We start from the raw sequence: 57671 nt of genomic DNA, 5'->3' as shown, positions 1-57671 counted from the left end.
GTCACGTCCTTTTCAAAGTGCCCACACCAATAAATAAAGAGGGGTGGGGATAAATTAGCTTCACACTACAATTACAGTAGGGTTATAGCGTATGAAAGAGGTTTGGAGACTATTTGATTTTGGAAACAACTATGACGATGATGGAGGCTTTAGCCATATCCATTAAAAGATAGTCTGAATGAAAGTTAAATCCTATTTTTTTACACTTAAAATTGGAAATGTTAATACTTTGTATGCATTAAAGTAGCGCCGACAATAATTAAAAGAATGAATAGTACAACGATTAGAACGAATGTTGAACCATTGTTATTGCCTCCGCAGTAATTATTATTATTACCTACATATCCAGTGTATCCCATGAAAATTCCTCCTTTCCTCATTATTCTATTCATCAAAGTGGAGGAAGGGTAGGGCAAAAAGAACATGAACAGGTCTTTGTTGCTGTAACGTCCAAAGATTTTATGAAGCAGCTAATATATAAAATTTTATTTACTGAACAATGGGAGGAAATTAATGAATAGGGTAATCAATATTAATTTCGAACACGTTTATTAATTTTGAGGGAAATCAAGAACTAAGTTAAGTTGGCAATAAATTATTTCCCGAAAATGGCAAGTTGCCTTCATGCCTTTGCAATAATAGAGGGCGATGATTACTTATTCGGCAGCCGAATCGTTCAATTGAGGGCAGAAAAATGAGTTAGGAGTATAGAATGGAATCGTTCACTTTATTAGTAGTTGGTGAGAAACTACCTCCCCATCGACATTTGCATAAATTATCGAAAAAATTTATTACTATTTTTCTTAAGGAACGGGAGAAAGAAGCATTTAGAGAAGTGGATTATTATCAAATCCTTGTTGCAGAACATGATTTTGGTGATGAACATCGAGAATGTATATACGCTCCGGTCATTCCCGTACATAGAGTCTTTTTGCATCAAGTTGAAACCATTTAGTCAAATTTGCATGCAGAAATGATTCTTTGTACGATGCAGCACGAACACCCCATCGTATATCTTGATGAGACGGAATACGAGGGATATTGTGTTTATGCAAAAGAGTTAAATGAAAAGATTCTTTTTTTAGATACAAATATAGAACAGCTCAGCAAAATGTTCTTAAGGATGCCAAAAGAAGAGAATGTGGAGAAAATTATGGAGAATTGGTTACTTTCTAAAATATAAGGAAGAATTAGATGTTAAGTAAACAAGAAGTTGATGCCCTGTTAGCACAAGCTCGGAAAAAACCGATTCGAAAGGCAAATCAAGCGGACTTAGAAATAGTTGTGAACCATTTAAATTTGATGCTTGCCAAACATCAACAGGCTGGTTTACCTGACGCAGTTGAAAATACACGAAACCTAATTGAAAATATTGAACACTGTAACTTTGAAGTTCAAGAAGAAACTAAAAAAAATATCACCTTCTCATTTTAGTTCCTTCATGAAGATGCATTGTATCAGCTAAAAGATTCCTGTTTTTTGATGATTGAAAAGGAGAGGGATAGCTACTGATTCGGCAGTCGAATCATTTACACAAGAGCTGGATTGAAGATTATACGGAAATTCTCATTTTTTTTCTATCCTTACTTTATAGGGAGGTGTCTTTTGATGAAGAACGTGTAGATTTGAAATAAAGTCGCGACGTTTAAAAAAAGTTTGACTGAAAATCCTGAGTTGAAATGCAGGATTTTTTCTTGTTCCACAAACGGGCCAGATTGTGGAGTAACAATCTTTTAAGAAATGTTACCTAACGACGCTTTCGGTGCGTTTTAAAAAGTGGTAAAATTTTCTTGATGGCGTTAATTAATTGTATAATGAAATAAAAAAATACGATTAATCATTTGGATGAAAAAGAATTAAAATCATTATTACTTCAATTTTTTTTGCGTATGAAAACTGTCGAGGAAAGAAAAGGATATTTAGTGCAGTAATTCTTTATACAGGAAAGGTTGCTGAAAGAAAATGAAATCAATACTCAAAATACCCATGAATCCAATAGCTAATCTGAACGAAGAGCTGAAACAAATGACGCCTCTTTCGATTGCACTTGGACATGAAAACGATGTATTTGTCCTACTTGTGGAAGAGCAAATTCCACTAATCGATGGTTGCTTCCCTGCAACCGTTACGGAAAAAAGCTATAGATATCAAGTCATTCATCTGAAAGATGGACAGAAGAAAGTGCTGGATTTGCCGAAAGAGACATGGAATTATCATTACATACAGCCGATTGATAACGAACATATTCTACTTGTATGTGCACGGTCGTATTACCATGATGCACAAAATATTGAAGAAAACGCACGTGTCTATGATGAAAATGGGTGTTTTATCCGATCATTTTGTTTAGGAGATGGTATTGAGCATGTGTACGTAACAAAGAATCAAGAGATTTGGACAGGGTACTTTGATGAAGGAGTTTTCGGCAATTACGGCTGGGAGAATCCGGTTGGCCAAAGCGGGCTAGTTGGCTGGGATGCGTCTGGTGGTAAGAAGGATTCGCTTGAAGAGGATGAGGAATATTTTATTTTTGAGTGTTTGGCGCTGAATGGTATAGATGATGGAGGAATTTGTTTTTTCTTCAGCACAGATTCGAAGATTGGAGTACGGAGAGAGGGTCTCACATCGTATTATTCACCCGAAGATATTTATTTTCGGGCGTTTGCGGTGAATGGGGAGACGATCGTTGCACACCAAGGCAGAGGAGAACGTACACTCTTTGAGTTACAACGTGAAGGTAATGAATATAAGACTGTCCGTAAAATCGAGCTGATGAAGCCGGATGGTAAGCCTATCGAACCGCAATTAGTGAATAACCGTGAGAGCAAGTTGCTGTTTTTGGACGGGGATGAGCTGTATATGTATGAAGCGAAATCCGGTGCGTGACGGTTGAGTGGTAAGGAATATAGGTTTAGTATCGCTCAGTAAAAGGGATGATTTATTGCTTAAAAACAGCAGTGCAACTATCTTGGCTATTCGCATTTGCGAGCAACCGTCATGCAACGTTATACCAGAATCGGGCCATAATATTGAATAACAATTTTTTAAGATATGTAGACGCTTTGGTAATCAATTTAAGAAGGATATAAGATAGTTTCGTTGAAGTAAGTGGTTTTAAAGGGAGGGAGATTTAATGAAAGTAACCAGTAAAGAAACACCCAAAAAAATTAAATATACGTATATTGAAAATAATTCTAAAACAATTTGTTTTATGTTATCGGGTTCAAATTATTTATATGACAAACCGTTAATGTATTATTCAAAAATGGAAATGCTTCAAAATAATTTCGATGTTGTTCAAGTTCATTATTCTTATGAACCTACATTATTTGAGAAAGATGTGGAGTATTTTAGAAACGTAATAATTGAAGAGGTAGATTCTGTAATTGAAGAGGTTCTTGCTACAAGGGAATATAAAGAAATTATATTCTTAGGAAAATCTTTAGGGACAATTCCAATTAGTTTTAAATATGCAAATAATAATACTTCACAAAATACTAAATTAGTATTGTTTACACCTTTACTAAAAATTGACGGTTTATATGAAAATATAATGCGAAGTTCGAATGAAATTTTAATGATAATTGGTACAAATGATGGTCATTATGAACCTAATAAAATTAGGGAAATTCAAATGAAGCCTAATTTTACTTTAATTGAAATAGCCCGTGCTAATCATTCTTTAGATGTTGAACCAATCAACACAACCGAATCCTTAAAAGCTATGACAAAAGTAAACGACGCACTACATTACTTTATTATCAATGAATAAATACATACACTTATTCATTGATAAATGAGAAAACGTTCCCAAATCAAAGTTTGGAGAGAGACCGAAATCCAAGAAATGCTGTTAAACCAGCATTTCTTGGATTTTCCTTTAAAATATTGTTTATACAGCTTTTTTTTGCAAATATATAAACAGGGCTACGATAGTACTTTTCAAGATTATGTAGAGTGTATTATCTGAATAAAAACCTGTATATTTGACGCTTTAAAACAAACTGAATTTTTTATCGTTCCTATACTTCAATTACAGGGCCTTTAATTGAAAAACGATATTCAACAATCGGGCGCGATTCTGTAACAAGGATCTGCGCCTGTTTTCATTAAAGGGCCAGATTGTTGAACAAGTGAAAGTATAAAATCTTTAATATAAACTGTTATCAATTTAGAATTAACTCTGAAGAACCATATGATAATTAAATGAGATTTTTCAGTAGCTGGATCAGTCATTTTTATTGAAAGGTAGGAATTTAAAAAGAATTTTCCTACCTTTTGGTCTTTCTGTGAATTTAAAGGGAGGGATTTACTTCTTTAAGAAAGTCGAGCGCAGGTAATTGTATTAATCATTCGGAAGGCGTTTATATATTTGTCTATTGAATGTGGATAATAGCGCTTGGCACCTGGTACGTTCCAAGGCACAAATGCTCGTTCATTTTATATTCCTAAAATCGGCTTTCTACAGCGTATGAATGCGCTATAATTTCTCCCAATAAAGACTAAATAAATAATCCCATCAAAATCGTGTTGTAATAAATTCCATTAATTAAATTGTCTTTTTTAATGAGGCCTTCTTTTTCAAACCCGAGCTTTTCGTACAATTTAATGGCTAGAACATTATCTTCTCTAGTTACGAGACTAATTTTGTTAGTTATCCCATTTGAGGATGCCCACTGGATCATTTGTTCCATCATTTTTCTGCCTAAGCCTAGTCCAGTAAACTGTTCGCTAATAACGATTCCTAATGTACCTACATGTTTCATTCTGTCCTTCTGGCTAGAATTAATGGATGCTATACTAATAATTTCATCATTTATGGTTGCAAGTAATATGATGGAGTTTTGTTCCAGGCGTGTAGATTCTATAAACTCTTTATATTCCTCTTTATTGCGTTTAAATTCATTTTTTCCGAATGAAAGAAAATCAGTTTCTCCACCCACGATATTATAGAAATCGATCATATGTTGGGCGTATTCTTTAGTCGCCTCTTTTATCGTTACTTCATTTCCATCTTTTAAACGAAATTTCATTATATCTCTCAGCTACTTTCTAGTTTGATCTGTTTAACAAAGTTTGATTTTAGATTAAACGGTACAATTAATTCTACCTATTGAAGTTTTCATTACTTTGTACTCCTCTGAACATTATAGATTAGTCGATCTTTTGAAACCATTCAAAAGATCGATTTTGTTTCATCTTTCAGATACACTACGGTAAACAGTTTAATGGTGAAACATCTTATATATTAGTTATTCCACAAACGGGCGCGATTGTGGAAGAAGCGACTCTTATCTTAAAAGCTCTCATTTTGTTCAATGTTTTTTCAAAATATGCTTTTGTTCTGTCATTAAATGAATGTTTGCAGCACCTTCTTAATCAATTTTTTTTTTACAAAGCAACAACAAAAGAGTTCAAACATATTTGATATATAAAATATGTTTGAACTCTTTATTTACATATGTTTGAATGTCGTTACCCTAAGATAAGTTTATAATAAAGTTTGATACAAATTACGTCGACAGGATGGATTATGACTATTCAGCAATCAGGCCATTTTGTGTGAAATTTAGGAGTGAAGAAATGAATAATTTTTTTACAGCATTAACTTATGTAAATAAAATGATTTATGAGTCGAATCACTTAACTGTAAAGTCAATTCAAGAAGAAAAGCAAAATTCTAAGTATGGTGCTGGTACATTTCAATTATCTTCTAAAACAGTTCGATTCAGAGTTTCGAATATAACCCCTACCAAAGTAGGGCAGTTTGTTGCATTTTGGGAAAAGTACGAAAATAATCAAAATCAACCTTACTTATTTGAGGAAGCCCCTGATTTATTAGTTATAACTACCTTTAAAAATGAAAATGAGTTTGGGCAATTTATTTTTCCAAAAGAAATTCTTTTAAAACAGAACATTCTTAGGTCTTCTTCAACAAAGGGCAAAATGGCAATAAGAGTTTATCCTAGCTGGGATAGTCCGAGTAGTAAACAAGCGATGAAAACTCAAAAATGGCAGTTACCTTATTTTGTTGATATGTGTAATCCGAATAAATTACCCTTAGAAAAAGTAATAGAACTGTATTCTCTTTAATCCTCCACAATCGGGCGCGATTGTTGTAGAAACAAATGATTAATTGTTGTGGTATTGTGGTGGAAAATTTAATATTGTAGTAGAAAATGTGGTCATATGTTCGTAAGCGTCAAATAGCGCCCACCTGTTCATTTAGGGGGCGCTATTGTTATAGTTTCTATATAGTTTTTTTAGGAATATGGCAGCTGATTGGTATTTCGTCCGACCAAGGCATAAGCGCATCTAACGTTGCTTCATCTGTTACATCGATTAATGGTAACTGCTCTAAAACATAGGTCAAATAGCGAAGTGGATCTAGCTGATTTTCTTTGGCTGTTTCAACGATACTGTAAATAATAGCGCTCGCTTTAGCGCCTCTTGGAGAAGTTGAAAACATCCAAGCTTTTCTTCCCATCACGAACGGTTTAATGGAACGTTCCCCTCGGTTGTTATCTAGCTCTAGACGACCATCTTTTAAAAATACCTCGAGTTTCTTCCATTGATTTAAACAATAGGTGATGGCTTCACCTAACTTCGTTTTAGGTGCCACGCGCGCCTTTTCTGTTTTTAACCATACTAAAAAAGCATCAAGTACAGGTTTACTGTGGTCAAGACGTTCTTGATAACGAATATCTGGTGTACATTCATCCATTTTATTGATTTTTTTATCCATCGCAAATAATTGATTACAGAATTGTAGACCGATTTTAGCGGCACAGGGTTGCTCTGTATTTTGGGGGGTTGCCGGCAATGATTTCAGTGCCTCATCGAATTTTCTACGCGCATGCGCCCAGCACCCCACAAGTTCTACCTTCTGTAAATCATGGTATCCTGCATAACCATCGACATGAAGGTAACCAGAAAATCCATTTAGAAATGCCTTTGGATGTTTCCCGGCACGTGTCGTTTGATAATCATACAAGACAATTGCTGGCACGTCTCTTCCCGTCCGGTATAACCACATAAACGACTTACTTGTAGCGGCACGGCCTGGCTCGTTCAAGACTTGTAAGGTCGTTTCATCCGCATGCAGAATGTCATGGTGCAGTATTTTTTGATGCATATGTTCATAAAGGTATGTGAGCCACGCATTGGCCCCATACATCATCCAATTCGCCATTGTTTGGCGTGACAGGTGCGCTCTAACTGCTTCTCTTGGCGATAAAGTGGTAGGCCTTCACTGTATTTTTGGCTCATCAAATACGCCATCGATGATGGCGTAGCTAAGCTGCCAGGATACATAGGCGCCGGCATTTTTGCTGTAATAATTGGTGTTTCCGTTCCTTCTTTTTCACAGTGACGGCAACTATAAACATGTTGCACATGCTCGACGACTTCTACTTGTGCAGGAATAATTTTTAATTCACGGCGAATTTGCGTACTCATTTCATGTGTCTGTTTACCGCAACACAAACAAACCTGCTCTTCTTCGCTTAAACGATAGTGAATCGTTTCGACGGGCAAGTTTTCCAGCATCGCTTCCATTTGTCCTAAACGCTTTTTTCGTTTGTACGTGACGCTTTCAAGTGACGGTTCTTCTACCGACAAATCTGTTGTCATTTCCATTTCGTTGAATAAAGCTAGGACCAACTGATCCAAGTTGGATTTTTCACTCGATGCACCAAATTTCTTCTGTTGACTAAGGCGGAATTGAGCCTCCCACCAGTTGAGTTTAGCCTGCAGTGCTTCATTTTGTTTTTCCAACTCGGCATTCTTCGTTGCTAGTTCTTCCATTGTAAGTGTAGGGTTTTGTCCGATTTTTTTCATAGCTAAAGGAATTCGACCCATGTAGCCGAATTCCTTTCTCAAATGACAACTTTAGCAGAAACCTGCATATGTGCTGATTTTTGACTCATAGGTAACCCTTCTAGTAACCATTTAAACTGTCGTCCTGAAATCTTCAATGGAGAAGTTGCTTCATTTGGCCAATCAAATACACCTTCTTCTAGTCGACGATAAAATAGCCAAAAGCCATTGTAATCCCAATGAAGAATTTTCAATTTATCTTTTTTTCGATTACAGAAAACAAAAAGGTGAGACGAAAATGGATCAAGCTGAAAGCTTTCTTGTACAATCGCAGCGAGACCATCCACTGATTTTCGTAAATCAGTTGGTCCACAAGCGATAAATACTTGATCCATTCTCAGATTAGTGAACATGATTTTGTACGACCTGAAGAATTTTACTCAAAGCAGCTTCTTCAAAGTCAGACGGACATTCAATGGAAATACCATTCAGTTTTATCGTAATGGGAATGGTCTCGGGCGCAGCGGTTTCTTGAATGACAACAGGTAACCATTGTGCTGGCTGTGTTGTTTGCGTACGTGATTTACGTAACCACTGATACATACTTTTAACAGGGACATCCTGTTTAGCGCACCAATTGGCAACGTTTGATTCACCACTCGTTTGAAAAGCTTGAATACGAGACTGCCATAAAAGGCGACGTTCTGATCTTTTCATAAAAAACCTTCTACTAAATTAATTGTCATGATTGTCTCATGTCAGTTGATTTAGTAGAAGGTGTGTTGTATTTGGCGCTTACAATATTGTTATAATAAAGAAGTGCGTGATAATTGCTATGAATATCTAAACATCTCTTGTACTTTTAATACTGAAGTTACTAATATTTTTTTCTAATTCAAATACCTCGATTATTTTGTTCTAGTTGTTGTGTAAAGATGGGGGAAATGAAGATAAAACGTCTTCTTTTAATTTTTTCATATTTCAAAACCTCTTTATTATTTTTTGTTACGCTCATATTAATAACAGCAAAATTCATGCCAAGTTCTTGATTGTAAATTTCGCATTTTAAAAAAGAAATATGCGATTGATGAATAATCAATTCAAATTTGAATGTAATGGAGTGGATGTTCGAATGGATTTACAACAACTATTGTTACAGCAGTATGATGGTGTGGTAATTACAGATTTGGCAGGTATAATAAGTGATTTTTTCGTAACACCGAGTAGCTTTTTATATGAAGGGAAAATGCTATATTCACTTCAAGAGCTCGAGTTACGTATTTTCGAAGAGGAAATCTTCCCTTTAATTTCTACTAAGGAGAAACAATATTTTTATCAACGAACAAAAATGGGAATAGGAGTAATGACAACGGTTTTTACGGTTGATGATTCTCTAGCGTTTGCATATAAAAAAATTGTCGATAACGCCCAAACTTCAACATACATACCTTCTATTTCAAGTGATTTTCCTTTTGTTGTTAATAGTCCTTCAATGTATGAAGTGTATAAAACGCTTATGAAAACAAGCAAAACGGGTGTTACGGTTTTACTTTTAGGAGAGTCAGGGGTAGGAAAGGAGATGGCGGCTCGTAAAATCCATAAGTTAGGCGTACGCAAGAATGGTCCCTTTGTTGCGATTAACTGTGGAGCTATTCCGGATAATTTAATTGAAAATGAATTATTTGGGCATGTAGAGGGTGCTTATACGGGCGCATTAAAAGGCGGAAGTATCGGAAAATTCAGACAAGCAGAAAAGGGAGTTTTATTTTTAGATGAAATTGGTGAATTACCATTGCCTATGCAGGTAAAGATACTCCGTGTCCTACAAGAGCGTATTGTAACGCCAATTGGAAGTTCCAAGTCGTATCCAATCGATGTACAAATTGTATCTGCAACCAATCAAAATTTAGCGCAACTAGTCAAAGAAGGGAAGTTTCGGGAGGATCTATACTATCGCTTAAATATTGTACCGATTCATATACCGGCGCTTCGTGACCGTGTACAAGAAATTCCATCTTTAATCGCTCATTTTATCCGTAAATACAATGAAAAATATGGATTAAATGTGGTGTTTAGTAATGATGTAATTGATTTTTTATGTGTGCAGGAATGGAAAGGGAATGTACGAGAGCTTGAAAATAGTATTGAGCGTCTAGTTGTGTTAGCTGATGAAGAAGTGGTAACAAGTAACGATGTGGCACAATTACTAAAAGCTGAAGAGTGCTCAGTTTCGGTATATACTCATTTTTCACAAGTAATTCCTTTAAAAGAAGCCTTCGATTTGGTTGAAGCAGAACTCATTGAAATGGCTATGGAACGTTATAAATCAACTACATTGGCAGCGAGTGTACTAGGTATTAGCCAACCAACGATGAGTCGTAAGCTACAAAAACTTCGTGAGAATCAAACTATTTTACCGCACAAAAAGCGTGCGGTATTAGAAGAACAGCTAGATAAAAGATTGCGTTCGATTGCAGTAGTAACAGCAGTGATAATCCCTATAAAACAGGTCCTGCAAGTGATAGATGAGGACTCAGATGAGACAAGGGAGGTATTATCTGCAAAGTTGACGGAACTTCAACGTCTTGAAGGGGCCATTCACTGGGTGTATATCTTTAAGAAGGATACAGAGGGACAATTCGTTAATGTTGCGTGTTGTGACGATTTTATCATTGAGATAGGTAAAGCATATAATGGACCGTTAGAAGTAATGGATGTGGCTAACGAAGCAATGAAAGGGAAGGTCGGAGTGACATCTGTTTATGAGGATCAATATGGTAAGTGGAAAACCTGCTTTGCGCCACTGATGGGAGAAGACGGTACTATACAAGCGATAATTGGCTACGATTATAGTAATGCATATATTATGGCTGAGCTTGATCGCCTTGGACGACAATTAAACGTCAAAGTATAAAGATGTTTTGTCATTATTTTATAAAAAAAGTCGTGAAAGATTTAAATTGCTATAAGAGGCGGGCTTCATTGATGCAGATTTGACAAAAACAATGATGAACATGGTCGGCTTCCACAATAGTGCAGTACATGATTATGAAGCGTTAGAGCTTAGTATTTTAGAAGCGATTTTGGAGAAGCATATGGCTGATTTTAAGGAATTTACAAAAGAATGAAAGTGGAACGACGCCCACTTATAGAAGTCGGAAAACGATAAATGAGCGTTCAGATGAATCAAGATGGAGGGGGTTTTCGCCATCTCAATTTTCAAATCGTCTGAGCGTTTTTTTTATGGATTTTTCTATATTATAGTTCTTTCGTGGATGGTGATGTAGCGAGCACAAAATTGTAAACTATTTCTCTACATGCTAAACGCATTCAGAATGTTAGGTTTTTCCTAAAATTGAAGTGCATTTTTTTGTAGATAATGGTTGCTGCTGGTGAATGTTTTTAATAAAAAAAGTATTTATTTCGTTGAGGTAAGGCTAGCTCGTAATAATCAACTGTGAATATATTCAAAATTGATAACGGAAATTCAAATATGAATATAAAATTATGAAAGAACTATTTCATTCTACGATAAATTTACCGAATATTTAGATAATTGTAATGATGGCATGAAGATTGCTTACTAAATTGTAACTACAGTTCTAAAGGAGGTAAAAAAAACATGCAAGAAACTTTAATCCCAAAAAGTAATGAATCTATAACGGGTATCGACGCTATAACAGTAGTCCATGATAGTGATAGTGAACAACTGGCATCGCTAGGATATGAATCTGAATTTAGTCGTGACATGAGCCCGTGGGCAAACTTTTCCCTTGGCTTTACGTATCTTTCCCCGGTAGTAGGTATTTACACGCTGTTTGCATTTGCGCTTGCGACAGGTGGTCCGCCAATGATTTGGAGTTTATTCATTGTTGGATTTGGACAATTATTAGTGGCACTTGTTTTCGGTGAAGTCGTAGCACAGTACCCTGTTGCCGGTGGCGTATATCCATGGTCACGTAGATTATGGGGACGTAAGTGGGCGTGGATGACAGGATGGGTATACTTAATGGCAATCTTGACAACCATTTCTAGTGTAGCGTACGGCGCTGGACCATTTCTTGCACAAGTATTAGGGTTTGAATCATCGATCAACACAACGATTCTTTGTGCATTGGCTATTCTTGTATTATCGACGGTCATTAATTTCCTTGGGACAAAGTTTCTTGCAGCTGCAGCCATTCTTGGTTTTGCTGCGGAGCTAATCGGTGCGTTAATCGTTGGAGGTTGGTTACTTCTTACAGAAAGACACCAAAATTTAAGCGTTTTATTTGATTCTTTCGGTGCACAAAGCGGAAATAGTTACTTTTATGCTTTTGCAGCTGCCGGATTAATCGGGATTTTCCAATACTATGGTTTTGAGGCATGTGGGGACGTTGCAGAGGAAGTAAAAAACCCAGGCGTTCTTATTCCAAAAGCAATGCGTCGGACAATTTATATTGGCGGTGCGGCAGCAACTTTTGTGTGCCTTGCACTAATCCTCGCAGTGGCAGATATTCCAGCCGTAATTTCCGGTAAGGATGCATCGCCAGTGGATACAATTTTACTACAAGCCTTTGGTCCTGTTGGTTCGAAAGCGGTATTAATTATTGTTTTAATTTCCTTCCTTTCTTGTGTAATGAGTTTACAAGCGGCAGCGAGCCGACTTGCTTATTCATATGGTCGTGATGACATGATTATCGGTAGTAAATATTTAAAGAAATTTTCAGCGATTCGTCGTGTGCCACCGTATGCATTAATTTTGGCAGCGTTCATTCCAGCAATTATTGTAATTGGATCAAAAGTATCTGAAGATGCCCTAACAAAAATCATAAGCTTTGCAGCATTCGGTATGTACCTTGGCTTCCAAATGGTAGTGCTTGCAGCGCTACGTGCACGATTAAAAGGCTGGAAACCAAGCGGGAAATATCAATTAGGTAAATGGGGACTTATTGTCAATATTGCGGCCCTTGTATACGGTGTCATTGCCATGATTAATATGTGCTGGCCAAGAACGCCAGGTGTACCTTGGTATGATAACTATATCGTTCTAGTTTCAGGTATAATTGTTGTGGGCATTGGATTAATTTATATGGCCGTTCATCGTAGCTATGATAGTAGTGATGCACCTTATGGTGATGCGATTTCGAAAAAATAAACGAAGTATGTGCAATGATAATTTATATAAATTTTTGTTGACGCCTAGTAGAGTAGGAAAATAAGAGATTTTTAGTTTATACCGGAAGCGAAATAACGTTCAATATTTCACCTAATTGAATGGGTGATTTCCGTTAAAATTAATGTAATGAAATGAATTTGCGGGGGGACACGTACGTGTTGAGAAGGTAAAACCTGACCCTTAGAACCTGACAGTTAACACTGGCGTAGGGAGCAATCATAGATGTAGTCTATACTTTTCCTGCGTCTCTACTTTATAGAGGCGCTTTTTTTTGTATAAGTTGAAAACCCCTTGCTATGCGAGGGGTTCCAAAAAGCTTTTAGCTATGGACAGAAAAAAAACTCCAGTCGTAGAATGTAGTTGGGTCTGATCAACCGACTACGTACGAAAGGAGTACTAATATTGGATAACAAAAGTTTAGCACATACAACATGGAATTGTAAGTATTACATTGTTTTCGCGCCAAAGTACAGAAGACAGATAATCTATGGTCATATAAAAGCAGATGTAGGGAGAATTCTACGTCAGTTATGTGAGCGAAAAGGTGTAGAAATTATTGAAGCCACAGCGTGTCCTGACCATATACATATGTTGGTTAGAATCCCGCCGAAATTGAGTGTTTCATCATTCGTAGGATATTTAAAAGGGAAGAGTAGTTTGATGATTTTTGATCGTCATGCGAATTTGAAATATAAATACGGGAACCGAAAATTTTGGTGTAGAGGATATTATGTGGACACAGTGGGACGCAATAAAAAAGTAATTCAAGAATATATCAAAAATCAGTTACAAGAAGATATCCTGGAAGATCAAATGACGATGAAAGAATTTACAGATCCATTCACAGGAGAAGAAATAAAGCGAAGTAAAAGATAAGAAAGGCCGCTTCAGCGGTACGTGAGGAAACGGAGTGCGGTTGGCAGACCTTTCAGTATGTCTTTAGACGTGGGCCAGTAACCCAGCGTTTCACGCGCAGAGCAAACCACCAGATATACTGGTGGTTTTGATTTGCAAGTACGTCTACCAAGTAAGGAGGACATACGTTGTTTTATGTACAATGCCCTAGCGGTTACACGCTTGTAAGCCCCTCTTTTGCATTCATTTATATGCCATTCTACGCTAAACTTTTCTATTCTTTTCTAGAGGATTCTATGCAAGTGAAGCTAATACTTCCGCCTGTCCCTCGTAGCCACGCGTATTTTGCTTGACCCATTTATCGCCGACACGCCATTTGGATTGATCACCCTTGCTAGACGTGCTAATAATGCGAATCGCATCGGCCGGTATATGAATTGTTTCCATGCTTCTCACATCCAATTTACTTGAGTTTCTTCTATAATTGATGCCATTTGGCCACGTTTAATCGGATCATTTGGCCCGTAGCGTCCATCACTGTAGCCGCCAATAATGCCTTTTTGTGCAAGTGTTGCAATCGCCTTATAATAGCCATTGTTTGTTGAGACATCTTTAAAGCCTGGATTTTTTACATTGGATGTATCAAGCTTGAGCATTTTTACAATAATTGCTGCGGCCTGTCCACGTGTAATCGTGTTTCCAGGCTTAAACGTCCCATCTGCATAGCCGCCAATAATATTACGCTCAGCTAAATCATAAACAGCCTCGGCAAAGTATTGTGTTGATACGTCTGAAAATTGCTTTGTGTTTGCTGCAGCGCCTAAAGGCAAGCTACATGCCAGTGCAAGCCCACTAATGAACGTAAGTATTTTCTTCATCGTTAAATCTCCTTTATTTTGTAATGCCCTGTACAGACGGAAAAAACGAGAAATAGTTTCAACATTTTTTAAAGTTTTTTTGATAGGTCAAATATGTATATAAATGCAAGTTCGTTAATGGTGTAGTTATATGCTTTTGTTTTTGGATAGAAATTATGGATAGACAATATTGAACAATCGGGCGCAATTCTTGAAAAGGAATTGTGCCTTTTTCAGCAAACGGGCCAGTTTGTTGAGGAAAGTAAAAGCATATTTTTATAATGCAATTGAAGTTGTGAAGGATTAAACTTATGTTCTTTTTGGCATTCATTCTAATTTCAGTATAAAAAACGCTAACCGAAAGATTAACGTTTTATACATGATGGAAGGGAACACACAAGTGTATCTGGTGTTTACTGTATTAGATTCAAAAAACGATCTCTAATTATGAAAGCCCGCACGTTTCTAAAGTAAGACTGAACGATAGGATTACAAAGGTCAGGAGCAGTTTTCTAATATGGAGTAGGAGTCGGAGGAGAACAATGGAAGGAGTCAATGTCTCTTAAAGCAATCGAATATTGATTCCATCTTCCACCGAAAAACCTGTAGCCAAAAGCTCTTTCTTGTCCAACAGTGGTCAGAAAGAACCAGAAATTATCACCGTTTCTAAGCCACATATACGTGAAACGAAATATACAATTTTCAAGACCCCTTGGATTTTGGCCATAGAAAGGCATTTCTTCCATATATCGCATAAGTCAAGATTCACCCCTATTAAAATTAGACATTTAACCAGTTTATGCCTAATGTCAGAGCTTGGATTGGGTGTATGCCCTAAATAGTTTATGTAAGAGGGTAGCAGCCACTGCTGAATAGACAAGCTGCAATTCCTTGTTAAGTGACGGGTGTGTGTAAGATGAGGAAAAGATTGTTTAGGCGAGCCTATTTTCTTATTAAGAATGATAAGAAAAAAAAGGACTCGATTCCACTAAATAGGAATCGAGCCTGTATAATTAAACCCACCAGCACCAATGTGTTGCTACATACACTCGACACATTGTGAGGCTGTCGCGTGGTTGGAGTTAGTGTAAGAAAATAAAAAATAGCTGTGTTGAAAATCCTTATGTGATTCTCAGCCTCTCTGCATTTTTAATTTAAACTTTTAAATGGCTAGTTTTATTTATTCAATTCCTTATATAAAACATATTTTAAAGCAGAAATTTCATCTTCAGACAGTTTACCTTCAATTTCGGATAATACTTCATCCTTACTAATTGAACCGTTTTGCGCTTGTTCCTGAATATCAAGTAAACGATTAACGCCTACTTTTTTTATTAACACACGTGTTGCTTCTTCCTTAGTTTGGAAGGGAAGAGTATCCGGATTTGTAGTAGCTGCCTCGCTTAAAATTTCTTGAACCTTCGAATCGTTCGCGATATAGGATTTTACTTCTTCTAGATTTTCGTCATCTATAGTAGATTCCACTTTTTCGATTATTTTTTCGGAAGCGATATTTGTCCCAAAATGCCACACAGCATAGCCAGCTGCTCCGAGTAAAACAAGAATTATTACGGTAATTGTTAAAAACTTTTTCATCAACTCACTCCTGACACTTTGAATATAGCACAACTTCTCAAAAACCACGAAGAAAAGATGTTTTCTATAATTGGTTTAATTACAATTATTTGTGAACCCCGAGCAGATAAGTTTTCACCCTAATATATAGATAGCATAATTATCTATTGTAGGTACGTCTATATTTCCATCTGGGTACTTGTTCCACAATCGGGCGCTTTAATGTAGCAAGGGCACAAAAATTATCAAACATTTTTATAAAAGGAAGATTCAATTGAATTTAGAAAAAGTATATTTTGATCAATCTTTTTTTCGAAACATGCCTTTTCATTTTGTTCGTTTATCAATATTATAAGTCGGTATTTGATCAAACCATAATTCGAAATAACCAATCTTTTTGACAAAATGGTAGCCCTAAAGCACATATTGAACGCGCATCTTTTTGTAGATGCGCGTTTTTCTTCTGTAAAAATATCAACGTGTTCACCCTATTTTTAATCAGACTTTTTGAACACTTACAACGGTAGAGTATTTCTTTTCAGTTCTTTGTAATACGCCTCTAAAAACACTACAAAACGCTCTTTCTCCACCCCAGTTTGCGCAGAATGGAAAACTTTTTTGAAAAATCCAATCTTTTTTCTGTTTAGCAAATGCCACGAGGTCCCCATTGCGTAAGGTTTGCAGGACCTCGTGTTCAATAGGATGTTCCCCAATTTATAGCGCGACATCCGATACATAATTGTCCCCCACTTGCTTTATTTCCTTTTCTAAACTTTTCTATTTTTCTGTAAATTTTTCGAGTGTATCTAAAGAATGTTCTTGTGCATGCACTTATAAGTAAGTTTAAGGCCCTCTCCTCCAATACCTTTCCCTAAGACTAAAAACTTTTGTGATTTGCGCTTGTCGCGTGCAAATTTATTTGTGCGACAGCGCTTTTTTCTATACCGAGCACCAAGCTAGATTATATGCTTGAGAGTTTTCTGAGAGTTTTGATTTGTATAATAAAGTTGGGTGAAATTCATTAGTATTATCTACGAGAGTAACACTCACACGAAAAATAGAAAGAAGATGCTATATGTTAGAAATAGTAGAAGATCTAAGGCAAGAAGACGTTTTTCACTACGAGCTATTTGTCTCCACGCGCATTCATGAATTTATGGGATTACCGTTGCCCAAGCAGCAAATACAGTCACTGCTCCGCCTGCAATATGAGGCACAAACAATTGCTTATGAATGTCAATTTCCACAAGCCAAACATGAGTTAGTTTATGTCGGAGGGATCTGTATCGGCAGGATGATTACGGATATCCAAAGCGATAGCATTCATTTAGTGGATATCTCGCTGTTTCCTCAATACCGCGGGAATGGGTATGGGACGGAAGTAATGAAAGGACTTCAAAACTTTTCTATGGAAAGAGGGCTTCCTATCACGCTACAGGTTTTTCAAGGAAATCCTGCGCAGCACTTATATGAGCGATGTGGATTTTATATGACAGCAGAATTAGGTCCTTATATTGCGATGCGATGGAACCCGGATTATTCGTGATCAAAGGGATGACGTGGTATCCATTTCATTTAGTAATAATCTAGCACTTTAGTAAATGACTTTAACAAAAAAATAGAGGTGAATGGCATGAGTGAACACTATGTAGGTGAAATTCGTTTGTTCTCAGGAAACTATGCTCCTGAAGGATGGGCGCTATGCAATGGGCAATTGTTGAACATTACAGAAAATGCAATGCTGTATAGCTTAATAGGAACGACATATGGTGGGGATGGTGTAACGAATTTTGCTATACCCAATTTATGTGGAAGAATCGGTATTTCTCAAGGAAAACTAGAAACAAAAGGGAAAGAATATTTACTTGGGCAAATAGGTGGGGAAGAAACCGTCACGCTTACAGAAACGATGCTACCGAATCATACGCACCGTGTGTCTGCTTCTAATACAACAGGTACACAAAATGACCCAACTAATGCTTTTTGGGCAGTGGGCAATCAGCAATACTCCACCGAAGCATCGACGGATCAGATGAATGCCAATTTAATTGCAAGTGTGGGAGGTAACCAGCCTCATACTAATGTAATGCCATTTCTTAGTATCAGTTACATAATCGCTTTGAATGGTTACTACCCAACAAGACCCTAGTAAGAAGTAGATCGAAAAAGAAAGGATGTATACATTATGGCTGAACCATTTTTAGGGGAAATCAAACTATTCTCATATCCATTCGCGCCAAGAGGCTGGGCACTTTGTGAAGGGCAGGTTTTACAAATCAATCAAAACCAAGCGCTATACGCCGTATTAGGGACAACTTATGGCGGAGATGGGAGACAAACATTTGCCTTACCTGACTTACGTGGACGTACACCCGTACATTTTGGCGGGTCCATTACACTTGGTCAATCGGCAGGAGATGAACAACATACGTTAACAATAAATGAAATGCCCAATCATTATCATAGTGCGTTGGCTTCGTCTGATCCAGCAACAAAAAAAGCAGCAACAGGAAATGTATGGGGTCAAATGACTACTAATACGTATTCAATACAATCGAATACCAATATGCGTGCTGATGCTTTATCGACAGCAGGAGGAGGTCAACCGCATAATAACATGCAGCCGTACCTGGTATTAAATTACTGTATTGCAATTTCGGGGATTTACCCTATTCAAAACTATTGAAAGGCGGAACAGATGATGGCAGAAGCATATATAGGTGAAATTCGTATATTTACAGGGAAATACGCTCCTAAAGGTTGGGCATTGTGTGACGGACAGCTTTTATCAATCACTCAAAACACAGCGCTATATACAATTTTAGGGAAAAAATTTGGTGGAGATGGGGAAACAAACTTCGCTTTACCGAATTTACAAGGTAAAACGCCTCTCCATCAGGGGACAGGAACCGGTTTGACACCAAGAGGTTTTGCGGAAGATGGTGGCACTGCGACTACCACTTTGATACACACTGAAATTCCGGCGCATACGCATTATCCAAACTCTAAAAATTCACCAAATAATGATAGCCCTGAAAATACAATTTGGTCCGATACCAATACAACACCTAAGAATGGGGTTCTCGCTTATGTAGAATCAGCTCCAAATACTACTATGAATCCCTTAGCTTTACAAGCTGTTGGAGGAAGTCAACCGCATAATAACATGCAACCTTATTTAGCGTTAAACTTTATTATTTGCATTAACGGCGGTGAATATCCAGTGAAAGGATAGATTGTAACAACTACAATATAAAGGAGGGAAGGCATGGTACAAAAAATAATGAAGCTACTGTTAATTTTTATGATTATAGTCGGGTATCTACCAAATGGTAATTTGATAGAAAACCGCGTGGAAGCAGCAACTACAACTACTAAGTTTACAGGCAGTTTAGATGGTTCAAAAAAATTTAATAGACCGATATTCTATCATGAAACCAATGGACTTGGGGCTCCTTGGGATTCAATTTCATGGGTATACGACACAAAGGATAGTGATCCAAGGGATTTTTACGGTACACAAAATACTAAATATAATTACTATATCCAATATTTCACTCCAAGTATTACAGGTACTTATTCTATTGAAGTAACAGATGCAAAATTAGTTGTTACAACTGATGGCTTCATAAATGATACCGCCTTATTTGTCTATGAGAATTCTTTTAATTCTACAAATCCAATAAATAACATATTAAAGGCAAATGATGATACGAGTGAGACAAATTACTTTTCTACGATCCCTAGCATTGATTTAACAGCTGGGACAAACTACATTATCGTTATGACAAGTTACCATGCAGGTGATACGGGTACTGCTGATTTTGCGATTACTGGACCAGGTTCTGTAACGAATTCGGATAATCCTATCAGTAGTACTACTTCACCAACTGTTACAACGACTACACCAGCAACAGATGTTACGGCAACAGGAGCGACTGTTGGAGGAGATGTGACAGCGGATGGTGGTGCAACAGTGACAGAGCGTGGGATTGTGTACGGACCAACTTCTAATCCAGAAATCGGGGCGTCAGGTGTAACAAAAGTAACGGCAAATGATGCAGGTACAACGGGCGTATTTTCAGTAGCTTTAAGTAATCTAACAGCAGACACGACGTACCACTACCGAGCATATGCAACAAATTCGAAAGGCATAGCGTACGGAGCTGACCAGACGTTTGCAACACCAGCTCCAATAAACAGCTATACAGTCACTTTCAATAGCAATGAAGGCTCATCTGTCACAAGTCAAACTGTCAATCAGGGAGAGACGGTGACAGCTCCAACCGCACCGACAAAAACAGGCTTTACTTTTGAAGGCTGGTATAGTGATGCAGACTTGAATACAGCCTATGTTTTCAGCACGCCAGTAACAAGTCATCTCTCTTTATATGCGAAGTGGACTGCCGTTCCTACCTATACTGTCAAATACAATGGCAATGGTAGCGTAATTGGCACAGTACCAACAGATAGTGGCGCGTATGCAAAAGACGCTTCGGTAACGGTAGCAGGAAACTCAGGCGATTTAGAGAAAGTAGGCCATGCATTCACTGGTTGGAACACGAAAGCAGATGGAACGGGCACTGCCTATTTACCAAATGCAACACTGACAATGGGTGAAGAAAACGTAACCCTATACGCTCAGTGGGCGATCAATAAATACGACGTGACGTTTGAAACAGATGGTGGTTCTGCCATTAATAAAATGACCGTCGATTATAACAAGGTAATTACAGCTCCAACCGCACCGACAAAAACAGGTTTTATATTTGATGGTTGGTATAGTGATGCAGACTTAAAAACAGCCTACGTTTTCAGCACGCCAGTAACAAGTCATCTCTCTTTATATGCGAAGTGGACTGCTATTCCAAGCGCTCCAACTTATACTGTCAAATACAATGGCAATGGTAGCGTAATTGGCACAGTACCAACAGATAGTGGCGCGTATGCAAAAGACGCTTCAGTAACGGTAGCAGGCAACTCAGGAGATTTAGAGAAAGTAGGCTATACATTCACAGGCTGGAACACGAAAGCAGATGGAACGGGCACTGCCTATTTACCAAATACAACACTGACAATGGGCGAAGAAAACATCATCCTATACGCTCAGTGGGCGATCAATAAATACGACGTGACGTTTGAAACAAATGGTGGTTCTACAGTATCTACAGTGACTGTCGATTATAACAAGGTATTGACAGCTCCAACCGCACCGACAAAAACAGGCTTTACTTTTGAAGGCTGGTATAGTGATGCAGACTTGAATACAGCCTATGTTTTCAGCACGCCAGTAACAAGTCATCTCTCTTTATATGCAAAATGGAAAACAGCCGAAGTAGCTATAACTGTAACCATTGGAAACGTAGTAGCGGGTAAAGGGCAGACAGTTGAAATTCCTGTGTCAATTAATGATCCCTCAACTGGGATAGGGGCTTATGGAATACAAATTGATTTTGACCCAAATGTTTTGGAAGTTGAAGAAATAATTTCTACTAAGCCTAATGATGGAGACTTCTCCCAAAACATCGTTAATGAACAAGGTTACTTAAGGGTAGGTTGGTTCGATGAGACAGGAGGAGATGCTCTATTATCATCAGCCACACAATTATTTACCATCAAATTAAAAGTAAAAAGCACGTCTTCTCTAGGAAACAGCGCCTTAACTATTGATAAGACAGATAAATTAAAGCTCGAATTTAGTGATGAAAATGTAGAAGCTATGACATCGGATGTGGTGAATGGAACCATAACGGTTGTAAATAGCTATAGCGTCGATTTTGACCCAAATGATGGAAGTGCAGTAGCTAGTCAAACGGTACTTGAGAATGGAAAAGTGAGTATACCAGTAGCCCCAACAAAAACAGGCTTTACTTTTGAAGGCTGGTATAGTGATGCAGACTTGAATACAGCCTACGTTTTCAGCACGCCAGTAACAAGTCATCTCTCTTTATATGCGAAGTGGACTGCCATTCCAAGCACTCCAACCTATACTGTCAAATACAATGGCAATGGTAGCGTAATTGGCACAGTGCCAACAGATAGTGGCGCGTATGCAAAAGACGCTTCAGTAACGGTAGTGGGCAACTCAGGTAATTTAGAGAAAGTAGGCCATACATTCAATGGTTGGAACACGCAAGCAAATGGAACGGGCACTGCCTATTTACCAAATACAACACTGAAAATGGGTGAAGAAAACGTCATCTTATACGCTCAGTGGGCGATCAATAAATACAACGTGACGTTTGAAACAAACAGTGGCTCCGCAGTACCTACAGTGACTGTCGAGCACAATACGATGCTTACGCTTCCTGCAGCACCGACAAAAACAGGCTTTACTTTTGAAGGTTGGTATAAAGATACAAGTTTAACTACTAAATTTGATCCAACAACACCAATTACAGGCAACATGACACTGTATGCAAAATGGACAACCCTACCAGGCTATTCTATCAAATACAATGGCAATGGTAGCTTGAGTGGCACAGTGCCAGTAGACAACGCCAAGTATTCAAAAGATGCAACGGTAACGGTAGCAGGCAACTCAGGAGACTTAGAGAAAGTAGGCCATACATTTACTGGTTGGAACACGAAAGCAGATGGAACGGGCACTGCGTATCTAGCAGAGGCAACACTGAAAATGGGTGAAGAAAACGTCATCTTATACGCTCAGTGGACCATAAATAAATACGACGTGACGTTTGAAACAAACAGTGGCTCCGCAGTACCTACAGTGCCTGTCGAGCACAATAAGATGCTTACGCTTCCTGCAGCCCCAACAAAAACAGGTTTTACTTTTGAAGGTTGGTATAAAGATACAAACTTAACTACTAAATTTGATCTAACAACACCAATTACAAGTAACATGACACTATATGCAAAGTGGACTGCCGTTCCAAGCACTCCAACATATACTGTCCAATACAATGGCAATGGTAGCGTTCTTGGCACAGTACCAGTAGACAATGCCAAGTATGCAAAAGATGCTTCAGTAACGGTAGCGGGGAACTCAGGCGATTTAGAGAAAGTAGGCCATGCATTCACTGGCTGGAACACGAAAGCAGATGGAACGGGCACTGCCTATTTACCAAATACAACACTGACAATGGGCGAAGAAAACATCATCCTATACGCTCAGTGGACGATCAATAAATACAACGTGACGTTTGAAACAAACAGTGGCTCCGCAGTACCTACAGTGACTGTCGAGAATAATAAGTTGCTTACACTTCCTGCAGCCCCAACAAAAGCAGGCTATACATTTGAAGGCTGGTATAAAGATACAAATTTAACTACTAAATTCGATCCAACAACACCGATTACAGGCAACATGACACTGTATGCGAAGTGGACAACCCTAGCAGGCTATACTGTCCAATACAATGGCAATGGTAGCGTAATTGGCACAGTGCCAGTAGACAACACCAAGTATGCGAAAGACGCTTCGGTAACGGTAGCGGGCAACTCAGGAGACTTAGCAAAAACAGGCTATACATTCACTGGCTGGAACACGAAAGCAGATGGAACGGGCACTGCGTATTTACCAAATGGAACACTGAAAATGGGTGAAGAGAACGTAACCCTATACGCTCAGTGGACGATCAATAAATACAACGTGACGTTTGAAACAAACAGTGGTTCTGCAGTACCTACAGTGATTGTTGAGCACAATAAAATGCTTACACTTCCTGCAGCGCCAACAAAAACAGGTTTTACTTTTGAAGGCTGGTATAAAGATACAAACTTAACTACTAAATTTGATCCAACAAAACCGATTACAGGCAGCAGGACACTGTATGCAAAATGGACGCAAAATTTTTCAGGTGATTCTTCTACTCCGAATCCAGCACCACCACCAACTGGGCCAACTACAGAAGAAATTGTTGTCGATGTTGTCGATGATGCAAATCCAACTGAATTACTCGTTCGCACACCGATTACGCGCACAAAAGAAAATGGTCTTGTTAAGGATATAGTGACCTTTACACCAGAAAAAGCATCGGAGTCGGTTGAAAAGCTAGCAGGAAAGGAAACTAAGGTTTCGAGAATTGTTATTCCGGATAACAAGGATGAAGTATCCGAAACGACAATTAATGTGTCAAAAGCAGCAGTTTCAGTTTTGAGAAAAGGTGAAACGAGTCTCTCGATTGGTACCGTCAATGCAACGATTTTTATTCCAAACGCTTCATTCGCTACATTTGCAGATGATCTATACTTCCGTGTTGTACCAGTGAAGAAGGATGAAGAACAGGTTGCGATTGAAACACGTGCAAAACAAGAGGAAAAAGTAAAAGAAGTAGTGAAAGCAAATAGCGCCAAGATAGAAATTTTAGGACGCCCGATGACGATTGAGACGAATATGCAAAATCGCCCTGTTACATTAACGTTACCACTACCAGCAAATGCAACAGCGGAACAAATCAAACATTTAGCAATTTTTATTGAGCATAGCAACGGAACAAAAGAGGTGGTTCATGGGCGTCTCACACAGTTCAACAGCACAACGAAGGGGGTAACCTTTGATGTTAATCACTTCTCTACCTTTACGGTGCTGTATGTAGAAGGAGCAGCAGAATACTTTGCCTCCATAGAGAAAGAGCCAGAGGAAACGAAAGGCGCCCATAATTCATACATTCATGGATACAATGACGGCACATTCCGCCCGAACGCCTCTGTAACTCGTCAGCAAATGGCCGCTTTACTAGCACGTCAACTGACGAATAATACCATTCCTAGAGCGACGACATCTAGCTACAGCGATACGAAGCAGGCATGGGCAAAAGATGAAATCGAATATGTTCGTTCAATCGGCATTATGACTGGCACGAACGATACATTCGCACCAAACGCTTCTATCACACGTGCACAAATGGCAGCGATTATGATGCGCTGGATTGATAAGCAATGTGTGGACAATCCAGAGGGAGCCCGGTATTGTAAGCCGACAGCAGACGCTAAACTATTTACGGACGTATCAGACAAACATTGGGCAGCAGACGATATTGCCCGTATCTCGGAAATCGGTCTCATGGAAGGAACACTTGACGGGACATTCCGCCCAAAGGAAACGCTCACACGTGCACAGGCAGTCAAAGTGTTAAATCGTCTATTCGAGCGAGGACCAATCACAGAAACAATTACGAACAAATTTTCAGACGTGACACCACTGCATTGGGCGTACTATGAAATTCAAGAAGCCGCAGTGGAGCATGACTATGCAATAATGGATGGAAAAGAGCATGTTCAGCATTAAATTAAACAGCTATGTACTAATTAGGAATTAGTACATAGCTGTTTTTTTCATTGTCTTTAACATGTTTTTTGCGGTGTTTACATCATTTCAGGTAGAAGATGACCCATACGTATTACGGAATGCTAGAAAAAATTATTCAGAATTCCTGGTGCGAAGGTCTCGAATAGAGTGGAAAACGAAAAAGAATAGAAAAGAATAGAAAAGAATAGAAAAGAATAGAGTAGAAAACAATCAAATACAGAAGGATTGAATTGAAAATCAACTCTCTTTTTATAAGAATGTTTCAACGGTAACGCTCATCTCAGAACGTTACGTGAAAACATTGAACGAGATCCTGCATACCCTAATTTTCGGAAACGAGTTGGGGAGGGGGCTATCGATTACATGTAATAATCATTATCTCGTCACAAATGTGGCGGGATTTTTCAATTTATGCGGTTGAGCCTTGTTATCTAAGGCTATGCTACGTGTGAGGTGATGGTATTAGGGAAGTATCTTTACTACATCCTGTGCTTCGGAAAAAGTACAGATGAAACGTTCATTTTATCCATTCATATTTTGGGTGGATACGCTGGACTAATAATGAAATTATGAGAAAAAGGGAGTCGAATAAATGAACAATAAGATAAAAATGATCGCACCGATACTTTTAGGAGTAACGTTAACTCTAACAGGCTGTAACTTGTTTAATAAACAAGCGGAGCCAGAGCTCGTGCAAACCCTCCATGAAACACAAAAAGAAGGACAAAGTGCACCACAAATAACAGCGCTACAACCACTAAATGTCATGACGTTACAAGTAACATTCTCTGAACCACTACCTGAAGAAGATACCGTTATAGAAAACTTGGATGCCATAAAGAGCAACTTTAACTTTGATAACAACTTAAGTATTGTTAATATCCCAAGGTTGAAAATTGGCGCAAAAAGCACGTATCTGGTTCCTGTTACGATCCAAAATCCTGGGACAACCTATTCACTTAGCTATAAAGGTGGTGAAAAACAAACCTTTAAGGGAAGTGATGAAAAAATTAATGCGAGTCAAACGAAACAGGTCACAAATGATACGTTTGAAATCGAATCATTTAAAAAAGAGGGCGTAACAGATTATTCAAACATTATTGAAGCGTATAAAGCTGCAAGAGGTGATCTATCTTTCCAAGTAAATGATGAAAATAAAGATGAAAAGGGAAAGCAGTATCAGATTATCTCTTCCTTACGAGATCGTGTAGTTACATTGACTGCAAATAATGGAGAGGAAATGAAAGCAAATTATGTCCTGTTTACACAAGCTGCAGATGGAAGACAAGCACCAAAATTCCGTTTACCTGAGGGACAAACATTAAAGCCAGGGATGAAATATATTGTGACATCGGATTGGGCAACCATTAAGAATCCAACGTTTGTCGCAACTCAGATACCCCCACTTACAATCAAATCGGTAGAACCAATTGACAGCAAATCATTCCAAATCACGTTAGACAAAGATCCGGGTATGGAACTATTTGCTGGACGAAGTGTACAATTACAGGCAGATGACGGGAAAACAATCCAAGCGAACTATCGCTACACGTCTCGTAAAGGGGCTACCGGTATCTTTGATGTAAAAGACGCCACATTGAAACCAGGCGTAAAGTATAAAGTACTACCCATCAACAACTGGGCTACTGCAAACAACGTAACTTTATTAGCAAAGTAGAAGTTCTCCCTCAAACGTCAAAAAGCCCGTAGCTAAACTACCGCTGCGGGCTTTTATGACGTTTATTTAACTCCTCTAAACGTAATTTAATATGAGTTTCTTCCATTATATAGTGTTACTAGCGCGTCTATTTGAGCACCTGATATTTGGTTGCGGATCCATTGCCAATACGCACGATTCGATGATTCTGAATGAGGTCTTCTATGATTTTTCGAACGGTCCATTTACTTCTATCTAAAACCCTCATTAATCGATCATCTATATAGAAAAAAATTAATCGATTATAATCGATTAATAAACTTTTAAGCATCGGAACAAATAAAATAGGAAATGTAAATAATTCTGATACATAAAATATATAAAAAGGAATGATTATTCAAAGGTAAAAAACAAAAAGACAGCTTTCAAATGGTTTGCATTGAACCCTAAAAAATAGATACTAAAAGTAAACGCTCAGCTACATCGAAATAATGTCCCATAAAAGTCTTCGTCGATACGTCTGAGCGCGTTTCTTATTATTGTAGAATAGCAGTAAAAGGAACCTCTTCTGGATAATACAAATCTTTTCTTAGGCATACATCACGATGCGTTAAGCATTCCCCGTTAAATCTTAGCCAAATGTCATCATCAGCCATAACCCCATGTGTTATACGTAAAATGCCCCAGTGATTGTAAACTTACATATCAAGTGAAGCAAGTAGGGGGAAGGTACGCACTTTGATTGATCCCCTTTACTAGTGGTGCTACTAATACGCGCTGCATCGACGGGGATTTTGATAATTTCCATCTCATCACGTCCAATTTACATTGAGTTTCTTCTATTATATAGTACCATCTGTCTGTTCTGGTTTGAATCGAGTCCAGCCGGTATTATTTTTTGCTTCTTTAAATTTATCGAGTAGTTCTTGTCCACTTAATCCTTTGGCAATCATACTTTCTAATAGTTGCTCCGCAAAATCATCGGGGATTTTCACAACCGGTTTGATGAGCAGTCCTTCGTCAGTCATCTCGACCGTTACTTCTTCTTGAATTCCTAAAGCATCAAAATAAATTTTTGGAATGGTCATTTGACGTTGCTTAGAAACCTTTACCTTTTTTTGTTCACTCATCGTAAATCCTCATTTCTTGAATCTGTATTATGTAATTAAATTATAAATGAATTTATTCTTGATATAAATACATATTATTTTTTATTTTAAATAAAATAATTTAATTTTATCTTGTTTTATTTACTTAAGAATAAAGAAATTTAGCAAGAAAAAAATATGCTTTCAACCTATGAAAATAATGGTTATCCTAGGTTGAGAATGCTATAATTGAAGAAACGTATGTTCGTGTGAAAAAATTGAACCATCCCTCAAATTGGAGGGGGAAGGTTGCGCAGGAGGGAAAAGAATGGAAGAGAATTTATTTTCATTGAATCGATTCAAAATGACGCAAGAGGCAGAAAAAACCATTCAGTCGGTAAAAGATAAAAAACTACGCATGTATGCCTCCAACTTCCGAAGCTTTGCGAAGTTTTGCGAAGATTTTTATTTGCCAGTGGATTTTGATGCATTGGAGCTCTACTTACATGAATCCATCACACAGCAGCACGTAAAGCTGTCAACATTTAATCGCCGACTAGCCGGGGTGAAGTATTGGCTCATGAATCAGCATGACCAACAAATGACAATGGAGCAGCAAGAACGAATTCATTTACTGCGTCAGCTTTATAACGATGAACAATATTTACGCCTAAAACCACAACGAGGGGTGCGCGCCGAAAATCAAAATGATGTGCTGCGTCTGATTGACCGGTATGACACGATTAAGAAAGCCGATATTCGTAAGCGTGCCATTTGCCTTGTGAACTTGATTACAGCGAACCGCCCATCCGAAATGGTTCGGCTGAAAGTGAGTGACTTTGATTTCGACAATCGCTCGGTGCATGTCATGATGATCAAACAAGGTGAAATGAAAGAAAAACGCCTCACACTGGAATGCGTGCAAGCCGTGAAGAAGTATACCAATGTGTACGAGCTACAGCCGGATGATTACTTTGTTGGGGCAGCAGACAAATGGGGCAACCACACAAGTCGGCAAATTCATGAGGACAGCTACGCGCAATCCATTCACAACTGGCTGGGCTTTGCGCCGTACACATTCCGCAAAACACAGATCACCGCCATGTACCAAAAGGGGGCTGATATCCCGACCATTGCCAAACAGTCTGGCCATAAATCACACCAGACGATTATGGAGCATTACATCAACCTCCGAACGAGTGATGTGGATGCGTTTTTATAAATGCACTATATAATAGAAGAAACTCCTAGTAAAACCGATACTTCTCGTTGCGTGCTTGCTCCAATAATAAATTTGCCTGCTGCTTATTATAGTGAGCAAAGTTGAAGTGATCTACCTGACTTAACTGTTTATAGAGATTTATAAAATGAATAGTGGTCCGATTACTCCATAGTACAGGAATAACCGGATGTATTCATTTAGATACTTGGCTAGAAATTTTAAAACATTGTCGGTGTAATAGCAATACCTCTAAGACTGTTTCCAGTTGGAATTAATGGTGGGATTTCAGTGTTGTTAATCGTATTAATTTTTCCAACGCCCCCGCCAAAACGTGTAAAATAAGCTCGGAATCCACCAGGGGCAATCGCGATATCATTAGCGTTTGTCTGACCAACAAATTGGATAGTATCAATGACAGTGTTCGTAGCTGTGTTTATCACCGAGACGGTTGCGGAAGGAGGTGTTCCTGGGCCCCTATTTCCAACATATGCACGGGTACCATCTGGAGTAATTGCAATACTAACAGGATTAGTGCCAACTTGAATAGTACCGATGACGGTGTTGGTAGCCGTATTGATAACAGAAACCGTACTTGAACCCGAGTTTACAACATATGCACGAAGACCATTAGGTGTAATCGCAATATTTTCAGGAAAATCTCCAACTGGAATAGTACCGATGATGGTTCTATTGCTAGCGTTTATAACAGTGACCGAATTCGTGCCCGCGGTCGTAACATAAAGGCGAGTACCATTAGGTGTGATAGCGATTCCATCGGGAAAGGTGTTGTTTCCAATTGGGATAGTACTCATGACCGTGTTGGTGTCTGTATTGATGACAGAGACAGTATTAGAAGCAAAGTTTGTAACATATGCACGGGTACCATTCGCTGATATAGCTATTTTTCTAGGACTTACTCCTACTTGAATAGTGGTAATGGTAGTATTGCTTACCGTATCAATGACAGAGACAGTACTAGAACCATTGTTTACAATATAAGCGCGAAGACCATTAGGAGTAATCGCAACACCAATAGGATCACTCATAACTGGAATACTAGTTAGAGCGGTGTTGTTGAACGTATTAATCACATGTACCCTATCAAATGTGAAGTCTGTAGCGTAGGCAAAAGCAATAACAAAAAAAGAAATAATCTCATCAATTCCAACCTCGTTTATTCCATTTTCATTACTAATCAATACTGTCCTGTTCGTTTCATTCACTTGAGTCAAAAGTCCTTCAACCGAGTCCAATGAGACTAAGCGTAAAAACATGTTTCTATTGATAAACTTTTTTAAATCTGGTAATAGATTAGACAAAATATAACCTCCTATCAATTATTGTAGAAGGCAAATGAAATGACTAGGAATCAATAGGATGCCCCCTCTCTTCATTCTATGAATAAGTTTCAAATAGATATAGACAAATTATACTGAACAAGACACTGTTTTTTGTATTTAAGTAATACTCTATAATGACTTTTGGGACAGCGCCTTCTTACCGTTTATTATTTTGTGATGAATTGCTGTGTAATAAACGGTTTCATTTCTTTTTCGAAATAACGGAACAGCATCGTTCAAGATTTCTTTTTCAAAATTGGGTATAAAACCTCGATGTATTGTACAAAATATCGTACAACAGAAGAAAGGAAGCTGATTCGAATGGAAGCAGTTAATTATTCTTCATTACGCAATAATTTAAAAGGCTACATGGATCGTGTCACAAACGATTTTGAAACAATCATCGTGACGAGAAAGAATGAGCAAAATGTTGTCATGATTTCTGCCGAGGAGTATAACAATCTAATGGAGAGCGTTCATTTATTAGGTAATGGTGTAAACCGTGCAATGCTTGAGAAATCGAAGAAACAGTTAGTAGAAGGATTTGTTGTGAATAACAAATTATTTGAGGTTGACTAAATGAATGTTGTTTTTTCAGAGCAAGCATGGTCAGAATACACCGCTTGGCAAACGGAAGACAAAAAAACAGTGAAACGAATTAATTCGTTAATCCAAGATATCCAGCGTAATGGGCACGAAGGTATAGGTAAGCCAGAGCCGCTACGTTTTGACTTTGCAGGTTATTGGTCGAGACGTATTAATGAAAAGGATCGCCTTGTTTATACCATTGATGAAAAAAACATCTATATCATTCAATGTAAATATCATTAACAAGCATAGTACAATATTTCTAATAACTGCATACTAAATCGCACCGAAAGAATCCAATTTGAGCGATCCTTCATTAAATGGGATTCTTTTTTATGCGCTAATAAAGGGGGCCAAGAAGAACGTTTAATCAAACCAGGGCTCTATAGAAATCGTCTGTTCCATAGCCTACCCATCCTATTCTGCGGCAATCTTTTCTATTCTTTTCTATTCTTTTCTACTCTTTGGGTACTATTTCTTTGAAAACCATTCAGAAAAGAGGCGCTCAGACGAATTGAGATGGGGGATTACCCGTCACCTCGTCTAAATAATCGTCTGAGTACAGGAATACCGCTGCTTGTCTTTGATCTTCGGGAGTAGCGTTTTTTTGAAGGATTAGTGGTTTTTACGTCTTTTTCATATGCAACATCACAATTAAAATACCTAGTGAAGTAGAGTCTTGATACACTAAATTAAACATCACACTATTAAAAATACTTTTCTATGTATTTTTTCATCGCAAAGCAAAAGTCTAGCTTAATCAAACATTCGCGTATATGCATATAGGGATATACGCATATATTTGTATATGTATATATCGTAAAAATCGACTAACCCCACCCATTAATAAGCATTTAAGAAATGGACTCCTTTGAAAAGGGCTGAGGAGGCTTTACTAGCAACGCCCACAAAAATGGCTTCCGTTCGTTCTTCTTTAGAGATTCCGAGATGTTTTAATGAAACTTTTCATTCATTGAGAACGTCCGAATGGTAGAATAAGTGAATTATAAAAATTCGAGGCTTAATGAACTAAAGCTAAAAGCGTCACGCTCTGTGACAAGGCCTTCGTGACCTACATCCTGTTGCCCCAAAGCGTCTTATCAGAGCGCCCAGCCGAAATGAATATCAACCCCATGTTATGATGATGAACCTTCATAACAAATAACATTTTAATATTTCCCTAATCAACACCCCTGGATCCTTATGTAGTAATCCTAAGTGAAAGAAGTCAACTATCAAAAAATCCTCATCGCCAGTTGAATGGGCGATGAGGATTTAGTGTTAACAGATAAGAAAGGTGAATATTTAGTAGATAAGAAAGTATAACTTTCTTATCTACATAAGTAAGGACATCATCTCCCCCTATATTGGGCGAGATGTGTCTTTCTAATCAATGGCAACGTGATCACGTAGTCCACCTAAGGCTGCTAAAGGCCAATTGATGTTAGATTTTAAATTTATTGATTTCCTCTTGTACTGTCGTTGCGCCATCGCTTAAAGATTTGGCGACAGCATTAATTTCTTGAATAGTAGCTGTTTGTTCTTCTACTGCAGCAGCGATCATTTCGGATTGTTGTGCGGTAGTCGTTGCAGCAGAAGCCATTTCGCTCACAGAAGCAGCAACTTCTTCTGTACTTGCCGAAATTTCTTCAGTGGAAGCAGATACATCTTCAATTTGAGAAGTAATTTCTTGAATCGCCTTCAAAATACTATCAAATGAGACTTGTGCGTTTTGGATAAAGGTAACACCTTCTTCGACATTGTGCACAGTGACACTAACTGCCTTTTCTACTTCGTTTGTTTCTTGTTGAATAGACGTTGTTAGCCCAACAATTTGATTGGCAGAAGCTTTCGATTCTTCTGCAAGCTTACGAACCTCATCGGCAACGACAGCAAAGCCCTTTCCATGCTCTCCTGCGCGTGCGGCTTCAATAGCTGCATTAAGGGCAAGGAGGTTGGTTTGCTCACTAATATCTGTAATGACTTTTGTAATATTTTCAATTTCCGCAGATTGTGCACTTAGTTGTTTAATACGCTCACTTGTCTCATGAGAAGATTGTTGAATAACAGCCATCTGGTTTTCTGCGGTCTGTAATGTTTTTTCACCTTCATTTGCAATCACTTGTGTATCTAAAGCTTTTGAATTAAGTAGCTGTGTTGCTTCAGCAATTCGTTGTACCCCGTGGGCAGTTTCATCCATAGCAGTAGCACTTTCTCGTCCAGTAGTAGCCGATTGATTAGCACCTTCGGATGTTGCCTCTGTTCGATTCGCTACTTCATTGGAAGAGATAGCTACTTGATCTGTACTGGCAGCTAATTGTTCGGCAGCGGCCGTTGTCTGCTCTACATTCGCAGCAACATTATTAATAAGGGAATGTAAATTTCTTTTCATTTCATTAAATGAATTGGCTAATGTGCCAATCTCATCTTTTGTTCGCACATTTATGTCGTCTCGACTTAAATCACCTTCAGCAATTACTTTAGCTGCAGCAGCTAATGTATTGACAGGTACAGTAATTAAACGAGTGATAAATAGTGAAATGAGAAGGGCAAGAATTGTGGAAAGTATCGCAATCACCAGAATGATTAGTGAACTTGTACGTGCAATTTTAGTGGCTTCTACGTTGGTTTTTTCCACCTCAGCCTTTTGATAATCAGCAATCGCTTGCACTGCTTGTTGAATGCCTTCGTTAGCAGGGCGCACCTTTGCTGGTAGTATTACAATAGAAGACTGGATATCCTCCGGGTTATATGTATCGATTATTTCTTTTGCAGCCTGTTCAAATTTTACTTGGCTTTCTTTTAAATTTTGAAGTTGTTTTTGCATTTCAGGACTTGTAAATAATTTTTCGAGTTCTGCAGATTTTTCTTTCACAAGTGTTTCCTGTGTAACTAGATTTTTAAGGGTTTCATCGCTTGGCTCAAGGATATAGGAACGAATGTAAAGACCTTGTAAAGAAGATGCGTTTAAGATGGCATCGACTTGTAAAAGCTTATAGACCCTGTCCTCTATTGCAAATGAGTACTTGTCATCAACCTTATTTAGTTGAATGAATGCAATGGTAGAACTCATGAGCAAAAATAGGATAATACTACCGAATCCTAAGTATAATTTTTTTCTAATAGACATAAAAATAAAACCCCTTATTATTATTTTTGGAATACCTTTCTATCTATAGATTATTCTAGCATAGGAATTTAGAAATATGTTAACCAATTACTTTATTTAACTTAACCTAAATTATTCACATCGTTGTTTAAATTCGCAAACATAACAATTTTCCAAATCGATAAACGGCTTATTTGTAAAAAAGCGTCATTCGGCTGTAGTTGATCGCTATCGTACTTATTTTTGGGTAAGCCGTATCACAAATTTGGTGATTGGATAAAGTGTGGTAGCTACTTTTTGAGCGCTGCACCAAAACCTGTTCTTGCAAAACATTCGCATGAATTCTAAGTAGATCAAAATCGCGAGGTCGAATTTGTTTAAATACTGAACAACATATTTTTCTATAGAATATCTTTCAATCGTTAAAAAGCTGATTTGTCAAAATTGATATACGACTTACATATAAATAAGCGAAAAACAGGGACTTAAGACCTAAAGTGGAACATATTTAAAAATATGTCGTATGTCGAAATCGACCGTTTGAAAAAATCGAGGTGGTTGAAGTCTCTTTTAGAATTTCCGGAGTGAAAGAGAAAATAAAATCATTCAATTTTTGATGTGAAAAAGGCATATAAAAGCTTTTTTTATAGGTAAGCGTCAAAAAGCGCCCTTTAGATAAATTAGACGTGAAACCCCTACCATTTGTCGGTTTTACAAGCCTGTTTTTTGAGCATGCCTTACGGAAAATATAGCAGTTAAACGTAAAAGGATGTTTGGCAGCAGCTCGAGCAATTTATTTCTCTCACCTGCATCAAAAACAAAAAGTACCAAATTAAGGAATATAGCCAATGCACAATGCTGGATCATGAGGCGCTAGCATACTTAGATGCATAAATCCTACTCTAGTTGCCATCCCCGATTTTTGGTGCTGAGCCAAAAAGCGCTTGTATTTGTATCTAACTTCCATTATATTAAAAGGGACTGAAAGGTCTCTTTTGGAGGTGCACATGAAAAAAGGTGAATTAACAAGGCGCAATATTATTCGAAAATCTGCAACGATTTTTAACACAAAAGGGTACATGACAACATCGATGAGTGACATTATTCAGGAGACGAAGATTCAAAAAGGGGGGATCTATCGACACTTTAAGGATAAAGAGCAGCTGATGGTCGAGTCTTTTCATTTTTCTACGGAAATCATGCGCAATCATTTAAAGGCGAGTGTTTCACAACACGACAATTCAACGGACAAATTAATCGCATTTGTGGAGGCTTTTTTAGAGTTAAGTGAAGGAGAACCGATAGTAGGTGGGTGTCCGATTTTTAACGCAGCGATAGAAATGGATGATTTAGGCGGGAGTGCGTTACTGCCATCGATTAATGAAGCAATGGATATGATGGTGAAGTGGATCAATAACATTATAGAGGATGGTATTCTGCTCCAGGAGTTGAAGCAGTCCGTACAGCCATACGACACGGCCATATTTATTGTGTCAACACTTGAAGGTGGACTCGTATTAGACCGATTAAAGAAAGATGGACACTTAACGAAGATCATCATAAATAATTTGAGGCAACATATTTCAATGATGGCTACGGAGCGGCGTTAATGCCGTTTTTTTTACAATCAAAAAGAGACTGTTTGGTATCTTTCTTAAGGGGGGGAATTATGATGACCTATTTATTATTCATTGCTTTTATAGCCATCACTTTATTTTTGAGGCGCTATATCATTCTTTATATTTTTACACCGAAACGGAAAGAGGAAAAAAAGTTCCCGAATTCGACGTATGAAAACATTGAAATGGAGCTGGGGAATGGAACAATTCGAGGGTGGCTTATGAAAAGTGAGCGGGCAAGAGGTTGCTTTTTACTGGTACATGGCTGGGGCTCAAATAAATCCGACATGGTACGATATGCCGATCCCTTAGTCGCTAATGGTTATGACGTAATACTTGTGGATGTACTTGGTCATGGGCAAAGTAAGTCCACTCAAAAACAAGTGAGCATTGAATCGTTTGTCCAAAGTATCACAGCAACGATTGATTATGTGAGGGAGAGGCGAGATGTTAATCGTAATGCAATCTTTGTGTTAGGGCATTCAATGGGCGGGATCGCTGCAAGTATTGTGAATGCCACAGATGGCAGGATACAGGCACTTATTACCGACTCAATGCCTACCTCGTTAAAAAGTATTAGCAAATCCATGGCTGAAAAAGTAACACTACCCTATATTCCTTTTGGCTGGCTATTTGTCAGTTGGTTTTTAGTACGAGGGGGTGTTTTTTTTAAAGCGAGAAGAGAATGGAACCTAGAAAAAATTTTAAAAAACCAACAGTCCCCAGCGGTGGCCATCCACTCGATTCAGGATAAAAAAGTGCCGATTTCAAATGTGGATGTCCTATTAACCGATAGCAATTTTAAACAAGTAATCAAAGTTGCAACAAAAGGTCACCATAATTGTGTGAAAGATAAATATTTTTGGGCGTACGTTTTTCATTTTATATTAAGCAATGAGAGGGATAACGTCGATGAAGTATATTGATACGCTAGTGATAGGTGCTGGTGCATCGGATATGATCGCTGAAGTGGGTCTTGCGATCGAAGCGGGGATGACGGCAGAAGACATCGCATTAACAATCCATGCGGCCAATACTTTCTGTGAGACTACAATGGAAGCCGCTAAGTTAATGATAGGAAGGCCAACTCATGTTGTGAAATGAACATACTTCGAACACCTAAAACATGGAGATGCCCGTCTAATAACACAATCGAAATTTTTTGCAGTCATCAGTCTTGTTCTAGCATTAACGGTTCCTGCATTATTTGAGCTATTTCTATTCAAACAAATCATGAATTTCAACTAGTTTTTTGAGTAGGCAATTTGTGATGAAGTGTTGATTTTGTACTTCATGGATGGCTAACGGAGAGCGTTAATCTAAGAGAAGGATTAACGCTCTTTTTTGTTTGGCTTTTTTACGAACGACGCAGATTAGTTGAAGACTAAATTGAACCCTATAATGATTTCTTTCTGGAATATAGAACCTTTGAACAAACAAGAAAATGGTTTTTGCATCTGTTGTCTAAACAATCATTTCTTATTGAGTTAACGTTGCAGGATAGTAGAAGAGTGTTGTTTATCTTGTGTTCAACAATCGGGCCATTTAATCGAGTAGAGCTGGGGTTTTCCTGTTTTACAGAGTGGATAAATCACGCTCTCGTGAATTGGGGGGCTCAGGCTTGGGACTTTCCATTGTGCAAAGGATCCTAACCAAAGTACAACGGAAACAGCGTCGTTACGGATAATGAACACGGCGGTACTTATTTCGAAATTACACTTGGTAAAATAAAAAAGAAAATGAAAAAGGGTTTGAATGGCTGTTGAAACGGGTTATTCAAAGCCTTTTTTTTGCAAATTTTTAAGAAGAATTTCTCTTAACAAGGATTTAACACAAATTGTTATATGCTAGTAACATCAAAATAGATGGGAGGAATTTATTATGAAGAAAATATTAACAATTGCTACATTTACACTAGGGTTATCTGTTGTTGCAGGTTCGGTATTGGCTGCGAGCAACAACGACATGTGGGAATCTACGAAATCAAGTGAATCGGTCAACTTAGAAGAAATGGCTAAAGAAAAAGGGGTCCCGTTAGATGAACTAATTGTTCAGCTTGAAAAAGAAGAAAAGCTAACAGAAGTTGCTGAACCAACTTCGAGTACCGAAACAGCGCAAGACTCAACATCCAGTGAACCGGTCAACTTAGAAGAAATGGCTAAAGAGAAAGGGGTCACGTTAGATGAACTGATTGCTCAGCTTGAAAAAGAAGGAAAGCTGACAAAAGCTGCTGAGTTAACAGAGGCCAAGCAAGTAGAAACAAACAATAAGTAATTTATAGGAACTGGAGTGTCACAAAAGTTAACTTCTGTTAAGGGGGATCTTTTGAAACAGCTCTGTTGTTAGAAAGTAAAAAACGTTCTTTTATATGCAATATTTAAAAGGCAGTAATGACAGGGGGGGTTATCCTTTATCGTTACTGCCTTTTTCAGTTGTTCGGTCAACCTACAATGTATCATGTAACCGAAAGAACCAACGATGATAAGAAATTTTCCAAATTTAAAAAATGGACATTAGAAGAAGTGGTAAGTAACACTAAAGTCGTTTAAAACATAATAAGGTTGCCAGTTAGCAATCGTTGTGCTTATCTACAGTATGTTTTTTCATCGTATTTTAAGATACTAAGAATGGCTAAATTTTATCTTTACGGAAACATTATCGACATTCATTATTTATAGTATTTAACGTACACAATGTTTGGACTTTACATGGACGGGTGGGTACGATAGGCTTGTTTGCCATACGAAACAACGGCTTCAGCTTTTCATGTTTGATCATGCCGACAGAGGCTCCATGTCAAGTCCTTTAAAAATACAGCACAGATTCTCACATAAGAGAATTGTGCTGTATTTGCTTTCGCTAAGCCAGTCTCATACCTGAAGTACTTTGAAAGATACTGAATTTAATAACATAAATGTTTCAGTGCGCTCCATCATGAACGAAGGGATTGCTTCATTAATACAGTTGTTTTTCAATGTCAGATGCGGCTTTTGTAATTTTTTCAATTAATCGTTGTTCCTCATAATCACTGTATCGTACTTCTGGAATGACCATCGTCACCGAAGCAAGGATTTGATGAGAAGCATTTAAAATCGGTGCTGTCACCGAGCATGCCCCGCGTACACGCTCACTACTACTTTTCCCATAACCTTGTGAACGAATTTGCTGTAATTCCTCGAGTAGCTGCTCTTTTGAAAGAACCGTCTTCTCTGTGATGGGTTCAAGCGCTATATTGTCTACATATTCTAAAACATTGGGCATAAATGCGAGCAATGTTTTAGAAGAAGCACCGGCATAAAGGGGAGAGGTGTCCCCAACATACATTTTTGTTGATAGCGGATAGGTGGAATCATAGTTTAGAATACAGCGTCTTTCTACGCCATCTAAAATACTCATCGAAACACTTTCGCCCATTTCGTCGTTCAGGTTTTTTAAAATAGGCTCGGCGACAAGAATAAGACTAGACTCTTGCTTGACTAAATTCCCTAAGTACAGGAGCGAATGGCCTAGTTGGTAGCGTTTCGTACGTTCATCTTTATGCAGAAATCCTTCATGCACAAAGGTAGAAACGAAGCGCTGTAAACTGGAAATACTAATGCCTGTTTTTTTACTTAACTCGGTTAAAGAAAAGCTTGGTTCTTCTTTCGTAAAAGCTTTTAATACTTTAATCGCTTTGTGTAGCGACGACATTGTATAGTTTTTTTCGAACGTTTCTTGATTCATCTCGTCACCTACTCAAATGAAATTCGCCTTGGCGTATTTGCCGCTTGGGCGTTATCTTCATAGTAACGGCTGCTACGCTTTTCAGCATAAGAATATTTGCTACATGAAGATAACAACTACTTCAATTATAACGCACTTTCATTTCGGGAGAGAGGCCTTTTGGAATTCATTTGTATGTTCTCCAAGAATCGGAGGTGCTAATTTATAGTCGATATTTAAACTAGAGAACTTTAATGGACTTTTGACGAACTTCACTTTCCCGTATTGTTCGTGCTCGAGTTCACCAATCATGTCACGTGCGATCATTTGCGGTTGTTCGAGTGCTTCGGCAATGGTATTCACACGGCCACCTGGAATTTTGTGTTGTTGTAATAACGCAAGCCATTCATCGCGCGTTTTCGTTATGGTAACTGCTGTAATCATCTCAACAAGCTCATCTTCATGTTGCTTCCGCATCGTATTGGTTACAAACCGTTCATCTTTCGCCCATTCCTCACGTTCCATCATGACGCAAAGCTTTTGGAATTGTCCATCTGTGCCAGCACAAATCATTAGGGGGCCATCCGCACAGGCAAATACTTGATACGGCGCGACATTGTTATGGCGGTTCCCTAAACGCTTTGAAGCAAAGCCTGTATTTAAATAAGCACTCGCTACATTCGCTAAGCTACTCATTTGAACATCGAGTAGCGCTAAATCAATAAATTGGCCTTCATTTGTTTGATCACGCATCCGCAGTGCCGCTAAAATACTAATGACCACATGATGAGACGTTAAAATATCGGCAATAGGGACTCCGACTCTTGTGGCTTCGCCTTCCGATGCGCCGGTCACGTCCATTAAACCACTCATCGCTTGAATCACGGGGTCAAAGCCTGGTTCAGAAGCAAGAGGTCCTGTTTGACCGAAGCCAGTTACCGCACAATAAATAATGCGTGGATTCACTTTTTTTAGCTCCTCGTAACTTAGCCCCATTCGCGCCATGTCGCCCGTTTTAAAGTTTTCAAGGATGATGTCTGCATCTTTGACAAGCTCTTTAAATTGCTCCCTGGCGTCTTCTGTTTTTAAATCTAATGTCATCGATTTTTTATTGCGATTGGCACATAAATAATACGTGCTTTGATCATTCAAAAAGGGGCCCCAGTCACGCATACTATCTGAGCCGTCTGGGTGTTCTACGCGAATCACTTCTGCCCCTAAATCTGCCAGCATCATTGAGCCAGCGGGAGCAGCATAGACACGTGATAAATCTAACACTCGTATATTTTCAAGAGGTTGCATCGTATTTCCTCCTCCGACCATCATTTATAAACAGGCTTGCGTTTTTCCACAACGGCATTAACGCCTTCTTTAAAATCATCGAGCTCAGTCACAATGGCCATTTGTGATGAAATGTAGTCAAGCGCAGAACGTAAATCCATCCGTTGACTTTGGTAGACCGCACGCTTAATGAACTGTACTGCCGTTGTTGGGCGACTCGCTAATTCTTTTGCATAATTTAATGTGTATGCCTCTAGCTCATGGTCTTCCACCACAAATGTGACGACCCCTTTTTCTTTTGCTTCATCGGCCGTAAGTACACGTGCTGTCCAAAACATGTCGAGTGCTTGGTCGATGCCGACTAATTTCGGTAAATAATAAGCTCCACCGTCGCCTGGTACGATGGCTACGTTAATGTAGCTTTCAGAAATCTTTGTTGATTTCGCAGAAATCCGAATATCACACATTAATGCCATATCAAGGCCTGCCCCCATGGCGAACCCATGCACTTGTGCAATGACAGGCTTATCAATTTCCTCAAGCAGAAGAGGGATACGTTGAATCTTTTTCCAAAGTGAATTTTTTCGTGCTAAGCCTGTCGAAGCGATGTCCTCTGCACTTTGGAAGAAACCTTCTCCTGCTTGCATCGCTTTAATATCGCCACCTGCACAAAATGATTTTCCGTTCCCTTTCACGATCACGACACGAATATCATCCGAATCACGGACCGTTTCAAGTGCTTTAATCCACTCCGTAATCATTTCTTCACTGAAGGCGTTATACGCTTCCGGTCGGTTTAACGTAATTGTTGCAATATGATCGTTCACTTCAAATAGTAAATCAGCCATTAATATCACTCCTTATAATGTCACTGCTAAATAGTAAGTACCCTTTGCCATTCATCCTTACACTTTGAGCGGTAGTGGATTTCTGCTACATGAAGTTAAATACGCCCATAGACTATCACCGCTAATTTCTAATAACTGTGTTGCCACAACATCCGTCCAGTAAGAAGTGTTAGCCCCTTCATCGCGCCACGACCAAAGTCTACGCGTATATTGGTGCAAGCTATGTTCGTGTGTCGTTCCGATTGCAGCATGTACTTGATGTGAAATCGTCGTTACTGCTTGAATGGCTTCTTCAAAACGAATGCGTGCATAGGCTACTTCGCTCGTATGACTATCCGTCAGAAGGGCATCAGTGACGTTATTAAATGCTGCTAAAGCGACAGCCGTTTCACCTGCTAAATACACGATATGCTGCTGAACGAGCTGGAAGCGATGAATCGGACGCCCGAATTGCTCGCGCTCTTTCGTATATTGAATCGTTAAGTCGTTTATTTTATCAATGGCACCCGCCATCAGTGCTAATTGAAAGGCTGTTTCGAGTATTGTCATTGCGTGAATCTCATCAAATGGTAACACGGCAGATACTTGTGAAACGGTAGCGTTATGAAACTTCACCGTATCACGTGGTTCACTCGCTAAATTCGTACTCGGCGTAATTTCAGCTTGGCTCAACTCTACTTCTACTAAGTGCGTGCCTTCTGCGCTATTGGCAAGTGTAACTAAGTGTTTTGTATGACGCGCCCAATGGATATGAATCGCTTCGCCCGATAGTTTGCCATCCTCTAGCGTAAAGGCTTGATTAGCAGCAAGCATATACGTCGCCAAATCCTCGACCACTTGTAAGTTCGTATATTCTAGTAAATAATTCGCCAATGTTGTCTCCATAAACGGAATCGGGGCAGCATATTTCCCTGTTAATCGAACGATATTCAGTAGATCTTCTAAATCGCCTCCTGCACCCCCATTTTCTTCGGAAACGGCTACGATCGTCATCCCGTTTTCTTCAAATAAGTTCCACACTTCTGGTGCCCATTTGCCTTGTTCTACAGTATCGACTAAATCTTTATCGATATTTTCTTTTAACATACGTTCTACCACATCTAAAATCATATCTTTCATTTCACTCATTGAGCTACAACCCCTTTCGCCACTACACCATATAGTACTTCTGAAGTTCCACCGCGAATCGTAAAGCCTGGCGCATGTAAAATGGACTCTGCCATAAAGCGATCAATTTTACGCTGAGCATCTAGTGTTGGATATGTTTGTACTAATAAACGTGTAATTTCAGGAATACTTTGCTCAAATTTCGTCCCAAGAGCTTTTACAAGGGCAGCAGGAATGGACACGTCATCACCGTCACCAGAGTCTAGCAACTGTGCCACACCAATTGAAAGGTTACGCAAGCTCCATAGCCGTGCCACAACTTTAGCTGCTTGTTTTAATCCTTCTGTATTGTTTTGGCGTTTTAGTTCTTGAATGAGTTCATCGATTAATGGAAATGTACTTAATATCCGTTCTGGACCACTGCGCTCAAAGGCTAGCTCTGCTAATCCTTGAACCCAGCCATTCCCAATTTCTCCTACAACCATGCTGTCAGGTACAAAGACATTGTCAAAGAACACTTCATTGTAATGATGTTCCCCCGTTAAAAACTTAATCGGTACAACGGTTATACCTTCTGCATGTAAATCGACAATAAGCTGGCTCAGCCCCGCATGTTTATGTTTTCCATCAAAAGGACTTGTGCGCACTAAAGTGACCATATAGTGGCAAAGGTGGGCGTTGCTCGTCCAAATTTTTTGGCCATTCACAATCCAGCCACCATCCACTTTTTCAGCCCGTGTACTTACGGATGCTAAGTCGGAACCACTATTTGGTTCACTTAAACCAATACCGAAGTAGCATTCGCCTTTCATAATTTGCGGGAGGAAAAATTCACGCTGTTCTTCTGTTCCGTAACGTAAAAGAAGTGGTCCCGTTTGACGGTCCGCAAACCAATGCGCTGCAACCGGCGCCCCAATGGCTAAAAACTCCTCCGTTATTATGTAACGATCGATTGTACTCCGTTCTTGCCCACCATATTTTTTTGGCCAAGTCATGCCAATCCAGCCTTTTTCCCCGATTAATTTTGAAAACGTAGGATCGTCTCCGCTTAACCACGAATCACATTTTGGCACAAAAGTCCCTTTTGCTAACTCTTCTTGTAGAAACGCTCGAACTTCTAAACGAAATTGTTCTTGCTCGTCCGTAAATTGCACAGTTGGTAATTGAAACATCGCCTAACTCCTCCTTTTTACCGCATTATAATAACTGTTTCTGTATATGTGTATTTTATTACTATGCATGTTTGCTAGTCAAACTTATTTTAGAATAATTTGAAAATTTTATAATTTATATTATTTGAGGAAAATATTGATTTAAGTAGAAATTTTAGCTGACATTCCTTTTGTGACGGCAAGTATGAAATGAAATGTCATGTAGTTATGAAATGAAAATCGATTAAAAAACGGCTAAAACAGTTAATCAAGGCTGAAAACAAACAAAGCCCATTAGCAGATCAGCAGAATATGAAACGCCTTACTGCATCCAGCTATTTTTATTCACAAATACACTATGGATGTAGAATGATATTCTCTTTAAGTCGATCTGGTAAATAGAGGGGAAATTAGCTTCGGAGTAGAATGTTATTTGGAGGTGAATACCCTTAGATAGTGAGCATCTTAGCGTATTCAAGTTTGGAAGGGATGTGATCTAGATGTCGACAGTAGAACTTCATAAAGAGGAACAATTTTTTATTGTGAATAATCATGAAGTGATTGTGAAAAATGATATCCAAATAGAGCTCCTTGAAAAAATAAAAGAAAAATATTGTAAAGGAAAAGAATCATTTGAGGCAGAAGGCTACTTTGTTCATGTAATAGAAACATTGCAAGGCAACTTATTTTATTTAAGGCCATTGAAGCAATTTAGCGAAATTGATTTTATGAACCCATTATTAAATAAAGTTTTAAACTCCATTTCAGATGGCATAACGATTTGTGACCGCAATGGTAAAATATTATTTCAAAATGATAATGATATTGAAATTGTCGGCATGGATTTAATGGGAAGATACGCAAAAGACGTAATAGCTGAAGGGGTAATGAGTGACTCAATATCGATGAAAGTGATCGAATCAAAAGAAAAAGTTACGATTTTGCAAACATTCATTAACGGAAAATGCTTTTTAGTTACCGGCAAGCCGATTTTCGATGAAGCTGGTGAATTGCAATACGTTGTAGCGATTACACGTGATATGACGGAGCTAAAACTGTTAGAACAAGAAGTACAAAAATTAGAAGTTCAAAATGAAAATTTTAAAAATAAACTACAAGCCTTACATAATAAAAAGTCTAGAAATAGTAATTTAATTTCCGTGTCACCTGCCATGATGGAAGTAGTAAAGCGTGTCATGAGAGTTGCAGAAGTAGAATCTACTGTATTAATCGGTGGTGAATCGGGTGTTGGTAAAGAAGAAATTACAAAGCTCATTCACGCGTATAGCAGACGTAGCGATAAGCAAATATTAACGATTAACTGTAGTGCAATTCCTGAAACATTACTAGAATCTGAGCTTTTTGGCTATGAAGCAGGGTCATTTACAGGGGCAGTCAAAGGTGGAAAAGCTGGGTTATTTGAAATCGCATCAGGGGGTACCGTATTTTTAGATGAGATTGGTGAAATGCCCTTGCTGCTGCAGGCGAAATTATTGCGAGTGCTACAAGAATCTGAAGTACAGCGTATTGGTAGTGGAAAACCTATTCCGATTGATGTGCGTATTATTGCAGCGACGAATCGAAACTTAGCGGAGATGGTGAGGCAAGGTGGTTTCCGGGAGGATTTGTATTATCGGTTAAATATCATCCCCATTGAAATTCCGACATTAAGGCAGCGTCGCGAAGATATTATTCCGATGATCAATCATTTTTTAGCTTTAATTGAAGAAAAGTATGGTATTCATCGGATGATTGAAACATCGGCAATGAAAATATTAGAGGCTTACGATTGGCCAGGGAATGTCCGACAACTCAAAAATATGGTGGAACGTATTTGTTTATTAGCGACGCAACCAGAAATAACCGTAAACACTGTACAACAGGAGCTAGATAGCAACCCCATTATTGTTCGTGATATAGAAAATACAGAACATAAGCAAAGTGTGCCTGAACAAATGGCAACTACGATGTTGAGTGGCACGTTAAAGGAGCAATTAGCAGCGTTTGAAAAGCAAATGATCAAGCAAGCGTTGTCTGAACATCCAAGTATACGACAAGCTGCAAAATCACTCGGCTGCGATCAATCTACATTAGTACGGAAAATACAAAAATATCAATTAACGCGTCACATATCATACGAAGACTAATGATGCATTTTTACATCAGAATTGTATTTACGCATGAAAAGTGGCAAAACAGCAATGCTTTCTCGTGTCGTATTGCAACGATAATGAAAAAATACATCAATGATTCTCAACAAAATATCTAATAATCATCTGTTAATACATTTAGGATGACAGAAGGGGCATTTTCAAAAAGAAAAATGCCTCTTTTTTAATTTCTTTAAGGAGTTGGCACGAGAATTGCTGTTATGAAAGTGTATGAAATTTTAAGGGGAAAGAGGTTCCTATTTATGACAATTCAATTAAAAGAAGAGTTAAAAGTATTAGATCAGAAGCATTTTCTCCATCCAACTACGTCCATTGAACAACAACAATCACAAGGACCAGCTGCTATTTTTACAGAAGGAAAAGGTATTTACTTAAAAGATATGGAAGGCAATATTTACATTGATGGTATGTCTTCTTTATGGAATGTAAATATCGGGCATGGCCGTGAAGAAATTGCTGAAGTGGCAAAGGAGCAAATGGCTACATTAGCATTCAGCTCATGCTTTGCTACATTTAGTAATGAACCTGCTATTCGTTTAGCGACTAAAATTGCTTCCTTAGCTCCTGGAGATTTAAATACGGTATTTTTCACTTCGGGTGGTTCGGAATCGAATGACACCGCGATTAAATTAGCACGTCATTATTGGTTACTAAAAGGGCAGCCGGAGCGTCAAAAAATTATTTCACGTACGCAGTCGTACCACGGTGTGGCAATGGGGGCAACAAATGCGACAGGTTTACAAGCATTCCGTGACTTTACGAAATCACATGCACCTGATTTCCACTATGTATACAATCAATCCGCGCGTAATTTACGTGAAACGATTGAAACGCTAGGACCTGAAACCGTTGCAGCATTTATTTCAGAGCCTGTACAAGGTGCGGGAGGCGTAAACATCCCGCAAAAAGATTACTTTAAAGAAGTGCGGGAAATATGCGATGAGTACGGTATTTTATTCATTGCAGATGAAGTAATTACTGGCTTTGGTCGTACTGGTAAATTTTTTGGCATGGAGCATTACGGCGTAGTACCTGATATGATGTCGTTTGCAAAAGGTGTATCCAGCGGTTATGTGCAACTTGGTGGAGTGGTGATTTCAGAAAAAATCCATCAAGAGTATTGTGAGCTTTCAAAAGGTACATTAATGCACGGTTATACGTACAGTGGTCATGCACTTGCCTGCCAAGTGGGGTTGAAAAATATTGAAATTATTGAGCGTGAAAAGCTTGTCGAAAATGCAGCAAATATGGGTGAAGCGATGTTAGAAGGCTTCAAAGCACTCCGAGAAAAATATAGCTTTATCGGACGCGTTCGTACCCTTGGATTACTCGGAGCGATTGAATTAGTAAAAAGCCGTGAGACAGGCGAGCTTTTCGAGACATTACTTAGCCCGATTTTCGTACAAGAAACAATGAAACGGGGCTTAATCTTACGAACGGTTACGTACGATCAAGATACAGTTGTCTTCTCGCCACCCCTAATTTTATCTAAAGCAGAACTAAATGAAATGTTACGTATTTTAGACGAGACATTTGAACATGTACGTAAAACAATTGTTGAGAAAGAAGGGTGAGCGATGATTAGTGGGATTCCAAAAGAAATAAAAAATAATGAAAATCGTGTAGGAATAACTCCTGGAGGTGTTTTATGACAACAATCATTCGAGAAATTCGTGAACAATTTAATCCAGCAAAACCATCTGAATGTATCGGTCAAGTAGAGCTATTAACACTGGATGAAACGAAAGCAGTCGTTTCAGCAGCTCAGGCAGCATTTGAAGGCTGGAAAAATACATCATCCGTAGCACGTGGAGAAATTTTACGCGTGATGGCTGACTTACTTGAACAAAATATCGATAAAGTGGCAGAAACTGCTTCGCGTGAAATGGGTAAAACGAAAAATGAAATGATTGGTGAAGTTAAACGTGGTGCGTCCATTTTACGTTACTACGCACAAGAAGGAATGCGTGCAACAGGTGAAGTATTACCTTCTGCTAGTGAAGCAAAAGTATTGTACACAAAGCGTGTGCCCCTTGGTGTTGTGGCAGCCATTACACCGTGGAATTTCCCTGTTGCCATCCCTTTGTGGAAAATTGCTCCTGCATTAGTGTATGGCAATACCGTCGTTTGGAAGCCTTCCATTGAAACGGCTTTAACGGGTAAGCTAATTGGTGAACTATTTGAACAAGCAGGCATGCCAATAAACGTTTTAAACGTTGTGCAAGGGCGTGGCTCAAAGGTAGGGCAAGTTATACTGGAAGCACCTGAAGTCAAAGCGATTACGTTTACGGGTTCTAATGGTGTAGGGCAAAGTATATTAAATACAGCTGGACCTACGAATAAAAAAATCCAACTTGAGCTAGGTGGGAAAAATGCTGCCATCATTTTAGCAGACGCCAATTTAAAATTAGCTGCCAGATTGACAATTGAAGGTGCGATGAAGCAAACGGGTCAACGTTGTACTGCCACTAGTCGAGTGTACATCGAAGAAGCCATTTATAAAGAAGCCTTAGAGCATTTAATCGCAGAAGCGAAGAAAATCGAAGTTGGTATTACGATGGGCCCTGTTTCATCTATAGGGCAATATGAGGATATTTTAGCGGCGATTGAAAAGGCAAAATCTGAAGGAGCTGACCTTGTATTTGGCGGTGGCCCTACAAAGGATAAATCAGAGGGATACTACATTGATCCTACGATTTTTACGAATGTAACGCATGAGATGGCGATTGCACGTGAAGAAGTTTTTGGACCAGTACTAGCGGTCATGAAGGTAAAAGATTACGAGGAGGCGATTCGATTATCAAACGATTCGGAGTTTGGATTAAGTGCCTCGATTTACACAAGCAATATTCAAAAAGCATTTGATTTTATCAATCGTAGTGAGGTAGGGCTTGTTCAAGTGAACGATGAAACGGGTGGAGCAGAACCTCAAGCACCGTTTGGAGGAGTGAAAAATTCAAGCACTGGTGCCCGTGAGCAAGGGCAGGCTGCGAAAGAGTTCTTTACTACAATGAAGACCGTTACGATAAATACAATATAAAATACGTGAATGATAGATATACTATTTCTTGTTGAATAATTTCAATAGTTTTTATCGTTTTGTGTGAATGAAAATCCAACTTCTCCAAGTAGATGATTATTTGAGTTCTCTACAAAGCTTGTTCTAAGAATTGATGTTGCTATGGGGAAGAGTTAACCTTTTTCCCATACCATCGTCTTGCGCTACTCAGTTCTCCTGTGTATTCTTGAACGCTTGGTGGAAGCCATTAATGACAAGGGGTAGAGAAACGTTGGTTATCTTCCTCTAATCTTCAGGAGGTAACATCATGAGGTTTAATTCACCCCACTATTTACGTACCCCTTTTTTTACCGACACTAGATTCATTAACTAGCTTCATATAATACCATTCTTCAACGCTAGCTACCTCTTTCACCCCACATAGCGTTCCTACCCTTAGGAAATAGCTAAAAAGAAAAAGAGCTAGCAAAGTATTCGCTAGCCCACTATTTTTATTCTTTTGTTTGCTGTTTCCCGGCAGCCCATTGCTCTAATTTTAAAATATTCGCTTTGCTGTAGCGTTTATTCTGTTTATTCAAGTAGCGAAGGAGGGTGCTATGGGAAAGCCCCATTTCCGTTGCAGCTTTTCGGATGCTTAATTGGTCCTGTTCAATTAACTCGGCGATATACTCTGGTGAAATTTCAATCGGCTGGTTTTCTTCTAGGCTCATTGCAATTTGTTCGGAATCTCCTGAAAGCTGCTCGGTAATCGATGAAGACACGATTGTGGCAGCGACCTCATGATTGACGACGGGTGAAGCTAATGTTTCGATATTAATTTTCTTTAGATTCTCTGCAATAATTTCATCTGGTGGAACGATTACCACCGTGAGAGGACGCCAATATTTTTGTACCCAGAAGCGCTTCCCGATCCGCTCTTCATCGATGGGTTCGGTGTAGTACCAGTTTTTGATGACATGATCGTGCTGAAGATCGTCTAGTACAGATTCAAGGCGATCACGTATTTGTACACCGTTATAACTTTTAGGAAAGGCCACCACATCGAGTAGTGTCTTAATCTTAAACGGCTGATGCAAAGTACGTTTTAACGCGCGTATTTTCCATTGGTAATTTAAATAACGTGTCAAACGTTTATGTTCTCGCTGCGTATGGTGACTATATTGAAAGACCTTTAAATCAAGTGCGCCGAAAGATTGCTGCTCATTGTTTAAATAATACGAAAGAATCGGTGCAGGGCGAATTTGTAAGGAGTAAATCCCTTTTGCCTTGCCGGTCTTTTTATCGTAAGCCATATCTAAACTACCAATGTCAAACATGCGATTAAATGTCGTGAAATCATACTGCTGTTCATCTGAAATCTTTTCCGTATCAATGACGGTTATATTGTCACCACGCATCGATACCCAAATACTTGACAGGGCAGCGACACGCTTCATAATACTAAAACGCTCTTTTTCACGGATATAGAAATCTTCCTTCATGGCATCCGCAAATCGGAGCTTCAAGGCCTCATCACTATGGAATTTAATGTATCCATCCGCATCTTTCGGCTGTACGATCCATAAATACGAAATCAAGTCGAATAAATCGGCTGTCCATTCATCGAGTGAACTCAGTGTCGATTCCATGAGGGATAGCCACATTTGCTGCTTTTCAGAATTGGCGATCTCCATCGTAAACGGTCGTACTTCGGCTTTCCCTCGTACGATTCCTTTATTATCTTGAATCTTCGCTCCGTATAAACCGTCTTCATTTTCAACAAATTGCTTTTTCTTTGTGACTAAATCACGCATCAGCTGATAATCCGAGTGCATCGTACCATACATATAATCGTTATCGAGTACTTGCTCTATGACTTCCACATGAGGTGGTTCATTTTCTGGAGCAGACACTTCATTTTGGAGATAAGGCCCAACTTCAGCTAGGATAGAATCGGTATAGTTGTGAATCGCATTACGAATCATCAGTTTTGTTAATGGTTGATTTGGGTATAAAGAGTCCGTAAAGAAATTACAAAGCACCTGTAAGCTCTGTGAAGGCACATGCAGGGCATTTACGCTTAGTAAAGACGCATCATGTACCCAACGCTCTAAAAGCTCGATATAGCGTGAATCTGCTTGAAATAGTGGAAGTGCTTCTTCTACTATGACTAACGGAAGCCATTCATTTTTAATAATCATACGTTCGGGCATATCTTTATAGGACATTCTAGTTCACCTCGTACATTCTATCATCCTCTTTAGTATAACAAAGATGAATTAATAGCCAATGCTTTATGAACCATTTTTGTAGTTAGAGTGATAAGATGAACCACTATTGGTCCAAAATATGATGAAATTCGACATTTTTCGGGAACTAGGTATGGTTAGGGGTCAAAATTGGTTCAAAAACAGAGGAAGTGGTTCATGTTTCGGAAACTAGGTGTACTTAGCATAAAATACGAACCACGGTAAATTTGTTCGGAAAAGAAGGGATTACGAGGATAAGAGCAAAAGTAAGTGGAGACTTTGTACATGTGCTATCAAAGTACAGCGTCACTTCCTAAACAGGGGATACAATGAACCGATTTTCGGGAACTAGGTGTACTAAAGTGGTTCATATTAAGAGAGTTTTCGGAAACTAGGTGTACTTAGTGAGTTTTCGGAAACTAGGTGTACTTAGAAAGATAGGCATACCAACAAATGGCTTTAAAAGTGGTTCATATTTTGTTCATCTTCGGGAACTGGGTGTACTAATAAATGAACCAGGTGCCTTTTTTTTCGGGAACGAGGTGTACTTAGGGGCGTAATGAAAAGTGCTAGAAAGGTTGTTCTATCAACGTATAGGGGCTATTTTGGTTCATATTAAATAGTGGTTCATATTCGGAAAAGTGGTTCATTTTTTCGGGAACTCGTCATAGAAACTTTTTTTTTCAAAATCTCGCAATCCCTTGTGGCTCTAAGAAAAAAAGTGGTTTGAAAAAGTGGTTCAAAAACGCTTAGAGAGGCCCATTTTGCAAGTGGTTCATTTATTATACTTGTCCTTAGTGAAATCGAACGTTCTAAGGGCATGAGGTGAACCATAATGGCACAAGCAGCAGTTCAAGATGAACCAGTACTCGTAAATCTCGCACAGGTCTATGATGTGATCTTACATGAGGGGCTGACTACCTATAAAACCAAATACTCCAATGCGCCCCTTCCGAAACGAATAGAGGCAGCGAAAATCGATGCGCGCTCGAAGAAGGGGGCTGTCTTTGTCGTGCGTTCAAAAGCAGACTTCCACACAACGGGCGTAAAGGGCTACATTGTGACGTCCAAAGAAACATTACTTGAAGATGCACCGGGCTTAACGCATTTTACACCAAATGTGTACCGTCAGTATGGATACGCTGATGATGCAAGGCGCATGATACGTGGCTTTGAGGAGCGTAACCTTCTGCAAATTAACACGTTCGTGGTCGATATTGATACAAAAAAGCACACGGTACAAGAGATTGTACTCACGTGTATGGACCACTCGATCGGTCTACCAACGTTAATTGTCGCTTCAGACCGTGGCTACCAGGTGTACTTTACGTTAAAGCAGCCACTATTTATCTCAAATAAAAACGATTTTCGTGGATTAGCTGTCGCAAAACGAATCGCTGATAATCTAAAAAGAAGTTTGAAAGACGTCGATGCCGATCTGTTTTGTAATGACTTTGGCTTCTTCCGTTTACCAAAGGCCGCGAATATCGTGTTTGCGCAAGTAACGAATACATATAGCATGGCAGAATTCATCAATTGGTCCACTCGCTCTGATGACAACATCGAGCGACCGTTATTTGTCGTCCCTACAAAACTATCAAAAGCTTCTGTGCTAGATTCAGAGTGGTTCCAAGCATTAGTACATGCCGTTGATGTAAAAGGACAGAAAGGGCAAATCGGACGGAATAATACGCTCTTTACGCTCGCGCTCGTTTGCTTTAGTGAAGGGTGGGACAAGTCCCGCACATTGGACTTTATTGACGAGTACAATTACCGCCTACGTTACCCGTTAACAGGCGCGACGATCCACAGCATACTGAATTCGGCGTATTCTGGGAAGTACAAAGGGGCAAGTAAAGAATACATTGAGGCATTATTAGCCCTACATGTATCGAATGGCCAGTCTATTCCAGTAAATACAGGGAGACATGTCTGGTATAAGTTTAAAAAGGACAGAGAAGACCGTACACGAAGTCATTACGACGAATGGGAACAAGACATCATCGCGTACATCACGGCAGAAAATAACCCTTCTGAACCGTTTATTTGGCGTACGCAAAAAGAAATATGTGAAGCAATCGGGATTCCACAAAGTACATTGAACCAGGTACTCAAATCTTCTACGAAACTACTAAAGACCGTTACCGGTAAGGGACGGAACGCAAAAACAGGCTGGACAACCGTTCACCTGTTTATTCAGCATGCGATGCAGTTGTTACAAGCGTCAAAAGCGAATTACCGTCGTCAGCTGCTCCAAATGATTCAGGAGTGGACAGAAGAGCTCGAACAGGTTGGTGGGTACGAAAAATTAATGACGTACGTAGATCAGCTCATCTTTCAGCCAACTGACCGAATACCCATCGACCAATCCTTTGAAGCATCAGGTTAATTAAATACTCCAGTCTGCCTTTACATATTTCTATTTACGTTTGGCTTTTGGCTGGAGTAGCGTAATTTACTAGAGTTATAGTTTTAGGTATTTGAGGACTCTATTTTGGTTAGTTGGTTTAGATGATGGCTTATGTTTAGGTTTGATTAGGGGGATAGTTAGAACACGGGGATTTTAGAACTGGTCTAGATAAATATATTTGTTTTCTTAAGGGAAAACACTTCTCGTGGTTTGTCTCGATAACAATTATGATACGTGAGTTTTGCTTTTAAACTGCAGGTAAATGGAGAGTTTTCGAATTACTATATGGTGATGAACTAGTATCTTCTAACTATTACCATTTTTTGTAATGATTACTTCTACCTAAACAAATGAACTTTATGGTCGATAGTTTTTAAAGTAATCCTATTTTGAACAAGTGAAAGAGAAGGTGTTAGCTATATATGTTTAAATCTGTAAAAACGAAAATTATCATGACAGTCATGGTCCTATTTTTACTAGGGATCGCGTTTATGACGGTGATTAGTAGTACACAAGTAAAAAATACAACTGAAAAAAGTGCTACAGAAGCTAGTGCAGCACTTGTGAAAGAAATTAGCTTTTCTATTGAAAATTTCCTTGGTCAATATGGGAAGGGGATTGGACAACTGTCTACAACACCAACAGTCATTGACTTTGCTCTTGCTGGACAAGACGTTTCCACAAGTCCAACCGTTCAGGCCCTTAAACAAGAGTTTAGTCACTTTTTAGGTTTCTATGAAGATGCAGCCTCTGTCTATATAGCTCTTCCTACGAAGAAAATAATAATCATGCCACAAGCAGACCTCGGAGCTGATTATGATCCAACAAAGCGTGAGTGGTATCAAAATGCGGTTGCACATCCAGATACGATCCAATGGTCTAAACCATTCATGGACTTGGCAACGGATGAATTGGTTGTTGCGGTCACTAAGGCTATACAATCGAATGGCCAAGTCATTGGTGTTCTTGCACTTGATATTAAGCTTACTGAATTAGCCAGTGAGATCAAATCCAATGATGTCGGTTATGGTGGGTATCCAATGGTATTGGATCCAGATGGTACAGTTATTGCCCATCCATCGAGCAACGGAGAGAATTTTATGGAGATGCCCTTCATTGCAGATATGTATAAGGCAGGTAATGAACAGAATACTTCCTACTATGAGTACGAGGGTGTTGATTATGTAAATGTTCATACGACACTACCGGAACTTGGTTGGAAAATTTCTGCCGTGTATCAGGAAAAAAATATTAATGCGACAGCAACCCACTTACGGACATCCATGATTTTTGTCGCACTTGTTACGTTATTTATTATTTTCATCGGATTGTATTTCACAATCAGCCGAACGATTAAACCGATTGGTGTATTAAAAGCACTTATGAATGCTGTTTCACAAGGTGATTTAACGGTTCGTTCGGATATTAAAACAAAGGATGAAATTGGGGAACTTGGCGCTAATTTTAATATGATGATTGACAATATGAATGCCATTATAACGGTTGTTAATGACTCTGCCTCGAACGTCCGTGCTAGCTCGGAAAGCTTAAGTGCAGTTGCGGAAGAAACAAGTGCATCGGGTCAAGAAGTGGCACTTGCCGTTACGGAAATTGCAGAAGGTGCATCGAAATCTGCAGAAGACGCAGAAGTTGTTACGGAACGTGCGTATGCGCTTGGTCAACAAATTAACGAAATCACAACGAAGGCAGGTATCATGTCTGATATTGCAACGAAAGCAGGCGACATGAATACGAACGGACAAGGTCAAATGCACCAGTTGAAACAATCCTTTAGCGATTGGGAAACGAATTTGCATGCCATGTCAGAAGTCATTAGTACGCTTGAAACGAAAGTAAAAGCAATTGGTGGCGTCATGGAAACGATTACCGAAATTTCATCCCAAACGAATCTACTTTCATTGAATGCCAGCATTGAAGCTGCACGTGCGGGTGAGCATGGCAAAGGATTCGCCGTGGTGGCTGAAGAGGTACGTAAACTTGCCGAACAATCGGCACGCGCGACAGAAGAAGTTAAATTGACTGTTCAGGAACTGCAAGCAGAATCTAGACTCGTTACGCATCAAATGAATGACACACGTGAAAACTTCCAGCGTCAAGGTATAGTTGTTAACAACACTGAAACTACTTTTGGAGAAATTTCAAAATTGATGGCAGCTATGCAAGATTCAATTGATGAAGTCTATATCGAAATCCAAAAAGTAGCCATGCATAAAGATGATGTTTCGGATACGATCCAAACGATGGCAGCCACATCGCAAGAAACAGCTGCTGCTTGTGAAGAAGTGAGCGCCTCAACAGATGAACAGCTGCGCGCGATTTTGTCTGTAACGACTGCAGCAGAAACATTAACAGGATTGAGTGAAGAATTAAGCCTGGCCGTTCATCGCTTTAAAGTCTAACAACAAGAGGTTCAAAAAGGGAAAGCCCGTACTGATGGCAGAAGCTTAGGATCGATAGGGGATGCTGTCATCTCACGTTTTGTACGGTGAATAGTCAGTCAAAAATAATGGATGTTAATTGAATACCTTTACTTTGATGACGATCGAATTAATTCCATAGGTCACTCAAATAAGCCCGCTGAATTTGTAAACATCCAATTCAGCGGGTTTTTTATTGCCAAAATTTGATTTCAAAAAGTATATAAGTTTTTTGGAGTATCTATTCAGCGTCCCAATCCTAGTGATAAAACAGTCCGAATAGGTTCAATGATTGGAGCAGTATTTGGAATATTCATACTGATTCTTGGCATTATTCGAGGGTTTAAATGGAGTTCAATAGGTGGTTCATTCGTGGCTGTATCTAATTTAGGGGACTTACTGTCAAAGAAGAACTCCTAAATTGTAATTTTTTCAAAACCGAAACTGTACAAGTAAATACTATATGCTGTCGTACAATGTAGTCTCTCTTCCCACTTTAATAGACACACCTCATTTCAAGCAATAAAAATGCGTAAATCAGTCTTAAGGCTGAGAGGTAGGACAGTCTTAGGTTTGTTGCCAATAAAAAGAAAAAGAATTACAATTACAACGTTAATGGGAAAATAAACCATAAATTGAATCTTTAATGAGCTTAGTGGGGTCTTACTTTTCGTTAATGCAGCCAAAAAAGGGAAACATTTTTTTGAGTTCTAGACAAATGTAGTGAAAAAGGGGAAGAGGAAGGAGATTTTTTTATGTCTTTGTTTACAAAATGGTCCTTTAAAAATAAAGCGGCCATTACGTTAGTGACAGTTCTAGTTTTACTATTAGGGATTGTTAGTTATTTCAAGTTACCAATGGAGTTTTTGCCACCAGCTGATCAACCACAAGTAACGATTATTGCAATGGGGCAAGGGGTCGATTCTAATTCGATGGAACAACAGGTCACAACGCCAATTGAAACGGCAGTGGGGTCTGTCAAAGGAAAGAAAGATGTTTTCTCTACAACAGGAGACGGGTTTTCGAAGATAGATATTTTCTTTGAGTCGAAAACGAATATGAAAGAGGCCAAGCAAGAAGTGCAAGAAGCGCTTGCAACGTTGACACTCCCGAATAATGTTCAGAAACCTTCAATTGTTCAATTAAATACATCCATGAT

General features: G+C 38.8%; 43 protein-coding genes, 2 pseudogenes and 1 riboswitch (1 of these 46 cut by a window edge). Of the genes and pseudogenes, 28 read left to right on the top strand and 17 right to left on the bottom strand.

The window, feature by feature from the left end; translation table 11 throughout:
- Positions 1-221: 221 nt before the first annotated feature.
- Positions 222-359 carry a YjcZ family sporulation protein gene (locus MHH87_RS18730; RefSeq protein ID WP_340751383.1) on the bottom strand — a complete coding sequence of 46 codons (138 nt, stop codon included), beginning with the start codon at positions 357-359 and terminating at the stop codon, positions 222-224.
- 353 nt (positions 360-712) lie between these two features.
- Here MHH87_RS18730 and MHH87_RS18725 point away from each other — a divergent pair, with 353 nt between their 5' ends.
- From MHH87_RS18725 to MHH87_RS18710, 4 genes are all read left to right on the top strand, one after another.
- Positions 713-955: a hypothetical protein gene (locus MHH87_RS18725; RefSeq protein WP_340751380.1), complete on the top strand. Its 243-nt coding sequence runs from the start codon at positions 713-715 to the stop codon at positions 953-955.
- Between the two features lie 239 nt (positions 956-1194).
- A complete protein-coding gene (locus MHH87_RS18720; protein WP_340751379.1) occupies positions 1195-1434 on the top strand; it encodes a hypothetical protein in 240 nt (79 codons plus the stop codon).
- A gap of 528 nt (positions 1435-1962) precedes the next feature.
- Positions 1963-2886, top strand: a complete 924-nt coding sequence (locus tag MHH87_RS18715; RefSeq protein ID WP_340751377.1) for a hypothetical protein — start codon at positions 1963-1965, stop codon at positions 2884-2886.
- A gap of 247 nt (positions 2887-3133) precedes the next feature.
- Entirely contained in the window at positions 3134-3772 is a 639-nt protein-coding gene (locus MHH87_RS18710; protein WP_340751375.1) for an alpha/beta family hydrolase, read from the top strand.
- Positions 3773-4502: 730 nt separating this feature from the next.
- Here MHH87_RS18710 and MHH87_RS18705 read toward each other — a convergent pair.
- Positions 4503-5033, bottom strand: a complete 531-nt coding sequence (locus tag MHH87_RS18705) for a GNAT family N-acetyltransferase (protein ID WP_340751373.1) — start codon at positions 5031-5033, stop codon at positions 4503-4505.
- A 550-nt stretch (positions 5034-5583) separates the two neighbouring features.
- Between MHH87_RS18705 and MHH87_RS18700 the strand changes: the two genes are divergently transcribed.
- Positions 5584-6093: a MepB family protein gene (locus MHH87_RS18700; protein WP_340751371.1), complete on the top strand. Its 510-nt coding sequence runs from the start codon at positions 5584-5586 to the stop codon at positions 6091-6093.
- A 157-nt stretch (positions 6094-6250) separates the two neighbouring features.
- Here MHH87_RS18700 and tnpC read toward each other — a convergent pair.
- The 3 genes and pseudogenes from tnpC to tnpA (MHH87_RS18685) form a co-directional block, all read right to left on the bottom strand.
- Positions 6251-7839: pseudogene (tnpC, locus tag MHH87_RS18695) on the bottom strand (IS66 family transposase).
- Between the two features lie 38 nt (positions 7840-7877).
- Entirely contained in the window at positions 7878-8231 is a 354-nt protein-coding gene (gene tnpB, locus MHH87_RS18690) for an IS66 family insertion sequence element accessory protein TnpB (RefSeq protein WP_340751369.1), read from the bottom strand.
- Positions 8221-8535 carry an IS66 family insertion sequence element accessory protein TnpA gene (gene tnpA / locus MHH87_RS18685; protein ID WP_340751367.1) on the bottom strand — a complete coding sequence of 105 codons (315 nt, stop codon included), beginning with the start codon at positions 8533-8535 and terminating at the stop codon, positions 8221-8223. Before tnpA (MHH87_RS18685) ends, tnpB begins: the two co-directional genes overlap by 11 nt.
- A 415-nt stretch (positions 8536-8950) precedes the next feature.
- Here tnpA (MHH87_RS18685) and MHH87_RS18680 point away from each other — a divergent pair, with 415 nt between their 5' ends.
- From MHH87_RS18680 to tnpA (MHH87_RS18665), 4 genes are all read left to right on the top strand, one after another.
- On the top strand, positions 8951-10732 hold the full coding sequence (locus MHH87_RS18680) for a sigma-54 interaction domain-containing protein (protein WP_340751366.1): 1782 nt from the start codon (positions 8951-8953) through the stop codon (positions 10730-10732).
- A gap of 67 nt (positions 10733-10799) precedes the next feature.
- Positions 10800-10946 carry a HepT-like ribonuclease domain-containing protein gene (locus MHH87_RS18675; protein WP_340751426.1) on the top strand — a complete coding sequence of 49 codons (147 nt, stop codon included), beginning with the start codon at positions 10800-10802 and terminating at the stop codon, positions 10944-10946.
- 494 nt (positions 10947-11440) lie between these two features.
- Positions 11441-12955 carry an APC family permease gene (locus tag MHH87_RS18670; RefSeq protein WP_340751364.1) on the top strand — a complete coding sequence of 505 codons (1515 nt, stop codon included), beginning with the start codon at positions 11441-11443 and terminating at the stop codon, positions 12953-12955.
- A 152-nt stretch (positions 12956-13107) separates the two neighbouring features.
- A riboswitch (TPP riboswitch) is annotated at positions 13108-13205 on the top strand.
- 173 nt (positions 13206-13378) lie between these two features.
- Positions 13379-13852, top strand: a complete 474-nt coding sequence (tnpA, locus tag MHH87_RS18665) for an IS200/IS605 family transposase (protein WP_340751362.1) — start codon at positions 13379-13381, stop codon at positions 13850-13852.
- Positions 13853-14125: 273 nt separating this feature from the next.
- Here the strand turns inward: tnpA (MHH87_RS18665) and MHH87_RS18660 are convergent, their stop codons facing one another.
- From MHH87_RS18660 to MHH87_RS18650, 3 genes are all read right to left on the bottom strand, one after another.
- Entirely contained in the window at positions 14126-14278 is a 153-nt protein-coding gene (locus MHH87_RS18660) for a hypothetical protein (RefSeq protein ID WP_340751360.1), read from the bottom strand.
- A gap of 5 nt (positions 14279-14283) precedes the next feature.
- A complete protein-coding gene (locus MHH87_RS18655; RefSeq protein ID WP_340751358.1) occupies positions 14284-14709 on the bottom strand; it encodes an S-layer homology domain-containing protein in 426 nt (141 codons plus the stop codon).
- A 1155-nt stretch (positions 14710-15864) separates the two neighbouring features.
- The gene (locus MHH87_RS18650; protein WP_340751356.1) at positions 15865-16284 is read right to left on the bottom strand and encodes a hypothetical protein; all 420 of its coding nucleotides are present in this window, start codon (positions 16282-16284) and stop codon (positions 15865-15867) included.
- 1054 nt (positions 16285-17338) lie between these two features.
- On the opposite strand from MHH87_RS18650, the gene MHH87_RS18645 reads away from it, so the two are divergent.
- The 6 genes from MHH87_RS18645 (at position 17339) to MHH87_RS18620 (ending at position 27212) form a co-directional block, all read left to right on the top strand.
- Positions 17339-17809, top strand: a complete 471-nt coding sequence (locus MHH87_RS18645) for a GNAT family N-acetyltransferase (RefSeq protein ID WP_340751354.1) — start codon at positions 17339-17341, stop codon at positions 17807-17809.
- Between the two features lie 87 nt (positions 17810-17896).
- Entirely contained in the window at positions 17897-18412 is a 516-nt protein-coding gene (locus tag MHH87_RS18640) for a phage tail protein (protein ID WP_340751352.1), read from the top strand.
- Between the two features lie 36 nt (positions 18413-18448).
- A complete protein-coding gene (locus tag MHH87_RS18635) occupies positions 18449-18949 on the top strand; it encodes a phage tail protein (protein WP_340751350.1) in 501 nt (166 codons plus the stop codon).
- Positions 18950-18964: 15 nt separating this feature from the next.
- Positions 18965-19498: a phage tail protein gene (locus tag MHH87_RS18630; protein ID WP_340751348.1), complete on the top strand. Its 534-nt coding sequence runs from the start codon at positions 18965-18967 to the stop codon at positions 19496-19498.
- Positions 19499-19531: 33 nt separating this feature from the next.
- On the top strand, positions 19532-25513 hold the full coding sequence (locus tag MHH87_RS18625) for an InlB B-repeat-containing protein (RefSeq protein WP_340751346.1): 5982 nt from the start codon (positions 19532-19534) through the stop codon (positions 25511-25513).
- 613 nt (positions 25514-26126) lie between these two features.
- The gene (locus MHH87_RS18620; protein ID WP_340751345.1) at positions 26127-27212 is read left to right on the top strand and encodes a hypothetical protein; all 1086 of its coding nucleotides are present in this window, start codon (positions 26127-26129) and stop codon (positions 27210-27212) included.
- Positions 27213-28033: 821 nt separating this feature from the next.
- On the opposite strand, the gene MHH87_RS18615 is transcribed toward MHH87_RS18620, so the two are convergent.
- Positions 28034-28321 carry an AbrB/MazE/SpoVT family DNA-binding domain-containing protein gene (locus MHH87_RS18615; RefSeq protein WP_340751343.1) on the bottom strand — a complete coding sequence of 96 codons (288 nt, stop codon included), beginning with the start codon at positions 28319-28321 and terminating at the stop codon, positions 28034-28036.
- Between the two features lie 307 nt (positions 28322-28628).
- On the opposite strand from MHH87_RS18615, the gene MHH87_RS18610 reads away from it, so the two are divergent.
- Positions 28629-29501 carry a tyrosine-type recombinase/integrase gene (locus MHH87_RS18610; protein WP_340751341.1) on the top strand — a complete coding sequence of 291 codons (873 nt, stop codon included), beginning with the start codon at positions 28629-28631 and terminating at the stop codon, positions 29499-29501.
- A gap of 218 nt (positions 29502-29719) precedes the next feature.
- On the opposite strand, the gene MHH87_RS18605 is transcribed toward MHH87_RS18610, so the two are convergent.
- The gene (locus MHH87_RS18605) at positions 29720-30820 is read right to left on the bottom strand and encodes a YncE family protein (protein WP_340751339.1); all 1101 of its coding nucleotides are present in this window, start codon (positions 30818-30820) and stop codon (positions 29720-29722) included.
- Positions 30821-31162: 342 nt separating this feature from the next.
- Here MHH87_RS18605 and MHH87_RS18600 point away from each other — a divergent pair, with 342 nt between their 5' ends.
- Complete coding sequence (locus MHH87_RS18600; protein ID WP_340751337.1) at positions 31163-31420, top strand: type II toxin-antitoxin system Phd/YefM family antitoxin; 258 nt, start codon at positions 31163-31165, stop codon at positions 31418-31420.
- Positions 31421-31672, top strand: a complete 252-nt coding sequence (locus tag MHH87_RS18595; RefSeq protein WP_340751335.1) for a Txe/YoeB family addiction module toxin — start codon at positions 31421-31423, stop codon at positions 31670-31672.
- A 1201-nt stretch (positions 31673-32873) separates the two neighbouring features.
- On the opposite strand, the gene MHH87_RS18590 is transcribed toward MHH87_RS18595, so the two are convergent.
- Entirely contained in the window at positions 32874-34559 is a 1686-nt protein-coding gene (locus tag MHH87_RS18590; protein WP_340751333.1) for a methyl-accepting chemotaxis protein, read from the bottom strand.
- 986 nt (positions 34560-35545) lie between these two features.
- Between MHH87_RS18590 and MHH87_RS18585 the strand changes: the two genes are divergently transcribed.
- The 4 genes and pseudogenes from MHH87_RS18585 (at position 35546) to MHH87_RS18570 (ending at position 38431) form a co-directional block, all read left to right on the top strand.
- A complete protein-coding gene (locus tag MHH87_RS18585; protein WP_340751331.1) occupies positions 35546-36148 on the top strand; it encodes a TetR/AcrR family transcriptional regulator in 603 nt (200 codons plus the stop codon).
- Positions 36148-37083 carry an alpha/beta hydrolase gene (locus tag MHH87_RS18580; RefSeq protein ID WP_445683138.1) on the top strand — a complete coding sequence of 312 codons (936 nt, stop codon included), beginning with the start codon at positions 36148-36150 and terminating at the stop codon, positions 37081-37083. Before MHH87_RS18585 ends, MHH87_RS18580 begins: the two co-directional genes overlap by 1 nt.
- Positions 37082-37261: pseudogene (locus MHH87_RS18575) on the top strand (dihydrolipoyl dehydrogenase); the annotation flags it as partial. The gene MHH87_RS18580 and the pseudogene MHH87_RS18575, both read left to right, overlap by 2 nt.
- A gap of 777 nt (positions 37262-38038) precedes the next feature.
- Positions 38039-38431 carry a hypothetical protein gene (locus MHH87_RS18570; protein ID WP_340751328.1) on the top strand — a complete coding sequence of 131 codons (393 nt, stop codon included), beginning with the start codon at positions 38039-38041 and terminating at the stop codon, positions 38429-38431.
- Positions 38432-39112: 681 nt separating this feature from the next.
- On the opposite strand, the gene MHH87_RS18565 is transcribed toward MHH87_RS18570, so the two are convergent.
- The 5 genes from MHH87_RS18565 to MHH87_RS18545 all read right to left on the bottom strand — a co-directional run bounded on the left by MHH87_RS18565 (position 39113) and on the right by MHH87_RS18545 (position 44267).
- The gene (locus tag MHH87_RS18565; protein ID WP_340751326.1) at positions 39113-39880 is read right to left on the bottom strand and encodes an IclR family transcriptional regulator; all 768 of its coding nucleotides are present in this window, start codon (positions 39878-39880) and stop codon (positions 39113-39115) included.
- A gap of 138 nt (positions 39881-40018) precedes the next feature.
- Positions 40019-41161, bottom strand: a complete 1143-nt coding sequence (locus tag MHH87_RS18560) for a CaiB/BaiF CoA transferase family protein (RefSeq protein ID WP_340751323.1) — start codon at positions 41159-41161, stop codon at positions 40019-40021.
- A gap of 20 nt (positions 41162-41181) precedes the next feature.
- Complete coding sequence (locus MHH87_RS18555; RefSeq protein ID WP_340751322.1) at positions 41182-41988, bottom strand: enoyl-CoA hydratase/isomerase family protein; 807 nt, start codon at positions 41986-41988, stop codon at positions 41182-41184.
- A gap of 57 nt (positions 41989-42045) precedes the next feature.
- The gene (locus tag MHH87_RS18550) at positions 42046-43116 is read right to left on the bottom strand and encodes an acyl-CoA dehydrogenase family protein (RefSeq protein WP_340751320.1); all 1071 of its coding nucleotides are present in this window, start codon (positions 43114-43116) and stop codon (positions 42046-42048) included.
- Positions 43113-44267, bottom strand: coding sequence for an acyl-CoA dehydrogenase family protein (locus MHH87_RS18545; RefSeq protein WP_340751318.1), 1155 nt, complete (start codon positions 44265-44267; stop codon positions 43113-43115). Before MHH87_RS18545 ends, MHH87_RS18550 begins: the two co-directional genes overlap by 4 nt.
- 479 nt (positions 44268-44746) lie before the next feature.
- On the opposite strand from MHH87_RS18545, the gene MHH87_RS18540 reads away from it, so the two are divergent.
- From MHH87_RS18540 to MHH87_RS18530, 3 genes are all read left to right on the top strand, one after another.
- A complete protein-coding gene (locus MHH87_RS18540) occupies positions 44747-46393 on the top strand; it encodes a sigma-54 interaction domain-containing protein (RefSeq protein WP_340751316.1) in 1647 nt (548 codons plus the stop codon).
- Positions 46394-46659: 266 nt separating this feature from the next.
- Positions 46660-47991 carry an aminotransferase family protein gene (locus tag MHH87_RS18535; RefSeq protein WP_340751314.1) on the top strand — a complete coding sequence of 444 codons (1332 nt, stop codon included), beginning with the start codon at positions 46660-46662 and terminating at the stop codon, positions 47989-47991.
- 74 nt (positions 47992-48065) lie between these two features.
- Positions 48066-49457: an aldehyde dehydrogenase family protein gene (locus MHH87_RS18530; protein WP_340751312.1), complete on the top strand. Its 1392-nt coding sequence runs from the start codon at positions 48066-48068 to the stop codon at positions 49455-49457.
- 470 nt (positions 49458-49927) lie between these two features.
- Here the strand turns inward: MHH87_RS18530 and MHH87_RS18525 are convergent, their stop codons facing one another.
- Positions 49928-51643 carry a hypothetical protein gene (locus tag MHH87_RS18525; protein WP_340751310.1) on the bottom strand — a complete coding sequence of 572 codons (1716 nt, stop codon included), beginning with the start codon at positions 51641-51643 and terminating at the stop codon, positions 49928-49930.
- Positions 51644-52499: 856 nt separating this feature from the next.
- Here MHH87_RS18525 and MHH87_RS18520 point away from each other — a divergent pair.
- From MHH87_RS18520 to MHH87_RS18510, 3 genes are all read left to right on the top strand, one after another.
- Positions 52500-54053, top strand: a complete 1554-nt coding sequence (locus MHH87_RS18520; RefSeq protein WP_340751308.1) for a primase C-terminal domain-containing protein — start codon at positions 52500-52502, stop codon at positions 54051-54053.
- Positions 54054-54496: 443 nt separating this feature from the next.
- On the top strand, positions 54497-56494 hold the full coding sequence (locus MHH87_RS18515) for a methyl-accepting chemotaxis protein (RefSeq protein WP_340751306.1): 1998 nt from the start codon (positions 54497-54499) through the stop codon (positions 56492-56494).
- Positions 56495-57267: 773 nt separating this feature from the next.
- Positions 57268-57671, top strand: the beginning of a protein-coding gene (locus MHH87_RS18510; RefSeq protein WP_340751304.1) for an efflux RND transporter permease subunit. Its footprint extends 2608 nt past the window's final position; the window shows 404 of its 3012 coding nt (coding positions 1-404); it begins with the start codon at positions 57268-57270; the stop codon falls past the right edge of the window.

The organism is Solibacillus sp. FSL H8-0538, assembly GCF_038003525.1.
Lineage (GTDB): Bacteria > Bacillota > Bacilli > Bacillales_A > Planococcaceae > JBBOPI01.
Note: the sequence above shows the minus strand (reverse complement) of the source record. Positions and strands in the feature narration are given on the sequence as shown.

Bases quoted from the DNA above. Each gene is read 5' to 3' on its own strand.
- MHH87_RS18730 (WP_340751383.1), bottom strand. From the start codon at position 359: ATGGGATACACTGGATATGTAGGTAATAATAATAATTACTGCGGAGGC.
- MHH87_RS18725 (WP_340751380.1), top strand. From the start codon at position 713: ATGGAATCGTTCACTTTATTAGTAGTTGGTGAGAAACTACCTCCCCAT.
- MHH87_RS18720 (WP_340751379.1), top strand. From the start codon at position 1,195: ATGTTAAGTAAACAAGAAGTTGATGCCCTGTTAGCACAAGCTCGGAAA.
- MHH87_RS18715 (WP_340751377.1), top strand. From the start codon at position 1,963: ATGAAATCAATACTCAAAATACCCATGAATCCAATAGCTAATCTGAAC.
- MHH87_RS18710 (WP_340751375.1), top strand. From the start codon at position 3,134: ATGAAAGTAACCAGTAAAGAAACACCCAAAAAAATTAAATATACGTAT.
- MHH87_RS18705 (WP_340751373.1), bottom strand. From the start codon at position 5,033: ATGAAATTTCGTTTAAAAGATGGAAATGAAGTAACGATAAAAGAGGCG.
- MHH87_RS18700 (WP_340751371.1), top strand. From the start codon at position 5,584: ATGAATAATTTTTTTACAGCATTAACTTATGTAAATAAAATGATTTAT.
- tnpB (WP_340751369.1), bottom strand. From the start codon at position 8,231: ATGTTCACTAATCTGAGAATGGATCAAGTATTTATCGCTTGTGGACCA.
- tnpA (WP_340751367.1), bottom strand. From the start codon at position 8,535: ATGAAAAGATCAGAACGTCGCCTTTTATGGCAGTCTCGTATTCAAGCT.
- MHH87_RS18680 (WP_340751366.1), top strand. From the start codon at position 8,951: ATGGATTTACAACAACTATTGTTACAGCAGTATGATGGTGTGGTAATT.
- MHH87_RS18670 (WP_340751364.1), top strand. From the start codon at position 11,441: ATGCAAGAAACTTTAATCCCAAAAAGTAATGAATCTATAACGGGTATC.
- MHH87_RS18660 (WP_340751360.1), bottom strand. From the start codon at position 14,278: ATGGAAACAATTCATATACCGGCCGATGCGATTCGCATTATTAGCACG.
- MHH87_RS18655 (WP_340751358.1), bottom strand. From the start codon at position 14,709: ATGAAGAAAATACTTACGTTCATTAGTGGGCTTGCACTGGCATGTAGC.
- MHH87_RS18650 (WP_340751356.1), bottom strand. From the start codon at position 16,284: ATGAAAAAGTTTTTAACAATTACCGTAATAATTCTTGTTTTACTCGGA.
- MHH87_RS18645 (WP_340751354.1), top strand. From the start codon at position 17,339: ATGTTAGAAATAGTAGAAGATCTAAGGCAAGAAGACGTTTTTCACTAC.
- MHH87_RS18640 (WP_340751352.1), top strand. From the start codon at position 17,897: ATGAGTGAACACTATGTAGGTGAAATTCGTTTGTTCTCAGGAAACTAT.
- MHH87_RS18635 (WP_340751350.1), top strand. From the start codon at position 18,449: ATGGCTGAACCATTTTTAGGGGAAATCAAACTATTCTCATATCCATTC.
- MHH87_RS18630 (WP_340751348.1), top strand. From the start codon at position 18,965: ATGGCAGAAGCATATATAGGTGAAATTCGTATATTTACAGGGAAATAC.
- MHH87_RS18625 (WP_340751346.1), top strand. From the start codon at position 19,532: ATGGTACAAAAAATAATGAAGCTACTGTTAATTTTTATGATTATAGTC.
- MHH87_RS18620 (WP_340751345.1), top strand. From the start codon at position 26,127: ATGAACAATAAGATAAAAATGATCGCACCGATACTTTTAGGAGTAACG.
- MHH87_RS18615 (WP_340751343.1), bottom strand. From the start codon at position 28,321: ATGAGTGAACAAAAAAAGGTAAAGGTTTCTAAGCAACGTCAAATGACC.
- MHH87_RS18600 (WP_340751337.1), top strand. From the start codon at position 31,163: ATGGAAGCAGTTAATTATTCTTCATTACGCAATAATTTAAAAGGCTAC.
- MHH87_RS18595 (WP_340751335.1), top strand. From the start codon at position 31,421: ATGAATGTTGTTTTTTCAGAGCAAGCATGGTCAGAATACACCGCTTGG.
- MHH87_RS18590 (WP_340751333.1), bottom strand. From the start codon at position 34,559: ATGTCTATTAGAAAAAAATTATACTTAGGATTCGGTAGTATTATCCTA.
- MHH87_RS18585 (WP_340751331.1), top strand. From the start codon at position 35,546: ATGAAAAAAGGTGAATTAACAAGGCGCAATATTATTCGAAAATCTGCA.
- MHH87_RS18580 (WP_445683138.1), top strand. From the start codon at position 36,148: ATGCCGTTTTTTTTACAATCAAAAAGAGACTGTTTGGTATCTTTCTTA.
- MHH87_RS18570 (WP_340751328.1), top strand. From the start codon at position 38,039: ATGAAGAAAATATTAACAATTGCTACATTTACACTAGGGTTATCTGTT.
- MHH87_RS18565 (WP_340751326.1), bottom strand. From the start codon at position 39,880: ATGAATCAAGAAACGTTCGAAAAAAACTATACAATGTCGTCGCTACAC.
- MHH87_RS18560 (WP_340751323.1), bottom strand. From the start codon at position 41,161: ATGCAACCTCTTGAAAATATACGAGTGTTAGATTTATCACGTGTCTAT.
- MHH87_RS18555 (WP_340751322.1), bottom strand. From the start codon at position 41,988: ATGGCTGATTTACTATTTGAAGTGAACGATCATATTGCAACAATTACG.
- MHH87_RS18550 (WP_340751320.1), bottom strand. From the start codon at position 43,116: ATGAGTGAAATGAAAGATATGATTTTAGATGTGGTAGAACGTATGTTA.
- MHH87_RS18545 (WP_340751318.1), bottom strand. From the start codon at position 44,267: ATGTTTCAATTACCAACTGTGCAATTTACGGACGAGCAAGAACAATTT.
- MHH87_RS18540 (WP_340751316.1), top strand. From the start codon at position 44,747: ATGTCGACAGTAGAACTTCATAAAGAGGAACAATTTTTTATTGTGAAT.
- MHH87_RS18535 (WP_340751314.1), top strand. From the start codon at position 46,660: ATGACAATTCAATTAAAAGAAGAGTTAAAAGTATTAGATCAGAAGCAT.
- MHH87_RS18530 (WP_340751312.1), top strand. From the start codon at position 48,066: ATGACAACAATCATTCGAGAAATTCGTGAACAATTTAATCCAGCAAAA.
- MHH87_RS18525 (WP_340751310.1), bottom strand. From the start codon at position 51,643: ATGTCCTATAAAGATATGCCCGAACGTATGATTATTAAAAATGAATGG.
- MHH87_RS18520 (WP_340751308.1), top strand. From the start codon at position 52,500: ATGGCACAAGCAGCAGTTCAAGATGAACCAGTACTCGTAAATCTCGCA.
- MHH87_RS18515 (WP_340751306.1), top strand. From the start codon at position 54,497: ATGTTTAAATCTGTAAAAACGAAAATTATCATGACAGTCATGGTCCTA.